Source organism: Arcobacter ellisii (genome assembly GCF_003544915.1).
In the GTDB taxonomy this organism is placed as follows: Bacteria; Campylobacterota; Campylobacteria; order Campylobacterales; family Arcobacteraceae; genus Aliarcobacter; species Aliarcobacter ellisii.
Genome location: NZ_CP032097.1, coordinates 230,685 through 288,355, shown reverse-complemented (window position 1 = coordinate 288,355; position 57,671 = coordinate 230,685). Strand labels below are relative to the sequence as shown.

The window sequence follows — 57,671 nt, the reverse complement described above, 5'->3', positions numbered from 1 at the left end:
TAATTGTTTGTGATAAGAAATGTCCTTTATCAGCAAAATGAACTGTTTTATTAATTGAATTATCCCAATGGGTTTTCATTCTATTTTGAGCTTTTACACTTTTTATAATCTCTAATCCAGAAACTGTTTCAATCAAAGTTGTCTGTTTAATTTGTTCCTCTTTTACAGATTTTTCAATTATACTTTTTAAAGGTCTTTGCATATACCAAGATAAAGCAATAGAGATAAAAACTGTAACTATCGTAATATAAGCCAAAGGACCTGCTATAAAAAATATCACTAAAATAAATATTATTACAAAAGGAAGGTCTACAACTGTTGCAATTGTTGCACTTGTGAAAAATTCTCTTACACTTTCAAAAGATTGTAATCTACTAACAAATTGACCTGTTGAAGCTGGTTTAGCTTCAAGTTTTATATTTAACAAATGATTAAATATTTTATTAGACATTATTGTATCAGCTCGTTTACTTGCAAGCCCTAAAAAATATGAACGTAAAATTTTTAATAATAAATCGAATATCATAACAATTGATATACCTATAAATAAAGCCCATAATGTTTCAATTGCATTATTTGGTAAAACTCTATCATAAACATTCATCGTAAAAAGTGGAGTAGCTAAAATAAAAATATTTATAAATAACGATACAATAATAACTTGTTTATAAATACTTGCATTTCTTTTTAAAGTTCCCCAAAACCACTCTTTTGGATTATCTACAACTACTTCTTTTTCAATTCTGTTATTAAAATTATATTCAGGTTTAATAATAATTACTTCACCCGTATATTCACTCTCTAATTTCTGAATAGTCATTTCTGTTTCACCTGCTATCAATCCAGGTAAAATAACTCTTGCTATCCCTTTTTTTAAATCATAATCAAGTAAAACACAAGCTCTTTGCTTATCAAGAATTAAAACTGAAGGTAAAGCAAGTTTTGTAATATCTTTAACTTTTTCTCTCTTTACAGTTTTTGTAGCTAAACCTATACGAGAAGCTGCTTGATGAAACATTGAAATATTCATTGAAGTTTTATGTATTGGCAGACCAAAAGTTAAAGATTCTGCTGAAGTTTCTCTATTATGATATTTAGATAAAAAAAGTAGACAACCTAAAAGGTCATCTACTTTTCTTCTATCTTTTAAATTTCCTAATGTTTCATTTTCTATTAGATTAGAATCATTATTTTCCAATATATTCCTTTAGTTAGAAATCCTATTTATTATATTTGGCATACAATTTTTGATGTTTTAAGATATTATCTATATATGGTTTGTTTGCTTTTACAGAAGCAGGTAAACTTTCCATTGCAATATTTGCTTCTTTTACTGATTTGAATATACCATAAATTACCTTAGCACTTTTCATCTCTGGACCAAAAGAGTATGTATAAGAACTATTTTTATCTAAAGCATTTTCACTAACATAATTTTTTGCAGCATCTAAACCTTCAGTTGTTGTAATATTTAACGTATAATATCCTTCTGGAGCATCTAAGAATGTTGAATAATCTGAAGATTTACTTTCAACTAACTCTTCTTTTGCTGGAATAACTACTGGTTCAGCTTTTTTAACTTGAACAGGCTCATCTCCTAATAAAGCTTTTAAATCACTTGAATCATTAGCTTTTTCAACTGCAAGTTTTTGTTCAGATACAATGTAATTTAAAGCTTTATCATCTGAACATACATCATTTTTAGGGTCAAGTACAGTCTCCGTTAACATAGATAAAGATAATAAAATATCATAATAATTTTTATATAATTCATATTCTCTATTTACTAAACTCTTTTTCGCTTCATAAAGTACAGTTTGTGCATCTAAGATATCAACAAAGGTTCTTGTTCCTGATTCAAATTCGCTTTTATAAACTTCAACTATATTTTCATTTGCTACAACATAATCTTTTAAAACATTGATTCTTTCTTTATTTTTCAAGAATCTTTGATAATTAACTTTTAATGCTTCAACTACTTTATTTGTAATCGCATCTAATCTCTCTTTTTGTTCTGCTAAAAATAGTTCTTCTTGTTTTGATACAGCTTTATCTCCACCACCATTATATAAATTCCAAGCAAGATTAATTCTTCCATAAGCTTGATTCTCTTTTCCTTCTTCATTTAACGATAAATCATTATCTGTTAATGCCTTTAACTCTAAACTAAGATTTGGTAAAAATTTTGAATCAGCTTGAGCAATTTTCTCTCTTTGAGCTTTTATTCTTTCTATTTGCTCTAAAATTTCATTATTCTTTAAAACAGCAAGTTCAACTATTTGTTGTAAATTATTTGGAATTTTTGATAGTTCAATTTTTGGTCTACATTCATCTCCTGATGGGTCTACTCCAACATATCTTTTAAATGTACTATTTCTTGAGCTTTTTAAATCTTCTTCTTCTAAATATTTTTCTTTAACAAAACTTAGTTTTGAATCAACTTCATATGTTTCTAAAACTTCACCACTTATTGATTCTTTCTCTTTTGCAATTTGAAGATTTTCTTCATTAGTTGTTATCATATCTTTTGTTAAGGCTAACATTTCGTTATATTGAACTAAACCTGTATAAGCTGTAATAGTTTCATATACAACATTTTCTATATTATTTTCACTTCTATACTTATTTGCTAAATCATTAAATTTTGCTTCTCTTACTTGACTTGGAGTTAAATCACCATCATAAAGCATTTGATTTAAAGCAATTCCTACATTGTAACCATCTTCTTGTTCTGAACCATTTTGAAGAGTATTTGGTTGGTCATAACTTTTGTCAGAATTACTCTTTTCTAATCTACCATCAATATCTATTCTTGGTAAATAATTAGCTTTTCTTTCATCTATATACTTTTTAAAAGCTTCCTGATTGTTTTTCTCAGCTATTACTTCTGGATTTGTCGAAAGTACTCTTTCTACACTCTCTTTCAAACTTGCAGCATGTAAAAAAGAACTTGCAAGAAAAGAGATACATGCAAATCTAAGTAATTTTATTTTATACATCTTAACTCCAATTTATTTATTTTTAAGAAATCTCTTAAATAATTTTTTTTGTTACTTTACTGATTTTAAACTTAATATGATATTAAGCTATTGATAAAGTGTAATTTTTTATATTATTAATTTCTTCTAAGTTTATTTATTATAACATAAACGATTATAATTTTATAGGTACAAAATGACAATAAATAGCCATCATAACAAAATTCTCAAAAACTTAAATATCCTATACATCGAAGATGAAGCAAGTATAAAAGAGAATGTAAAAAAAACTTTAGAACTATTTTGTGATAATGTTTATGATGAAGAGTGTATTGAAAATGCAAAAAAAACTTTAGAGAAAAATAGAATAGATATTATTATTTCTGATATAAATTTACCTGATATTTCTGGAATAGATTTTATAAAACAACTTAGAATGATTGATAAAACAATTCCTGTAATTATTTTAAGTGCATACACTGATAAAAATTATTTATTGGAAGCAACTAAATTAAAACTTGTTGATTATCTTACAAAACCTATTGATTTTAAAAGTTTAAATTCGGCACTAAATAAATGTGTTGACGAGATTTTAGATAACTCAAGATATATAATTTCTTTTAAAAATAATATTCAATACAACGTTTTACATAAAAAACTTATAGATTCTTCAAATGATAAAGAGATAGCTTTAACTTCAAAAGAGTTAACTTTACTTGAGTTATTAATAAAAAATAGTAACAGAGTTTTATCTACTGATGAATTAAAAACATCAATTTGGGAAGATGAATTTGAAGCGACTGATTCAGCTTTAAAAAATTTACTAAATAAACTACGAAAAAAAATTGGAAAAGAGTCTATTATTAATATTTCTAGTGTAGGATATAGACTAGATTATTAATCTATTTTTTTCCAAATTTTAATATTATTTATTATAAGATTGAAAGCATCTATATTCTAAAATCAGGTACTTATGAAAATACTTTTTATTATTATTTTATTAACTTTCAATATTTTTGCAAAAGAGATAGATTTTAAAATTTCTTATGACCCTGATTATGCACCATTTTCATATAAACAAGATGGTAAAGAGGCTGGATTATTTGTAGATATCTGGAAATTGTGGGCAAAACACAATAACTATAATATAGAATTTGTAGATGGTATATTATGGGATGATGCAATAAATTTAGTAAAAGAAGAAAAAGTTGACTTTTTTTTAGGAACAAATCCTTTTAAAGATTGGATGATTCCTTCAAATTTCTTTTATGAAATTAAAAGCACTTTTTTTACTCTTTCAAAAAATGAAATTATTTTAGAAATGAAAAATGATTTAACAATTGGTTTGATTGGTTCAAATTACAAAAATATAATTTTAGAACATTTTCCTAATGCTACAATAAAAACTTATGATGAATATATTACATCTATAGAAGCTTTAAAAAATGGCGAAATTGACTTAATTTATGATGATAAAATAGCAATTGAATATTTTTGTGTTCAAAATAATCTATTTCATATGATAAAACCTTTAGATAATTTTATAACAAAAATGAAATCACATGCTATTGCAAAAACTAAAGAAAAAGCTGAAATTTTTAATCAAGGTTTTTTAAAAATTCCCGCTAATGAGCTACTAAATTTAGAGAGAAAATGGATTTTAAATGAAAATGAACAATATTATAAAAACTTCAAACAACAAATAGATTTAACTTCTAAAGAATTAGATTTTATAAAAAACAATAAAATAAGTGTCTCTATTTCTAATTCATGGGAACCATTTACTTTTAAATCAAAAAATAATGAAGCTCTTGGAATCTCATCAGAATACTGGAAATTAATTGCTAGTAAACTAGATTTAAAAACACAAAATGAATTTTTTGAAACATTTAATCAACAACTATCAAGCATAAAAGAGAAAAAATCTGACTTAATTTATAGTGCTGGAGAAACTCCACAAAGAAAAGAGTATGCTATTTTTTCAAAAGAATATGTAAACTTTCCAATATCAATAGTTACTAAAAAAGATGAAAATTTTATTGAAAATATATCTTTAATAAAAAACAAAAAACTTGCTATTGGTAATAATTTTACAGCTCACAATATTTTAAAAAATGCCTATCCTGATATGAATTTTATCCTTGTAAATAGTATTAAAGAAGGTTTAGATTTAGTTTCAAAAGGAAAAGCTTATGCTTTTATTGACATACAACCTGTATTGCTTTATAACATTTCAAAATACAATTTTGATAATTTAAAAGTAACTGGAAATACAGGTTTAACTTTTAGTTTAAAATTTATGATAAGAGATGATTATGCAATATTAGAATCCATTTTAAATAAAGCAATTTCATCTGTTTCTCTAAATGAATTAAATGCAATCATCACAAAATGGAATAATGTACAGTTCCAAACGAGTTTCAATTATGACATTTTTTGGAAAATGGCTATTGCGATTTTTATTATTTCCATTGCTTTTATATATAGAAACTTGACTCTAAAAAATATAAATAGCACTTTACAAATGAAAGTTGATGAAAAAACTAAACAATTAAATGAGATGAATAAAAATTTAGAAATTCTTGTAGCTAAAAAGACAAAAGAGTTGATTCAAAAAGAAAATATTTTAAATCATCAATCAAAAATGGCAGCAATGGGAGAGATGATTGAAAATATTGCCCATCAGTGGAGACAACCATTATCTGTAATCTCAACAGTTGCAACAGGAGCTAAATTAAAAAAAGATTTGAATATTTTAAGTGATGAAGAGTTTTATGAAACAGTTGATATTATAAAAAACTCTACTTTACATTTATCAAATACAATTGATGATTTTAGGAATTTTTTTAGCAATGACAAGGAACTAACATCTTTTGATATAAATGTTCCTATTGATAAAGTTATTTATCTTGTAAGTAGTAAATTAAAAAATAGAAATATCTCTATTATAAAAAATCATCAAGAAATATATGTTTTAGGATTAGAAAATGAGTTTATTCAAGTTATATTAAATATCATAAATAACTCAATTGATGCTTTTGAAACAAATAATAATCTTGATAAATTTATTTTTATTAATATGTATAAAGAGAATAATACAGCTATTTTAACAATTAAAGATAATGCTGGCGGAATAAAAAATGAGAATTTAGATAGAATTTTTGAACCATATTTTACAACAAAACATAAAAGTCAAGGAACAGGAATTGGTCTTTATATGTCCCTTGAAATTATAAATAAACATATGAATGGAAAATTATCAGCTTCAAATAAAGAGTATATTTATAATAATAAAAAATATACTGGTGCTGAATTTAAAATAGAACTAAATTTAGATAAATAGTCTATTTACTATTCTCCTCTTCTTTTTTCCATTTTCTTTTTAGATTATGAATATAAATTATTAATATAAAAAAGATACTTGAAATTATTCCCAAAGTCATTAATAACTCTGTTTCTCCTGGAACTGTTTCCAATAAAATCACTTTTCTAATAATAACAACAAATGCAATTTCTAAAAAAGTTAAAGCATAATCAAATCCATTTTTAATAAATAAAGTTTTTACAATTGCAATAACAATTAAAGTAAATAAACCATCTGTTAAAATATTTTTACTTGATGCAAAATCTAAAGCACCTTGAGCAAGTGTAAAAGATATTATTTTATGAGATAAACTCATAATACAAATTGCTAAATACAAAATCATTGCTAAAATAAACAGATATTTAAGCATATTTATTAGTTTTAATAAAATCGTATCTACACGACTCTCTAAAACTTTATCAATATTATTAACTTTGTTAAAAACTCTCTCTATAAAACTCTTTTTTTCTTCTTGTTTCACCTGTTTTCCTACTACTTTTTATCCCTAAAGATTTTGCGAATAGTAGCACAGTTTCATAAAAAGAAAATAAAAACTTTTACCTCTTTTAAATAATTTTTGTAAACTCTTCAAAAAGTTTATCACTCAAAGGATTTTCAAGTTTTAGTTCTAAACTTATTGGTTTATTATCCCAATATTTTAGGGTATTTGCAACTCCAAGATAGATAAAATCTTGCGTTTTTTTATCAACTTGAACATATTTTCGCACAAAAATATGAAGTTTAACTTCAAATTTTTTGTTTTCACACAACCTTTGTCCATCACCACTATTTTGACTATGACTTGGTTTACTTTGATAAGTAAAAGTATCTTTTGATAAAAAGGCATTATGATAGTTTGCTGATTTTGAAAAATTTTCTTTTTCTAAATTTATAAATAAAAAGAAATCATTTTCATATTTTAGAAATCCACTTCCCCTAAATGAACTGTGAATTTTTGGGAAATTACAAAGTTTTGCAATATTTAACATATTGTATTTAGAATAAAGTTTTAAAAATGGTTTTCCAAAATCAATTGAACTAAACTCCTCTTCATAATTATAAATTCCAAAATTCAAACTATTTAGAAAAATCTTTTTATAGTTTTCATTTTTCAAAAGCTCTTCAAACTCTTTTGTTTTTTTTGCAACTTTTCCATCAAACTCTAAAAGTTTTAAATATCTATTTTTTTGAGCTGAATCTAAAAAATCTTGTCTTAAATATAAAAAACTATGCATTATCGTCTCTTTATCAACTCTATTCAAATACTTATTTAAAATCTTAAAAGCTATATTTTCATCACAAAAATCATTATTTAAAAGATATTTTAAAATTACAAACTCATAAACTCTTTTTATTGGTAACTCATTTTCTATAAATCTTATAGCTTTTATAAAATTTTCATCTAAAATCAACTCTTTTACTTTTTTGTTTTCTTCAACTTTTGCTAAAAATTCAATGTAAGATTTACTTTCATCTATAAATTTTAAAGGATTTATCACATCTTCAAACTGTAAAAAATCAACCAAAGTTGGAACTTTTCCTAAAATATTTTTTACTTCAAAATATTGTTCTTTTAAATATTTTAGTTGATTAAAATTCTCTTTGTTTATCTGTTCTAAAATTCTATTTTTTGAAATTTCATCCATACAAATAAAGGCATTTTTAAAATCTGCAAAATTGTTTTGTAGTGAGAGTTTAATGCTTTCTTTATCAATCATCTTATTTCCAACCAAAGCAAGAGCTATCAAATAAGCTTTTTTATGATTTCCTATAAAATCAAGAACTGTTAAAAATTCTTTATTTTTATATTTTCGCAAACCACGTCCTAATTGTTGAACGAAAACTATTGGAGAGTTTGTTGGTCGTAAAAACAAAACCATATTAATTGATGGGATATCTATACCTTCATTGAAAATATCAACTGTAAAAATCACTTCTAAACTATCATTTTTGTTTTCCAGTCTTTTGATACTATCTTCTCTTTTTGAAATTGAATCTTCACTTGTTAAAGTTATGGAATTTATTCCTTTTTTATTGAACTCTTCACTCATAAATATACAATGTTCTTTTGAAACACAAAAACCTAGAACTTTTCTTTTATTTCCACTATTTGAATAAAAATTCATCTTATCAATAATAAAATCGACCCTTTTATTCACACTTAAAAGTTTTGCTAATAAATCAATTTTTGTTAAATCCACATTTTCATAATCTATACTTTGTATATCACTTATTCCATAATAGTGAAAAGGAACAATCAAATTATGTTCAAGTGCATCATTTAGTCTTATATCAAGTGCAATATTTTCATCAAAAATTTCATAAATAGAGTTTCCATCCATTCGATTTGAGGTTGCTGTAAGTCCCAATAAAAACTTTGGTTTAAAATAATCTAGGATTTTTTTATAACTTGGACTTGTGGCATGATGAGCTTCATCAATAATTATATAATCAAAAAAATCTTGTGAAAACTCTAAAAAATTTGAACTCATAGTTTGAATAGTTGAAAATAGATAGTTTTTATTTTGTTCTTTTTTATTTCCTGTATATAAACCAAAAGAGTTGATGTGGGGTAAAATCTCTTCAAAACTTTGTTTTGCTTTTATTAAAATATTTTCCCTATGAACTAAAAAAAGAATAGTTTTTGCTTTAAAATTTTTTACATCAAAAGCACTAAGATAAGTTTTTCCAGTTCCTGTTGCTGCGATTATTAAAGCTTTATTTTCGCTTTTGTTTCTTAGATTTTCTAATTTTTCTAAAGCTTTTTCTTGCATAAAATTTGTTTTTATTTGATTTAAACTAAAAGATTTGAACTCTTTTTTTTGTGTTTTTAAAAACTCTTCATACTCTTTTAAAAACTCTTCATCTACTTGATATGAACTTTTCCAAAGAATTTCAAACTCATTTAAAACATCAAGCAAAAATTTATCATCTTTTTTTGAAACTGTTTTTACATTCCATTCGATATTTGATTTAAAGGCACTTGAAGTAATATTTGATGAACCAATCACTATTTTATAGTTATCTTTAAACTCAAATATATAAGATTTACTATGAAATCCAATATTTGAAATATTGCTATCATAAATTTTTAGTTCAATATTTTTAAACTCTTTGATTTTTTCCAAAGCTTTTGTTTGAGTGAAGTTTAAATATGTTGAAGTTAATATTTTACCTTTTATATTTTTCTCTTCTAAATCTTTAAAAACATCAAGTAAAAGTTGTATTCCTGAAAAATTTATAAATGCTACATTAAAATAAAAACTTTCACACTCTTGTAGTAACTTTGTGATATGATTATAAAAATTTGTTGTTTGATTATTGGTTATTAAACTGTTCAAAAAATACCTTAATATTAAAAAATCATTATAATCAAAGGAAACGTAAAATATTATAAATCACAATTTATCCACACTTGAGTTTTATACTTTCTCAAATAATTAAAGGATAAATTATGAAAAAGTTAATTTTAATCTCACTTTTGAGTATTGCTCCAACACTTTTTTCAGCTGATTTAGGTATTAGAATTCAAACTCCTTTATCAAATGGTGGAACTCTTGATATTGGATTTAGATCAGATGATCATAGATATGATAATAGATATAGAAGTTTTGATTACCATAGACATGGTTATTTTGACAATTATGGCTACTATTTTGGATATTTTGACAGAACAGGTTATTTTTATAATAATATTTTCTTTTTATATGATAATAGATATACATATTATGATAGATTACATAGAAGAGGTTATTTTAAACCATCTCATCCACATTATCGAAAATATGTTTATCATAAACACAATGATTGGAATAGAACTCATCAATTTAGAGATCATCGTCAACCAATTTATGGACCTTATTATGATAAACAATATGCAAAAGAAAAATATAGAGATGATAGACATAAACACCACCGAGATGATAGAGGATTTCATAGATAAAAATGGCTAAAAAACAGATATTATATTTAATAGGTCAAGAAGAACTTGAAGATAAAAATATTTTATTTAATTACATCTATCCAAATGAAAAGTCAAACTACTATTTAAGTGATGACTTTTCAAAGGATTTTTATATAAAACTTGCTTTTTATGGTTTTATTACTACTTCTATCTCTTTTGAAAATAAGTTTTATCTACTTCCTGAAATACAATTTGAATATGCAATTTTAGATTTTGGAAATTTGCATATAAGTAAAAAAATCAAAAAACTTCTAAATCAAAATAATTTTGAATTTTCTATCAATAAAGATTTTAATTTAGTATTAGAAAATTTGGAAAAATATCATAAAACAAATTGGTTACAAGATAAATATAAAGAATTAATTCTCTCTTTAGTTGATTATGTTCATCCAACCATAGATTTTGAAATAATGAGTGTTGAGCTTTATGATAAAGATACAAAAGAGCTAATTGCTGGGGAAATTGGGTATAAAATCAATTCAACCTATACTTCTTTAACAGGATTTTCTTCAAAAGAGAAAAAATATAACAATTGGGGAAAATTGCAACTTGTTTTACTAGCAATTTATTTAGAAAAAGAGAATTTTTCTTTTTGGAATTTAGGTCATCCTTATATGCAATATAAGTTTGATTTAGGAGCGATAACCTATACTAGAAAAGAGTTTCTAAAAAGATGGTTATCGCAAAACTAATCAATTTTTATAAATTACCAGTTAAATTCAGACCTAAATATGTGTTATAAGCAACATAACAAACTACAAGAATCGTTCCTTCTAATCTTGTGATTTTTCCTTCTTTATTTTTAAATCCATAAGCCATTATTAAAAGAGCAATTGTTAAAACTAACATTACAATCCAATCTCTTTGTAAAACTTCAAGTGGAATATTATTCATTGGTGCAATAACTGTTGCAATACCAATTACAGCTAAAATATTAAACATATTTGAACCTACAACATTTCCAATTGCAATATCATGTTCACCTTTACGTGCAGCAATTACAGAAGCTGCAAGTTCAGGAAGAGAAGTCCCAAGTGCAACAATTGTTAATCCAATAATTAAATCACTCACTCCAAACTCATGAGCAACTCCAACAGCTCCCCAAACAAGAAGTCTTGAACTTCCAATTAATAAAACTAATCCTAAAACAAGCCAAAAAATACCAGCTTTTAAACTCATTTCATGTTCTATTAATTCATCTTCAATTTCTGTTTCTAAAGCATCATTTTTTGATTTTAATGCTGAAATTATTGACCATGCAACAAGAGCAAAAAAACCAAGTAATAATGCAATACCTTCAATAAATGTTAAAGTATTATCTAATAATAAATATCCTGAAATTAATACTATTCCTAATAATAAAGGCATCTCTTTTTTTACAATATTTGAATTTACAACTATTGGAGAAATAAGAGCAGTAACTCCTAAAATAAGAGCAACATTTACTATATTTGAACCAATAGCATTTCCAAGAGCAAGACCTGGATTTCCTTCCATTGCAGCAATTGCAGAGACAACCATTTCAGGAGCACTTGTTCCAAATCCAACAATTAAAATACCAATTAGCAGACTTGGCATTCCAAGGTGTTTAGCCGTTGAGGCTGCACCTTCAACGAATTTATCAGCACTCCAAACTAAAATACCAAATCCAGCAAGAATTGCTAGTAAATATAAAACCATTTTTGACCTTTTTTCATAAAAAAATTTGCGCCATTATAGTTAAATATTATTAATCAAAAGTTTATAGATACATAAAAGCTTAATTCAAATTCATTATTTTCATCAAAAAAGTCAAGTTTTTTATAAACTGCATAAGAAGGTTTTGTTGTTGTTTCATATTCACTTTTAGGCAACCATTCGTGATAAACCCAATGAATAAAGGGAAGTACATCTCCTGTTTTACCTTTTAAATCAAATTTTGCATAAACACCTTCTGCAATTTTAAATTTTGGTAATCTATCACTTTTTACACTCTCTTTATCATCAACAACAATACATCCAATATATTGACAATCATGTAAAGGTGTAATTGTTGGATTATCGTGAAAAAGTGCAATTCTTCTATATGAAGTTATGTTATTTGTCAAAACCCAAGTTTGTAATTTTTGCCAAGTCTCTTTTATATTTACGTTATAACCTTTATTTCGTATATAAAAACTTTCAATTGCTGGCATTTTTACAATACTTGGAACCATATCATTAAAATTTGCTTTTGATTGCATTGCCTTTTGAGATTGTTGTAATATTTTTTTTGAATACTCTTTATATCCACCATTTTTCCACTCTTTTGGACTCATTTCAAATCTTTCTTTAAATATTTTTATAAATGATGATTGAGAAGAGTAACCACATTGGTTTACAATATTAGAAATTGTTGAATATTTGTTTGTTAAAAGTAGATTTGATGCTTTTTGTAATCTAATTGATTTTATACTCTCATAAATGTTTTTTCCAAATGCCTCTTTAAAAATTCTATGCATATGAAATTTACTCACACCTAAATCAATACTTAACTCTTCGATATCTATATTTGTCTCTATATGAGTATAAATATAGTACATTATGTCATTTGCTATTTTTGTTCTTTTTTGTAACGTTTCTTTTTTCATAAAATGATTATAACACAATATAACTATAAAATAAGCACTATAAAACAATTTTTTTCACACTAAAAAAGAAGAAGATTTTACTAAATTTCCCTAAAATTACGCCGTTTAAATCATTTATTTGATTACTCAAAATAAAAGGATTTCCACATGGAAGAAGTAAACTTAATCGCAGAATCAGTAAAGTTTATGTTTTTAGGGATGGGAGTAGTATTTGCATTCCTAACAATAATGATATTTGTACTAAAAGCACAAGGGATAATATTAACAAAGTTTTTTCCACAAGAAGAGAAGAAACCAGTAAATAGTAGTCCAATAGTAACAAATAACACAAAAACTGAAGCTGCAAAAATGGCTGCAATAGTTGCTGCAGTACAACATCATAAAAATCTGAAGGGTTAAAATATATGTCTAAAAAATATATAGATATCATGGACACCACATTTAGAGATGGATTCCAATCTGTCTTTGGTGGAAGAGTCCTAATGAAAGATTTCTTTCCAGCTGTAGAAGCAGCAAAAGAAGCAGGTATAACTCACTTTGAGTTTGGTGGAGGAGCAAGGTTCCAATCTTTATTCTTCTATCTACAAGAAAACGCATTTGAAATGATGGATAAATTTAGAGAAATCGTTGGACCAGATGCAAACTTACAAACTTTAGCTAGAGGTATCAACACAGTAATGCTAGATACTGGTTCTAGAGAATTAATCGACTTACATGCAAAAATGTTTGCAAAACATGGAACAACAACAATCAGAAACTTTGATGCATTAAATGATGTTCAAAACCTTGAATATAGTGCTGAATGTATTAAAAAATATGGTCTTAACCATGAAGTAGTTGTTACACTTATGGATTTACCTCCAGGTTGTACTGGTGCTCATGATGTACCTTTTTATGAAAAAACTTTAAGAAATATTCTTGATAGTGGATTACCATTTGACTCTTTATGCTTTAAAGATGCATCAGGTACTTCATCTCCTCAAAAAATCTATGAAACAATCCAAATGGCAAGAAGATTAGTGGGTAATGAAACTCATATTAGACTTCATACTCATGAAACTGCTGGTGTTTCAGTATCTTGTTATTTAGCAGCTTTAGAAGCTGGAGCTGATGGTATCGATTTAGCTGCCTCTCCTGTTAGTGGTGGAACATCTCAACCAGATATTTTAACTATGCTTCATGCTGTAAAAGGTAAAAACTACGATTTAGGTGGTTTAGAAATTGATAAAATTCTAAAATATCAAGATGTTTTAGCTAACTGCTTAAAAGATTACTTTATCCCACCAGAAGCTACTCAAGTTTCTCCTTTAATTCCATTCTCTCCAATGCCAGGTGGTGCATTAACTGCAAATACTCAAATGATGAGAGATAATGGTACTTTAGATAAATTCCCAGAAGTTATTAAAGCTATGAGAGAAGTTGTTGAAAAAGGTGGATATGGTACATCTGTAACTCCAGTTTCTCAATTTTATTGGCAACAAGCATACGCAAATGTTATGTTTGGTCCATGGAAACAAATTGCTCCTGGTTATGGGAAAATGGTTTTAGGTTACTTTGGTAAAACACCAGTTGAGCCAGATCCAGAAGTTGTAAAACTAGCAGCTGAAAAATTAAAACTTGAACCTACAAAAGAAAATCCTTTGGATATCGCTGATAGAGATGAAAAGAAAAAAATCTCTGTTTGGAAACAAAGATTAGAGATTGAAGGAATTGAAGCAACAGAAGAAAATATCTTTATTGCTGCTGCTTGTGATGAAAAAGGAATTGCATTCTTAAAAGGTGAATCACCTTTAAATGTAAGAAAAAATGATTCTGTTTGTGATAATGATAAAGATTGTAAATTAGGAGAGAATAAAATGGCAAATGCTAGTGGAAACTATACTGTTGTAGTTGATGGACAAAGATTTAATGTAACAATTGCTGAAGGAAATGCAGATATTCAAGTAACTCCTGTTGCAAGTTCTAATTCAGTAGCTTCTTCAACACCTGCTCCTGCTTCAAATGGTGGAACAGAAGTACCAGCAGCTGTAAATGGAGCTGTATGGAAAATTTTAGTAAAAGAAGGTGATAGAGTTGAAAAAGATCAACAAATTATGATTCTTGAAGCTATGAAAATGGAAATAGATATAACTGCACCAGTTTCTGGAGTTATAACTAAAATTTTAGTAAATAATGCACAAGCTGTTGATGAAGGACAAACATTAGCCATTATTGGTTAATAATTTGAGGGTAATTAATGAAAAAAAATATATTAATAGCTATTTTTCTTCTATTTAGTGCTTTTGCACTAAATAGTTTTGCTTCAACACCTGCTGTTGAAACACCAACAGAAGAAAAACAGCCTTATCATTCAAAAACAATGGGTGAACTAGTTGATTCGTTTTATGCAACAACTGGTATTAAAGCCTTGTTTGAACCACAAGTTGGTGTATTAGATTCACATGGAAAAGAGATGACATTCTTTGCTCAAGGGTATGGAAGAATCATCATGATTTTCATCTGTTTCTTATTATTTTATTTAGCAATTAAAAAAGGGTTTGAACCATTACTATTAATTCCTATTGGATTTGGTGGATTATTAGCAAATATACCAATAGCAAATATGGCAGGACCAGATGGAATGCTAGGAATTATTTATAGTATGGGTATTACAAATCAGTTTTTCCCATTATTAATTTTTATGGGTGTTGGAGCTATGACAGACTTTGGTCCATTATTAGCTAATCCAAAAACTGCATTACTTGGTGGTGCTGCACAATTTGGAATCTTTGGATCACTTGTTGGTGCAGTATTATTAGCACAATTTGTTCCAGGGATTAACTTTACATTAGAACAAGCTGCTGCAATTTCAATCATTGGTGGAGCTGATGGTCCAACATCAATTTTCGTTGCATCAAAACTTGCACCTGAATTACTTGGAGCTATTGCCGTTGCTGCTTATTCATATATGGCATTAGTACCACTAATTCAACCACCAATTATGAGAGTATTAACTACTCAAAATGAGAGAAAAATAAAAATGTCTACACTTAGAAAAGTATCTAAGTTAGAAAAAATTGTTTTCCCATTAGTAGTATTATCATTAACTTTATTAATTTTACCAGATGCTGCACCATTAATTGGAGCATTATGTTTTGGGAATTTTGCAAGGGAATCAGGAGTTGTTGATAGACTTTCTGATACAATGCAAAATGCATTAATTAATATTGTAACAATATTTTTAGGATTAGGTGTTGGTTCAAAACTAGCATCAGAGCAATTTTTAGTAGCAGAGACTTTAGGAATTATGGCAATAGGTCTTTTAGCGTTTGCTGCAGGAACTGCAATGGGTGTAATAATGGCTAAAATAATGAATTTAGTAAGTTCAAAAGATAGTCAAATAAATCCTTTAATTGGAGCAGCAGGAGTATCTGCTGTGCCAATGGCAGCAAGGGTTGTTAGTAAAGAAGGTCAACTTTATGACAAATCGAACATTTTATTAATGCATGCGATGGGTCCTAATGTGGCTGGTGTTATTGGTTCAGCAGTTGCTGCTGGTGTCCTTTTATCGATATTTAAATAATCTATTCCAAATATCTTATATAAAGCCCTTGTAGTACATCTACAAGGGCTTTTTTTATGTCCAAAATAAATTATCAATTATATAAATATATGTTTATTTTTTAAAAAAGTAAAAGTATTATTGAGAATATATAAATAAAAAAAGGCTTTGAATAAAAAGTATAAAACTTTCTATTCAAAGCCTTTTAATGGAGCGGGAGACGAGACTCGAACTCGCGACAGTCTGCTTGGAAGGCAGAAGCTCTAGCCAACTGAGCTACTCCCGCTTAGTGGTACTCCCAGTACGATTCGAACGTACGGCCTACGCCTTAGAAGGGCGTTGCTCTATCCAGCTGAGCTATGGAAGCAATAAAAAATAAGGTTAAAAAAAGCCTTATATAATAAGTAAAAAAACTTTTTATATAAGGCTTTAAAAATGGAGCGGGAGACGAGACTCGAACTCGCGACAGTCTGCTTGGAAGGCAGAAGCTCTAGCCAACTGAGCTACTCCCGCTTCATATGGTGGTGCGGATGAAGAGACTCGAACTCTTACACCGTGAGGCACCAGATCCTAAGTCTATTCTAAACCATTTTCAATAAGTTTCATTTCTTTTCAATACCTTTCAAAACACCGATGTAATAGGCATTATAAGCAAAAAGTATTTTTCATTTATTTTCAATATTTTTCTTTATTTTTCATATTTTGTAGTAAAAACTGTAGTAAAAAATATTATATAAATGAAATATTAATTTAGTTATACTAAGACAAATAATTAAAAGGAAAATTAAATATGGCTCTGGAACCTGTAGGTGGAAAATATGAAGGAGTGTGGACTAATAAGTTAAAAAATGGAGATGTATCTTACTATATAAATTATAGAGATGAAAATGGTAGACCTGTAAAATTACAAGTAGGTAAAAAGACAAAAATAAATGATTTTACAATTAAAGATGCATATTCAAAATTAATTGAAATAAAATATAAATTACAACATGAAGAATTACCTACTATTAAAATGGGAAAAGGTTCTAAAATTAAATTCAATGATATCTGGGAAGAATTTTTAAAATATGCCAAAGTAAATAAGAAATCATATTTTATGGACGAATTAAATTATAACAAACATATAAAACCAATTTTTGGAAATAAAAATGTGAAAAATCTTAAATCCTTAGATTTTGAAAATTTTAAACAAACACTTTTTAATAAACCATTAGAAGCTCAAACTGTAAAACATCAATTAACACTTATTAGAACTATTATAAATTATGCTATAAAACATGATATTTTAAATAATTATGTAAATCCATTAGCTAATGGAAAAGTTAAGATGCCTTCTATTGATAATAAAAGGGTATCTTTTTTATCAAAAGAACAAGCAAAAAAACTTCTTGAAATATTAAAATCTACTCATGAGTTAACTTATCATCTAACTGTAATTTTACTTTTCACAGGGGCAAGATTTAGTGAAGTTACTGGTGCTGCATCAAAAAAGAATAAATCTAAGGAAAACACTGCACTTAGATGGGATGATGTAAACTTTAATGCAAATACTATTTACTTCAAAAAAACTAAAGATGGAAACGAAAGGTATATTGCAATAAATAGTATTTTACTTGAAACTTTAAAAACACTCTATGATAATAAAACGAATAATAATGTAATAAATAATAGTGCTGGTGGAACAATTTTAAGAATGCCTGATTATTTTAAAAATGCTGTTGAAAAAGTAATACCAGGAAATAAATCTCAAACATCAAAATATAAAATTACTGCTCACTCTCTTCGCCATACTCATGCAAGTTGGCTTGCAGAAGCAGGACTTGATATTTTACAAATAAAAGAACAACTTGGTCATAGAAATATTGAAATGACTATGAGGTATGCACATTTAATTCCAAATATTAGACACCGAATTACTGAAGATTTAAAAATCTAAAGATAGTAAGCTTCTTTATATTTTTTATTTTCATACATTATTTTAAAAGGTCTATATTTATCAAACTTTTTAGAATATTTTTTAATAAAATTTTCTTCAAAATTATCATCTATTTTATTTAAAATTTTTTTATTTTGATTTTCTAAAAAAATTTCTCTAATTCTGTTATTGTATGGATTTCTTAATTTTTCTTTTGAGGAATCACCATAAAAAAGAATTAAATCTAATATCATATTATGTATATCTTTTTCTTCTTTTTTAATTAATTTATATTTTTTTATAATTTCTTTTACTTCGTTTTTATAAACTTTATAAATAAAATCTAAACTAGATTTTTCACTAATATTTAATAATTCTAGTATAAAAGAAAATATAATTTCTGCATCTTCAAGAAGATCCTTATTCTCTTTGAAAAAAGACAATTCACTTATTTCAGTTGTTTTTTTAAGGTCAGATTCTCGTAAAGCCCTTAAAATTCTAATCTCATATTCTCTATTATTATGTAAATTCTCCATTATTTTTAACTTGGAATCAATGTATTCATTAATCGTCATTATTCGATTTTTTGATTTTAATGATATTATTGAATTTAATAAATTTTTTTGTTGAAAACAAACAACTTCATATTGAAGTAAATTAAAGAAATCAAATAGTTCAATTAAAAATGAATTAAAATCTATACCTCTAATATGAAATCTTTTTTCTATATTCTCATATTTTTCTTTATATTTTTCCAAATGTTTAAAGGGATCAAAATAAGCAAAATTTTCGTCATAATCTTGCCTTGCATATTTAAAATATTTTTCTAATTTGAATATTTGCTTTGATTTATCAGAATTTATATTATAGTTATCATAAAAATTATCTACATATTTAATAAAGTTTATTTTATTTTTTTTTGTTCTTATTGGATTAATCTCACATAAATAATACATATCTTCAAATATATCATGTTCTATAATAACTGGATTAAATATTCCTACTTCTTTTATATCTCTTGTTTTCACTTTAATATGTTGAATGAATATTTCTCGAAATTCTTCATAATTTGAATCATATTCTTTAAACTCGCTAATAGATATATTACCCAAAGTATTAAAAATCTTTTCGTAAGTTATATTATTAATTATAGTATTATCAATTTCTATATTCATCTTTTTTTTATTTAATTCTTTAAATATTTTTATCAGTATTGCATTTGCTTTAATTTTTTCTTTTTCAAAAGAAAAATTTTTAGAAAATTCAATTAATTCTATTACATCATGAATATACTCATTTATTTTTAGATTAAAGGATGAATATTTCTTTAAATAATATTTTTTTCTATCTGTATTTGGATCTTTTAATTCATATATGATTTTATCATCAATTTCATTATCATTGTTATTCAAATTTGCAATTAAATAACATTTTGATGGTGCCAAATCTTCAAAATGTAAACCTGAACTTACAAGTAATTTTGATAATCTTTCATAAAAGTCATTTATATTTTCATTTTTCCTATAATTAATATAATTAGTTTTTCTGGACAACCATTTTAATAATATTCTTTTTGAATTCATCTATTTCCCTTCTTTCAATTTCAGACACAAGGTTCTTCTTTTTTAGATATTTGTACAAAAACTAGTAATCTCATTATGATTTTACACTTTAAAAATTAAAAACTCACAAAATTTAATTAGTTTATTAAAGAATAAAAGACAAATAAGAAAAGCCATTTCATGGTATCTAAAATGATTTTTTGACAAAAAATAGCAAAAAAACTATCTATTATAGATGATAATATTTCACAAGTTTTGCAAAACAATATTTGAAAAAGGATTAGAATGATTGATAAAGACAAAATAGGATTAAAAGAAGTATTGGCAATCGATGGAAGATATAGTTATTCAAAAGTTTCAAAGATTTTGGGAAAGATAGGTGATGAAAAAGCTCAAGAAATTGGATTAATCCCAAGAATTCACTCAAAAAATGGGAAAAAGAGAATATTCAAAATGGAAGAGGTAAAAAAATGGATGGAAAAATGAAAAATGTCAGAAAAGTATTAGATTTAGATTGTGTATTTGCAAATAATGAAGTTCTAAAAGACTTTATCATCGAAATAATTGAAATTTGCGAAAAAATAAATGAAGAAACACAAAGTAAACATAGTGTAATTTTTTGGAAAAAAGTAAAACATGAGTATTTATATGTTGATTATAAGATTTTAATAGTAGCTCTTTTAAATTTTCTGCAAAAGACAGATATCTCAGTTGAGAATTTTGAAAATATAAAAAAAGAATTCCCATATTATGATTATTCAAAATTAAATGATTCAATGCAGAATTTACTATTCATATTGGCAAAAAACGATTTAGTATATTTTACGGAATTAAAAAATTATTATACTAAATGTCAAATATGTATAAATTCTGAAGATATTAACTATATAACAAAAATGGATAGAATATCCATAAAATATTCAAAAATATTACAGTTATTTGCAAATAATGAGAATATGATTAATGAATTTGAAAAATATATAAAAAGAGATTTTACATTTTTGAATAAAAAATCAAAATTAAGAAATAAAGTATCTTATCAAATTGAAGAATTCTCACAATTTCGTGATTATTTTATGTCTGAATTTTGAGCTTAAAATGTCAAATAATAACATTTTACTTCATACAAATATTTCAATTTTGATACTAAAAAAATTAGATAATTTCTTTAGAAATCAAAATTTAGAAGTAAAAATTGATATTTTCTATGAAAAAAGAAACGAATTTTTCAAGCTAAAAAATGAAAACCCAAGTGCTGATTTTGCAGTACTTGAGTTGGCTGCATTTTATAATGCTATTCAGATTTTTTATAATTTACGTCAAAAAGCCATAAAAAAGAATACAACAATATCAACCGCAGAGATAAAAAAATATGAAGATTACCTATTGAAATCATCATCAAATTCAAAAAAATTTTCTAAAAAAGAGGATTTTTTACTCGATAAATCATCAATAATTAATTATTTACTTAGTAAAAATATAAGCTATCGCATAATGGCACTCTTCATTAAAAAACGATATAAAATAAATATTTCTCACGCATACATCAGCCAAATAGTTGAGAAATATCCTTCAATATTTAAGAAGAAGGAAGAAAATTCTAATGATTAATACAGTTAATTACACAGATTTAATTGAGCTTTTCATAGCTTTATTTATTTTATTAGTTTTTAGCTTTTTTATTATTTGTTACTATTTTCTAAAAAAATTTGATAGAAAAGACTCTTTAAAAAACAAAGAAGAAATTCTAAAAAATCTTAAAAATTTAAAAATAAAGATAGATGAAATTGAAAATATAAGTCGTAATTTAACATTACGATACATCGATACACAGGAGTTTTTAGCAAAAAATGAGTCAAACTATAAAAAGATTTTTGATTTTTTATTATCAGAGATTTCTAAAATTAAAGTTTTAGAAAATGAAAATAACAAACTATTAAATATTGTTAATCGTAAAATTGCTAAATATCAAAAATATAATAAAGATGAAGACTAATGCTTCATCTTTATTTTAAAAACCCAACAGGTACAGCATACATATTTTCATCAATTTGCAAAAATGTATCTCCCATATAAAGCACAATCCCTTTATTAAATTCTTTGTTTATCTCTTCTTTTAATTTATATATATGTTTAAAATCATCTTTTTTAACTGTTTTAGAAGCTTTTATTTCAAGAGCTATAATTTTATTTGAATACTCTAAAATAAAATCTATTTCTTTTTTATCAGTTGTTCTGTAATAATACAGATTAGCTCTACTTTGAGCATAAGAGTTTGCTTTTAGTAATTCACTAAAAATAAATGTTTCAAGGATTTCACCTTTTAGTGGTGATTTATTAAACTCATCTTCTGTATTAATTTGTAAAAGATGACAAAGTACTCCTGTGTCAATGGAAAAGATTTTAGGAGTTTTTGCTAATCTTTTTAATTGATTATTAAAATATGGTTGAAGTTTTTGTATTTGGTAAGTATGTTCTAGAACACTAAAGTAACTATCAAATGTTTTTCCATCAAGTCCAACTTGTATTTGAATATCATTTTTATTAAAAATACTTCCACTTCTAAACATACAGTGTTTGTACATATTTATAAACTTATCCATATTTCTAATATTTGCCAATTCTTTAGCATCTGATTCTATATATGTTCTGATATAAGAGCTAAACCAAAGATATTTACCTTTTTGGCTATCAATTTTATTAATCTCAGGATATCCACCATCTATAATATCTTTTTCTACACTTATATTTTCATATTTAGTTAAAAGGTATTTATCTAAATCTTTTGAAAAAATATCTATTATATTATCACTGCTTTGATTTTTCTCTTTTAGTGAAAATGGATAGAGTTCAACTATTCCAATTCTTCCAGCAAGTGAATCTGATATTTCTTTAAATCCTTGAAGTGAAGCAGAACCAGTTAAAATAAATTCTCCATTTATTCTGTCTTTATCTACATATTCTTTTATAGATATAAGAAGTTCAGGTAATCTTTGAATTTCATCAATAACAACTGGTTTATCTAATGATTCAATAAAGCCTTTAGGATTATTTTTAGCCATTTCATACATATTTATGTCATCAAGAGTAATATAATTGTCGATATTTAGATGCAATGCTAAAGTTGATTTTCCAACTTGTCTAGCACCACTGATAAGTAAAACTGGAAAGAATTTTTGATACTCTTTTATATCTTCTAAAATTAATCTTTGAATATACATATATAGTCCTTTAAATTTATGGATTATAATACTATAATTTATATACTTTTAAACTTATATTAATACTATGAAAGATAATGTTCAGTAATAGAAGCTCTAAAATGTTTCATCTCCCAACTAACTTTTTGAATAGCTTCATAGTAAGAGTAATTAGCTTTTTGTTGATAATCTCTTACTCTATTTTGAGCAAAGGTCCATCTTAAACCATGACTAGAGTGATATTTTTGGTTTGATAGATTTGATGCTTGTTTTAAATCATTTAGATAGTGTTGATAGATGATTTTAAATTTATCATTTTCAATTAGGTAATTTTCAAGTTTTTTATAAATATCTAAAGGAACTAATACATCTCCAACTTTTCCACCTTTTTCTTTTGTTTCAATAATTCCAACTTCTTCATTTATAACTATATCTATTTTAGTACCTTTTAGTTGTTCATATTTAATTAAAGTTACTGCTTCAACTCTTGCTCCCCCAAAAAGTTGTATTGATGCTGCAATTTTATGATTTTCATTTTGAAGATTTTTTATTAACTCTTTGGGATTTAAGTATGTTCTATTATGGTAATTATCTGCAATTAGATTAAAATTCCTAGCATTAGACAAAATATTTTGTCTAATTTTAAAATCATATTTTATTGGTTCTTTATTTGTAAAAGCATATTTTTCAATTGAGTATTTATTTAATGCAAATTCTAATTTACCTAAAGCTGAAGAGATTTTTTCAGCATATTGTTTTGAAGCGTAATATTCTATTTTATATTCAAAGTAAGATTTAACATGTTCATCAGTTATAAGTTCACAGTTTTTTAATTTGAAGTGTTCTAAAAGATAGTTGAAAAAATTGTTCCAAACATTTCTATATGCTTTCATTGTATTAAAAGAAGCAACACAGTTATAGTGTTCATGGTTTTGATTTATTCTATCTTCTTTTTTTGCACCTTCTTTAAATACAACTTTTGAAAGTTCTGCACTTTGATAATAAACACTTCCTCTCATATTTATCCTATTAAATTTTTAAATTATAAATCTATCCTGTCTCTAAATTACAGGTATGTGTTGAGTCTATCTTCTTTTTTAATTTCATTGAAAGAGCAAACAAATATTATTAGAGTAAAGGACTAATAACCCCTAGTAATTAAAGTATTAACTAAACTTTTCAGTTTTTACAAAGTTCTGATAACTTGACTGCATTTAAGCATCACTTAGATTTTTAGAATTACTATAAAAATTAGAATCTAGATAACTAAAATTTAAAGCCACTTTTATAAAATTGAGTGAAAACAATTTTGAAGTAAAACTTCTAATAAATAAAAAATTGTAACTTTTAAATTGTAAACTAACTACTTTACTAAAAGAAGATTTTAAAGACTCTACCGTTTCCTTTTTTTACTAAACTATATGAAATCAATTGGTATTAAATGCTTTTAGCCTACTTAGTTTACAAAAAATAAATTTCATAATTTACACTAAAGTTTACAGTTGTTTACACTTTAGTTTACAAAAGAAGTTATGATTTTTTCTGATTTTTGATTTTTGCTATAAAACACTTAACTTAAACAGTTTTATTTATTGACATACTTTCTATATTAATATATAATTGTCAATATATTATCTATATTAGATATTAAAAGGAGTAAAATATGACTGTATTAATGATTATTGGAGTTTTTCTTTTTATGGGATTAATCTATTTTTTTATTAGAAAAATAAATTCATTTAGTTTTAGAAAATACAAATATGGTTTCTTTTCAAATGAGCTATTCTTTTTATATTGCATTATTTATGTTCTTTTATTTTTTGGATATGATTTATATACTGATGCAGTTAAAGTTGATGGTGATATATTAAATGGAATTTTACTATTTGCATTTGGAGTTATATTATTAATTACTAGATTAGTTTTAAATATAAAAATAGCTAAGTTCTTTTTTGGAGTATTATTTACAATAATACAATTTTTTATATTTATACCAATAGCTTTAGGTGGATTAGTTATCTTAATGATTATATTATTGATTGCAAGTCAGATTAAGCCTGTTTTTAATGTAAATTCTAAGTAAAAGAGATAGTTAATATTTAACTATTTCATTTATATCAACATTTAGATATTTTGCAATTCTTACCACATGTAATAAATTAAAATGTTTTCCATTTTTATTATTTTCACATTCACAATAAAAACTAACAGAGTTAAAACCAATATTTGCAGAAAAATCTAATTGTGTAAACTTATGCTTTTTTCTGAGTTTTTTAACATTTCTAGATACAGCTTTATAAAATTCTTCTACATCTTCTACTACTTGAACTAAATCATTATTTTTCAAATTAGTTTCACCTATTGGTTAATTTTGATGTAAAGTTTATTATTATATGATTCTTTAATCATTCAGCTATAAGTGAATAAATTGATAAATATCTCTTTGATTTAAAAGAAAAAGACTAGATATTTATTGCAAATAATTATTATTTTTTATAATTGTTAATTTCAATGAAATTATCAAAAAAATAAAGATTTGTAGTAGATAGCATTAATGAGAAGCTCTTAGACTAAAAATCTGCTAAGTTTTATATACAAATATTGAATGATACTAAGTATTTATAAAGTTATTTTTATAGATAATAAAAAGTTATTAAATCATGGAGGATAAGTAATAATGAAAAAAATGTACACAAAATCAATCTTAGGTGTTGCTTTATTATCAGCAACAGCATTATTAACAGGATGTGGTTCTAATAATATACCAATGGAACCTGTTAATGCAAAAACTTTAGAGTTAAATAAATTAAAAGAACAATATCCAGATGTAAATATTACACAACAAGATATAGATAAGGGAAATATTCTATATAGTGGTGCAAGTGGTGATTATTCAATGATGAGTATGAAAAAACAAAATAATCATATCATTTCTGGTATTCAAAAAGCTTCAATGGATACATTAAAATCAAAAGCTAAATATTTTGAAGTTGTAGCTCCTAAAACTTTAGCTGATAAAAAATTATCTACTTATGAAGAATTTAGTAAAGAGTGTTTAAGTTCAAATCCATTTGGAGGAAGTGATCCTTGTGATATTACGAATAGTTCATTTTTCTTAAGAACAAGTGGAATAGTAGGTCATTTAAATGATAATAATGCTACTGCAAAACTTTTAATAAAAATTTATACAGAAAAACCATCAAATGTAGCCGTATTTGACGCAAATGAAGTGCTAGATTCTTTAAAAAAGAAAGATGAACTTCAAAAAAATTTAACTGAAAATAAATAGCAAGGATCTTTAGTATGAGAAGAAAAGTATTTATATTAGGTTTATCATCAGTTTTAACTCTTAATTTATTTGGTTCAATTATGAATGCAACGGAAGCATCAGCAGCAACTGATGCAACAACAATTAAGATTTTTAATTCTTTAATTGAAAATCCAAATGGTAAAAAAGCTTTAGACACTACAATTGAAATTATTGAAAATGAAATTAAAAAAAATACTGAAACATCTTCAGAAAGATATGTTTCTCTAAATGCATCAATGTTTAAGAAAGCAACTGAAGGTTTAAAAGATTATGAAATTAAAGTACTTGAACTTAAAATGAAAGAAGAGTTAATCCAAAAAGGTTATACATTAGTTGATGGAAGATATAGTGCAATACCTTTTAATTTTAGTATTGTTTGGAAATAAATGCTAAAAAAATCAATTTCAATCATAACAGTAATCACTTTTTTTAGTGGTTGCGCTGTAAAACAAGAAGATTCAACTGCTACAAAAGCTTTAAAACATACTGCAAATGCACCTGCTTATGTAATAGTTGGTGTTGGAATGGCTGCAACTTTAGCTGTTCAAGGAACATTAATAGGTGCTGGTAAACTTGTTGGAGCTGGAAAAAAAGATGAAAATGTTGAAACTACTGAAAATAATACCAGCGAAAATGAAGTTAAAAATGAACAAATGAAAGAAACAGTATCAATTGAAACTTCTAATTCCTCAAACCAATAAATAGTGCATGTTACATCAAATGTTAATTTAACACTTCATGTAACAAATTCTCATAAAAATGTTACATAGATTGCAAATTTACATTTCAGTTAACATTTTTGTATTTACTTATACTACTTAAACTCTTTACAAAAAGATAAATACAAAAAAATGGGAAAAGAAGAAAAAAGAAAGAGTATTTAATTACTCTCCCTTTCTAATTCCTTTTGAATCTCTTCAAACACATTTTGAGCAAACAAACTCTGTTTTGCGTAATCTTCTGCTTTATAGATTGCTACATCATGGTCATAGATATTAAAATATTTATCAAGGAATTTTTTTAATTCATCTATTTGGCTTTTATCAAACTGATAATCTAATTCTATTATTGTTTTTGGATTTAACATTTTATTCTCCTTTAGTTTTAAATTTTTCATATTGAGTTTTTAATCTTTCATATTCATCAATAGGTAAGATTACAACATCATCTTTATTTGGTGTTTTTATTAGCAATTTATCTAGTTTTTTTTGAGCTAATTTATCCAGATACAAATCTATATTTTTTTGAAAAGATTCTTGGGTTAATATTTCAGTTTTTTCCATGGTGTTTCCTTATTCTTTTTAATCTTAGGTATTTTTTATATCTTTTAAACTCTTTATTTAATGTTTTATTTATATCAAATGGTTTGATAATTAAAATTGCGTATATTATTACAAAAGAGATAATTACATATCCATCATTTATTGAAAAATAAAATAGTAAAAATATATATAGTATTAATATAAAGAACAAACTTTTAAATCTATTAGTAAAATCATATAAAAACACAAACATACATTTATGTATAAAATCTTTTGGTATCATCTTAATTATCCTTTTTTACTTCACATTTTGAGACAGGAAGTTTGGTTTTACCTTTTAAGAAGTAATAGCCATCAAGGATATAATTATCTTCTTTTGAAATTTCAAGTATTAATTCTCTTGTTGTACAAGTTAAAATTTTATTATTATTAAAATCATTTATTATTTCATCTCTTGAGTTTAGATGAAAGTATAAAAGAGCAATTGGAATAAGAGCTATTATAATTATAATAAAAAACTCTATTTCAACTTTTGTATTTACAATAAAATATTTAGTTCTTCTTTTTTCATTCATATTGCATCACTTTTTACAATATCATCTGATAGAATTTTATTAACAATACTTATTGAAGTAACAAGTGGAATAATGGTATACATTAAAAAATTCAATACATCACTAAATTCAATAGTACTTGAAACTTTTTCATTAAATAAACCCAAATGCAAAAAAATAACATATAATATTGCTCCTATAAATATAACAACTATACCCATAGCTACAAGTATTGCTAATTTTGCAAAGAAAACATTCATATTTTTATAAAAGTTACACATTTTTAAATCTCCTTATCTATTTTAAAACACATCTTTTTAGATTAAATATATTTACACCATTAGTAACAAAGAATTCTCTATTTTTTTCAAATTCATATCCATTTTTAATAGATACAATAGAAGAGTTACAAATTACTTCATTTCCATTTTTAAATGCATTTATTACTTCATTTTTACTATTTTGTTCATATTTATTTAAAATAAAAAATAGTAACAATACACAAGAAGCTAGGATAATTCTTCTTAATATAAAAAAGAAAGCATCTTTTTGTTTTTTACATTCATCACTTAAAGAGTTTACATTTTCCATCTGATTCCTTTTTATTGATTTAATATCCATATTAGATATTTATGAAGATATTATAATCTAAATAGGAATAATTTGTCAAGATATAATTATCTAATATAGTTTATTTAATATCTATATTAGTCTAATATGGATTATAATTAGGGGTTTTTAGGTTTTTTATTTGTTTTTACAATTATTTTTATGTAAATCAATTTTTTATAAAATATATTCATAATATAACTAGAATATATCTATTGTAGATAATAATTTATATAAATTAAGCTAATAAGGATTATTTTAATAAAGTTTTACTTATCTAGTATAGAAATTAATATGATATAATTCATCTAATATAGAAGTAAAGAGAGTTTTTTATGACAAAAGAAGAGTTTAATATAAGATTAAAAGAGTTAGGAATAACACAAAGGGATTTTTCAACTATTGCAGATATACCATATTCAACAATTAACAATTGGGGATTTAAAGTAAATGAAAAAGTAATACCTGTTCCAAGATGGGTAGCTCCATTTTTAGACCATTTTGAGAAATCAAGAAAGTATGATTATTTATTAAAAGAGATTTTAAAAGCTGCACAAAATTTAGAGAAAAAGTAAAAATTATATATGTTTGATAGATACAAAAAAATTACATATATCTTTTTATTTTTACTTTATATAGTTACACCACTATATATAATAGTTTATTCAAATAGTTTAGTTGATTATGCAATTGCTTTATTTATATTAACTCTTGGGTTCATACTACATTTTATAATTGAGAATGGGCATAAGAGAAGTGTTAGGGAGTTTTTACTTAGGTGGTTTTAGGTTTAGATATAAAAAATTACTAACTTATTTCATTCCCGTATTTGATAATATCAACTCCGTATTTGTCTCTGATTTTTAACAGTTTTTCATTTAAAGATGCAAATTTTAAATCATTTTCATAATCTAAAAGAGAGTAAGTTTTTTGATTATGGTTATTTGTGAAATTAGATGCGCTGATTGCGATAAATTGAATTTTGTGTCCATAATGATTATCTAATTTTTTTATCATTTCGATTGATAAGTCACACAAAAATCTTTCATTAAATAGTCTATTTTCGGTAATAGATTGGGTGAAAATTTTGATTGAAATTTGACCCACTTTTTTGATTAAAAATGACCCACCTGCAGATTGAAATTATAACATTAAATTTCGTTATTTTTATTCTCTAAATTTTGTTTCTTTTTACTTTTTGGCAATAAATCTTTCATTCTATAACTTGGACCATTTATTAAAAATGGATGTGAATGATGTAAAAGTCTATCTAGTATTGCTGTTGCTATCACATCATCATTAAATATCTGTCCCCATTCTTGAAATTCTTTATTTGATGTAATTATTGTTGAAGATTTTTCATATCTCTTTGAAATAAGTCTAAAAAAAAGTGATGCTACTTCTCTTGAAAGGTCTAAGTATCCAATTTCATCAATTATTAGTAACTCTATTCTACTCATACTTTCAAGATAATCTGTTATAGTATTAGAGTGATTTGCAGCTATTAGTTCATTGGTTAAATCTTCAGCACTTATAAATTTTACTCTTCTTCTTTGTTTGGTGGCTTCAAGTCCTAATGCAATTGAAAGATGAGTTTTTCCAACTCCTGGTGCTCCAACTAAAAGTACATTTGTAGCACTATCTAAAAAGCTTAGAGTTGCTAATTCTCTTATTAATTTTTCATCTATTTGTGGTTGAAAGCTAAAATCAAACTCATCTAAAGTTGCCATATATTTGAATCCTGCTTTTTTAATTCTAGCATTTACACTTCTATCAACTCTATCAACAATTTGTTGTTGCAATAGTTTATACAGATAATCTTGATATGATAGTTTTGCTTTAGCAGCATCGAGTGCTGCACTTTCATAATTATCTGCTACTGATGAAAGAGATAAAAGTTTGCAATAACTCTCTATATTTGCTTTTAGTGAACCATTTTCTAAATTAACTGGTCCAGAATTACGTAAGTTTGTTGTATTTTTAGTTCTCATAATTTGTAATCTCCTAAATCTCTTTTTATATTTGCTTGGGGTAATTTGATATTAAACAGATTTAACTGTTCATTTTTTGGCTTAGTTTGATGTGTAATTGTTCCTTTGATAAAGGAGAAGCTATAAATATTTAAACTAATTGCTTCTTCCATTGCCATAATACAATCAGCTTCATCATAGTATTCAAACAAGTTTGCTATTTTATAAAGGTGATAAGCTGGGCTAATTCTTTTTTGAACTTTGATATTTTCAATGAATTTATGAATATTTATGTAGTTAGCAAATCTTTTTATAAGTCTTGATATTGAAATGGCTATTGAATCAAACTGACTCTCTTTTCTATATCCAAAGAAATGCTCTTTATTAACAAGGACTTCACCTTTTTTAAGGCTAATTGTATGAGTTGCTATTAGTTTATTTTTACTTGAGTATATTTGCAAAGTTGTTCCATATAATACTCTTAACCACACCTCTTTACTTGCAAAGTAATGTGGAACTGAATATTTATTACCTTTGTAAGAGACTAAACATTCAGAATTTGCCTTTCTAAACTCTTCTTTAAATCCAACATATCGTTTTAATTCCCCAGTTATTGGATTTATTGGTAGTGGTTTTAAAAAACTTTGTTCCTCTTTTTCAAAGAGTATTTTTGAAATTTGTTTAGTTGTTCCATGAATTTCAAGATTATGCTCATCTTGGAATTGTTTTAATCGTTCTCTTAGATCTTCAAAGCTTTTAAACTCATTTCCAGATATAAAATGTGTTTCAAGATAACTAAAAGGTGATTCAACTTTACCTTTACTCCATGGATGTGATGGCATACTTCGTGTTGGTTTTATTCCATATAATCCACACAATGACAAGAATCTTGGATTCCAAATTAGATTATCTTTAGAAGCATTTGTTATAAATACTGTTGCATTATCAACTTGTATTCTCTCACAAACTCCACCAAAGAAGATAAAACTCTCTTCTAATGCTGTATATACATCACTTCCTGATACATTTAAACTTACATCATAAAATTTATATCTACTAAATCCTAAGATTGTTTGATGTATATTTATTTTTACAAGATTTTCCCCAATAGTAACTGTATATGGACTCCAATCATATTGCATCTGTTCAGCTGGTTTTGTTTCATATCTCATGTAAGCATGAGGTGAATTTTTACTTACATCGTTTGCTATTGGTTTTAAAATTTCTCTTATGTAAGCATATAAAGCATATTGACTTCCTCTATATCCTTTTGATTTTATATCTTTTAAAATTCTACTAGCTTTTAAATTTTTCTTTAAAAATGACTCTTTGATAAAATCAATAAATGGTTCAACTGCTTCATTTATCTTTTTCTCACCTCTGTTATATAAAGGTAATTCATCACTTGCTAATGCTTTTTTTACAGTATTTCTACTAATACCTAACATTAAAGCAATGGTTCTTGTCCCTAAGTTTGGATCTTTCTTTTTTAGATTACGAATAGTTACCCAATCCTCCATACTAATCATCTCCTTTTACCTTTCTTCATAATTATTATTTTTATGAGAAAAGAGTATGTTTTTTTAGTTTACAGGTGGGTCAAAAGTTTTCAAAATAGTGGGTCAATTTTCAGTCAAAAAATTCAAGATTGGGAGTTCTTTATCCCATATTCATATTTTATTTTAAAATAAAAAGTGGTTGGATTTAATTTTAATTTAGAGATAGTATGACTTAAATATCTAGCTAATATTAAAGTTCTTCTATATATCTCATTCCTATCTTGGATGGCTTTGAAGTTTCTACTTATACCAATACCTTTTCTATCATTATTGGGTACAACATTTTCATTATCAATGCCACAAATCTTATTATATAAATCTTTTCCAGTTTTTCCATATTCATTCAATAATGTAGGTCTATTTCTCAATTCACCTAATGTTTTGACTCGATAATCTTGTAGCTTTTTAGCAATTACTTTTCCAATACCAGGGAAGTCATTTATACTTATATCTTTTGTATATTCTAAAACTTTATCATTTGGAAGTGCAAATACTCCAAAAGGTTTGATTCTATCTGTTAATAGTTTTGCTATCCATTTACTTTTAGATGCACCAATAGTTATTGGTAAATTAAACTTTTTTAAAATATCATCTCTTAGTTCAGTTATGAATTCTAGGGTATCTTCATCTTTGATATAACCATCTAAATCACCAAACCATTCATCTATACTATATTGCTCAAGTAGTGGAATTTTTAACTCTAAATATGCTTTTAATTTTTGAGATAGTTCTTGATAAAAATAGTGGTCACTTGGTATTACAACTAAGTTTGGGCATAATGAGAAAGCCTCTTTTAATGATGCTCCTGTTTTTATCCCATAAGGTTTACACTCATAGCTTTTAGTAATTACAATACCTCTTACTCTTCCATCACTATCTAAAAATTCTTTTTTCCAAGCTTCTAATATGTTTTTTTCATCATAATTATTTTTAAATTCCAAAAGAGAATTAAAAGCTCCAGTATCACCTAATACCATTCCCTCTTTTTTATCATTTGAAAATATTTTATTATCACTACCTTTTGCAATCACGATATTTTTACCTTTTAAAAATGGGTATCTTGTTCGCTCCGCTGAAACGAAGTAGCAATCTAAGTCTAAATGTATTTTCATTCTTCTTCTTTTTATAAATTTATAGAAGAATTATAATTAGTTTTTTTTCTAACAATGAATTATCTTGCAAATTGAAAGATTTTTTAAGGTAGCTTATATCTTAAAACTTATTCGCCAACTAAAAATTTAAAATCATTTCACTAATTCCTCAAAAAGTGGAAACATAAAAGTGAAACAGGTGGAAACATTATTGTGAAATTTCTAACTTCTATTCAAGCTATCAATCAAAGTACTTCGTTTAATTCCAAATGTTCTACAAACAGCAGCTTTACTCATTCCATCTTCTAAAGCTTTTTTAATAGCTATCATTTTTTCATCATCAATAGCTCTTGGTCGTCCACCTCTAATACCTCTTAGTTTTGCAGATTCAAGTCCAGCTTTTACTCTTTCTTGAATTAAAGATCTTTCAAATTGAGCTAATGCTCCAAAGATATGAAAGAATAGTTCACCTGAAGCTGTTGTTGTATCCATACCTTCAGTAATAGATACAAAAGAAACATTTCTATTTTTTAGATTAGTAATAACATCAATTAAATGAGCTAAACTTCTTCCTAAACGATCTAGTTTCCAAACAACTAAAGTATCACCATCTTTTAAAAACTCTATTGCTTTATCAAGTCCAACTCTTTTATCTTTTGAACCAGATGTTTTATCAGAAAATATATTTCTTTCATCAAGACCATATTTAATTAATGCATCTTTTTGCAAATTTAGATTTTGATCATCAGTTGAAACTCTAACATAACCTATTAACATACGAAAAACCTCTTTGATATAGTTTTCGTATTGTATCACAATCCGATAGTATTTATCGCATATTATTTAGGTATTTTTTGGAAGTTTTTTTGATTTAGAGAAAAGGTGTCGGAAAACAGATGTTTAAAAATAATTTTCTAAAATTTAAATATTTTATTAATCTAATTAAAATAAATCTATGGTATCTTCTATTCTTAAATCTTTATAGTTAAACAAACTACTTCGACCTTTATTTTTTGCTTCATAAAGTGCTATATCTGCATTTTTAATTGTTTCACTAATATCTTTTTCATCACAAATTAAGTGTTTATCTATACCTATACAAATTGTTTTTTTTAGAATTTGATTAGTTTTCTCATCTACTATTATTTCTGTTTGTGCAAAATCTGCAATAATTTTATGTGCAATTGAATTAACTTCATATTCATATTCTGCACTAAATAGTGAAATTAAAAATTCATCACCAGTTAATCTTCCTATAATATCAAATTCTGAAATATTAGAATATATTACTTTCGCTAATTCAATTAATACAATATCTCCAATATCATGATTAAATTCATCTATAACAGCCTTGAAATGGTCAATTCCTACCATTAAAAAATATATTTGTGATTGTTTATTTCTTGTAAGAGATAAGTGTTTATTTAAATGTTCTACTAAATAACTTCTATTATATACATTTGTTACAGAATCAATTGATGAAGACTCAATATAATTTTTCTTTAAAATACCATTTTGAATAATTGGTGATATTAAATGAAAGGCTGCATCAATAATATAAAATTGATCTTGAATAATTTTATTATGCACCTTAGAAATAGCTCTAAATGAAACAGTTGCGTTTATACTTGTATCTGTATTAATTATAAAAAAATTTGAAAATTCATCATCTAAATAAAAATGTTCTCCTTCAATATAAATATCTTCTTTTTCATTTTTATTTATATTAAAAAGAGTAAAAACCATATTATCAATTTTAAATTCTCTATTTAACCAATAGTAAATATCATGTGCTATATGTTTAATATTTGTTGCATATTGTAATTGCTCATATAATTTAAATATTTTTACCAAACTTTCATATTTAGGTCCTTTAGAACCTGATTCTTCAATTATTTTTAAAACATTATTTTCCATATATCAACTTAATATTTATATTTAAAACTATGTAAACAATTTTGCTAACATGTTTTCTATAATCTTTTATTTTTAAATGTATTCATCTAAGCAAATAAATTCACACTTACACATTTCTCATACTAATTATGTCATTTTAGCTTTCTCCATAATTATTTTTATAAAAAATTATAAAAATAATTATTTCTAAAAACTAATCTTATATCCAACTCCATAAAAATTGTCTATATTTAAAGAAGGTAATCTTCTTTTAAGTCTAGATATTAAATTTTTTAGATTAGAAATATCTGGATTTTTAAGAGGTTCATCTTTCCATATATATTCTATTATTTCATTAATAGTATATACTTTATCAGTACATGTAAGAAGCAATTCTAACAATAAAAACTCTTTTTTTGTTAATTTAAAAATTTCATTTTTATAATAAATTTGTTTTAAAGTAGAATTCCAAAATAAATCTTCTGAAAGCTTAATAATTGAATTTTTTTCAATATTTATAAAATTCTCTTTTTCATAAATTTCTTTTGTAACTTTACAAAAAAGAGAGAGAAGTTCTTCTGATGAAAAAGTTTTTAAAACGTAATGATAAATATCAGTATTTATCAATTCCATAAGATATTTAGAATCATTATGAGCGCTTAGAACTATAATCTTTTGTTTACAATATTTATAAAATATCTCATGTATAAGCTCAATTCCATTCATTAAAGGCATATCTATATCAGTAATTATTAAGTCGTAATATTTTTTGTTTTTATCATAATATTCTGTATATTTTTTTAATCCATCTAAACCGTTTACAGCAATATCTACTTTATAAAATATATCATTTAATAAGAAACCTAATTGTTTTCTGACTTCTTCATCATCTTCAACAAATAATACAGAAATTTTTTTACCATATTTTTCTAAAATAGAATAATCCATAACTCATTTTCCTCTCATAAAAAATTTTTATATGCAGTTTTTCTTTACATTATTTAGATTACCAAAGATTCTTAAAGCATCCATTTCAACCTCTTTAGCTCTTTTATTTAGCTCTTCATTTTTCTCTTTATTTGAATTCGCATTTACTAATTCTTGTAGATTATGATGGAATTTATTATTTAATTCTTCTATATTTTTCATAATAGTCATATCAACTCTTTTCCCTGAATTAATATGTTTTTCACTCCATTGTTTTAATGTTTGATTTTCTTCAATTTTAAATGATTTATAATCTCCAAGTTTCCCATAAACTTTATCTTTTGTATTTAATAAGTCGACTTTTAACAATGCTGTATCATAAACTAAATCTACATCACAAACTTTATCTAAAGAGTCTTCTAAGAATGATGCTCTTGCAGCCGCAGTTACTAATGAGTTTGACATAGCTGAAATATTTGATGCCATTGTTGATATTTGATCAGCAACTTGTGCATTTTTTTGTGTTGCTTGGTCAAGCATATTTATTGCATCATTAATTTGAATAATACCTCTTTCTTGTTCTTTTGAAGCACTTGCTACTTTATCTATTGTTACAATTGTATTTGAGATATTTTCATTTAACTCTTTATAACCATTTATCATATTATCAGAGATATCTTTACCTTCTTTAGCTTTTTTACTTGCTAATTCAACGATATTTTTAATTTCTCTTGCAGCTTCTGCACTTCTATTTGCTAAGTTTCTTACCTCTTGAGCAACAACTGCAAATCCTTTTCCAGCTTCTCCAGCAGTTGCTGCTTCAACAGCTGCGTTTAAAGATAGAATATTTGTTTGGAATGCAATTTGGTCAATTACTTCAATTGCTTCATTGATTGAACTTACTTCTTTATTTATTTCATCCATTGAAGAAGCTGTCAAATTTGCTAATTCTTGTCCATTTTTAGCAGACTTAGTTACATTTTGTGCTAATTGAGCCATTTCAACTGTTGCTTGTGTATTTGCTTGAATTGTTGCTGTTATCTCTTCTAAAGCAGCAGCTGTCTCTTCTAATGAAGCAGCTTGTTGATTTGAAGAAGTTGAAAGATTATTTGAAGCACCAGAAAGTGTTTTTGTACTTTCATTTAAGGCATTTCCTGTGTTCATAACCATTGCTAAAATTTCAGAAGTATTATTTCCTACAAGTTTTATTCCTGAAGTTAATGAACCTAAGTTTCCATAAATTCCATCATCATTGATTACAAAATTATATTTTGATTCAGAGTAATATCTTAAAGCTTCATTTATTTTATTAACTGTTTCATTTGTTTTTAAAATCATTGAATTTAATTTATTTTTTAAATCTTCAACATGAGGATTAGAAGCTGTTCCATTTACTTTATAAACAAAGAAACCATTTGCTGTTTTTTCTAAAACATCACTTGCTTCTTCAATCACTTTTTCATCCTGTTTTAAACCATCTCTTACTTTATTCATATAAGAGTTAAATAGATTTGCAACTTCTCCAATTTCATCTTGTGAATCAATTTTTAATGTGATGTTAGTATCGTTTGAATTAAGTAAATTTTCAAATCCCTCTTTTAATTTTCCAATAGGATTTGTTGCTTTTTTTACTATAAATAAAATTAAGGCAATAGTTATAAGTGACAAAATAACTGAAATTATTGAGATTTCAGTTAATAAACTTTTTATTTTACTATCTGATTCTTCCAATGAGAAAGTTAAATCCATAACTCCTATTACATCACCTTCATTTTGATTTGCATGACACATTAAACACTCTTGTGTTGCAATCATTGGTTTCACCATTCTTAGATTATGACCATTTTCATCATCAGTTTGTAATAAAAGAGGTTTTTTAGATTCAAATGTTGCAAGAACTTTTTCATCAGTTGTATAAGGAACGTTTGAAGGATAAAGCTCCATTAAGGCTTTACTTTTTGCAACAGTTAGATTTTTTACACCATTTATTTGTCTAGCGTCTTCTTCTGCTTTTGCAATTTGAACTGGATCTCCTGTGTTCATTGCATTTCTAAGACTTTGAAACATTGCCGCATTTAACATCTCTAAGTTTTCTTTTGTTTTTACAATTAAATCTTCAGTTACTTTGGAAGTTGTTACAAATATAACTGTTAAGCTACTTAGTGACATAAGTAGAAATAACGCCACTATAATTTTATTGCTTATCTTTTTTGTTATTATTTCAAACATAATACTAGCCTTTTACTATTTTTCTAAAATACTTTTAACATCAATTATGATGCCAATACTACCATCTCCCCTAACAGTTGCACCTGCTACACTATCCACTTTTCTAAAATTTGTTTCAATCGCTTTTACTACAATTTGCTGTTGTTGCAAAAATTCATCAATAAATAAAGCTGCTTTTTGAATTCCTGATTTAACAATTATCAATATGCCATCTTCTAATATTTGATTTTTCGATTCTATATGAAAATGTTCATGCAATTTTATAATGGGAATAAACTCATCTCTTAACATTAATAAAGGAGTACTTCCATCTCCAACTAACTTAATCATTTCATTTGTTGGTTGTATTGATTCAACAATAGAAGATGTTGGCAAAATAAAGATATTATTTCCTATTTTTATATTTAAACCTTCTAAAATAGAGTGAGTTAAAGGAAGAGTCATAGTAAAAGAAAAACCATCTATTAATTCACTTTGGATTTCTATATTTCCATTAAGTCTTTCAATAATTTCTTTAATTTTTTCTATACCTTTTAATTGACTATCTTCTTGATTTTCTAAGATATAATCTTCAGTTATTTCTTCTTTATTTAAACCTTTTCCATCGTTTTCTATACTAAAAGAAATTTGACCGTTTAATTGTTGAGCTATGATTTTTATTGTTGATTCAATAGGTTTATTTTTATTAATTCTTTCTTGAGTTTCTTCAATTCCATATAAAACTGAGTTTGTGATTAAGGTTTTTATAGATGAATCCAATTGTTCTATTAGTGATTTATCAACTTTTGTATTTCCACCTAAAATCTCTAACTTTATAGATTTATTTTTAGGCATTAATTCTAAAATAATATCATTGTATATTCCATACATACTTTCAAATTTAATCATTCTTATATCTGTAGCATACTCTTGTAGTTCAACAATATGTCTTTGAAATATGTTTATTTTTTCAAGAAGATTCTTTTTTTCTTCACTATATGGCAAATTATCTATACTTTGGGACATCATAGAGTTTGTTATTACTAAATCACCTACTTTATTTAAAAGTTTTTCTAATTTTTGTAATTCAACTGTAACATTAGAATTAATCATCTATTTCCTTCTTTTACTTTTTTTTCTAGTTGTATTAATTTTATATTCTGCTTTTTTTAATTTTTCTATTAATTTAGAAGAGATTTTATACATATTCATAATTATCTCTTTTTTGTCATTTTCTAAATCTTTTTTTGTATTGTCATATCTATTTATCAAACTTAAATAATCTATTTTTTTCAAATATGGATAAAAATATGCAGTTTTTTCTTCTTCTATTATCCATTCACTTAAAAGGCAAATTACAACTAATTCCGGTATCCAAAAACTTCCATTTGGTAATAAAGTTTCTATTGTTTTTATCAAAGTATCATAATAAACCATAAGAGGTTCTTCTTTTTTTGCCAATATTTTCAAAGTAGCATTTTTATTAGCATTTTCTATCAAACTCCTAAGATACGTTGAGTTTATAACTGTATCTTGAAGTTCTCCCAATAACTCTTTTAATGCAGAGTATACAATGGTATTATCTTCTTCATTACCTAACTTAAAATAGTATCCATTATTATCTATTTGATGAAAATACTGTTCTAATGTAGTTCTTATGAACACTAAAAGAGCTTCAGTTTTTATATCTCTTAATAATTTAGGTTTTATTCTATTTGGACAAGTCATTTTCTAAAAATAATGAAAAAGCTTAAAAGCTTTCCCATTCATCCTCAGTATGTAATTCTTCTTTTTTAGCTGTTACAACTTTTTTTGTATCTACTGTAGGTTTTGAAAAATTTATTTTTTTATGAATAACTTGATTTGTTTTAATATCATAAGAAGAGTCATGTTTTACGTTTATAGCTTTAGCTTTTACAGTATCTTTCCCACTAAACTCTTTAGCATCAGCATTGCTCACAACTAATTTTGCTATTTCATCTGTTAATACTGCTACATCGTGTGTTTGTGATGCTACAGCTGCATTTTGTTGTGTTTGTTGATCTAATTGATTTACAGCATCATTGATTTGTTCTATACCACTTAATTGCTCTTTACTTGACATTTCTATATCTTGAATTAAATTTATTGTATTTGTGATATTTTGATTTAACTCTTTATAACCCTCTATCATATGACTTGCTATCTCTTTTCCATCATTTGCTTTTTTAGTTGCATTTTCTACTATAGTTTTTATCTCTTTAGCAGCTTCTGCACTTCGTGAAGCTAGATTTCTTACCTCTTGTGCAACTACAGCAAATCCTTTTCCAGCTTCTCCAGCAGTTGCTGCTTCAACTGCTGCATTTAAAGAAAGAATATTTGTTTGGAATGCTATTTGGTCAATTACAGTAATTGCTTCATTTATAGAATTAACTTGTATATTTATCTCTTCCATTGCAACAGTTGTTTGATTTGCTAATTTTTCACCATCATTTGCTGATTTTGTTACACTATTTGAATAACTTGCCATTTTTTGAATATTTTCAGTATTGTTTCTAATATTTGAAGTAATTTGTTCAAGCGCTGCTGCGGTTTCTTCAAGGCTTGCTGCTGCTTCATTTGAACTAATATTTAATCTATCAACATTTGCTAATAAAATATTTGAACTTTCATCTAATGTTAATCCATTTGATTTATTTTCTATTAGCATTTGTGTTATTGAATCACCTAAAGTATTTACACCATTTGCTAGTTTTAATAAATGTTCTTTTATATCTTTTGTTGGTATTTTTTTAAGATAATGATAATTTGAATACTCTTCTAAAATATTCAATACATTATCAATATTATTTTCAAGATTGTTTGCCATATTATTTAATACATCTTTTAATTGCATCAATGCTGGATTAGATACAGTAATATTTAATCTTTGACACAAATCTCCTTGCTCAAACTCTCCTAAAACAGTAATAGTTTCATCAATTAATCTTCTATCTTCTTCTATACCTTTTTTTGTTTTTTCTATATTTTGATTTACTACTTTTGCCATCTCTCCAAACTCATCATTTGAACTATCATTTAACATTGATACAGTTGATGATTCTCTATTCAAATATGAAAAAAATGATAATAAACCTTCTTTGAAGTTATTTAAAGACTTATTTATTGAATTAATAAGTACAAAACTCAATACTATCCCTATTACAAAACCTAAAAGTAAAATAACTATTGCTTCATACAAAGAGTTTTGTGATAAACTAACAATATCTTCCATATTTTGTTTTATAATTTCTTCTACTTTATTTATTTCTTCTTCTAGCTCTTTTTCCAAACTATATAGGTGTTCTTCATATTTTTCAATACTAGCTATCGTTTGTTCATTTCTATTTTCAATATTAATTAACTTTTTTGCTAAACTTTCACCCTCTTTAAACAAGCTTTCTACTTCTTTTTCAAACTTATCTAAAGTTTGCAATGTTTTAGCATCACTAAAAAGATTTTTTAAAGTTTTTATTTCACCTAATGCTTTATCTAAATACTTTTTTGCACTCTCAATTTTTTTTGGTTCATTCTCTATAATAGCATTTGATATTCCAATCTGCATATCTAGCACATATTTTTCAAATGAAGCAAAATGTATAATCTCAGGTACACTCTTTTTTTCAACATGTTCTGAATCATCTACTATTATTGTAAATGCTCTAATAGATATTATTGCATAGATTAAAAATAATGCTAATAACACACCTGATAAAACCAAAATCTTCTGTTTTACTGTTAATTTGTTCACAAACTTCCTCCTAAAATTTACATTAAAATCGATTTTATTTAACATTTTTTCCCTTTTTTTTAATTTATGTTCTTTTAGCTCTACTAATTAAAACAAGAAACTACCTATAACATCTCATCTACTATCATACAAATTATTTAATTATCTTATTTTTCATTTTATCCTACACACACATTCTTTTTAACAATATTCAAATAATCAAAAATATGCTGAGTTGTATTTTCAATATTTATCGCTAATTCATTTAAGTTTATAGAAGGTTTCTCTTTTACATCTTCGTTTATATATGTTTGTACTGAGATATGAATATTAGAATGATATTCTTTTAATTTTTGCCAATTTTGTGTTTTTGTATATTTTTCTCCACTTTTTTCAGATTCATCTATCCATTTTCCTAAAGCACAATCATGGTGTGAAACTACATTCCAAGTTTGATTTTTACCTAATTTAGCAAAATTTGTTTCTTTAAATCTTATATGGTCATTTTTTAACTTTGCTGTTTTAAAAACTAAATCAACATCACAAATATAATCTTTTGTTTGTTTTGAATATTGAGCTAAACTTGCTGCTTGTACTAATTTTGTAGACAATGTAGAAACTTCTTCGGATAAATTATTTATTTGATTTGCTTGCATTGCATTTTCTTGAGTTACTCTATCTAATTGATTTACTGCATCATTTATTTGATGAATCCCTACTTCCTGTTCTTTACTTGCATCTTTTATATTTGATATTAAAGATATAGTATCATCGATTTTTTTAGTTAACTCTTTATATCCATCTATCATAGTATTTGCAATTTCTTTTCCATCATTTGCTTTTCTTGTTGCATTTTCTACTATAGTTTTTATCTCTTTAGCCGCTTCTGCTGACCTTGAAGCAAGATTTCTTACTTCTTGTGCAACAACGGCAAATCCTTTTCCAGCTTCTCCAGCAGTTGCTGCTTCAACGGCTGCATTTAGACTTAGAATATTTGTTTGAAATGCAATTTGGTCAATTACAGTAATTGCTTCATTTATAGAATTAACTTGAATATTTATCTCTTCCATTGCAACAGTTGTTTGATTTGCTAGTTTTTCACCATCTGAAGCTGATTTATACACATTATTTGCTAATACATACATATTTTCTATACTTTGAGTGTTATTTGAAATAGTTGAAGATATTTCTTCAATAGATGCTGCTGTTTCTTCTAAAGAAACAGCTTGTTGATTTGCAGATTGAGATAAAGAAGAAGAAGCTTTTGATAATATGCTCGTATCTTCATTTAATTTTTCTCCACTACTCATAATCATAGCTAGTAATTCTGATACATTATTTCCAATTAGTCTTGCACTTGATTTTAGACTTCCATATGTACCTGTCATGTTGATTTTTTCATCAACTCTACTTTCAAAATGAGAAACACCGAAATCCAATAACACATCACTTACTGAAGAAATTTTCAACTGAAGATTTTTAGAAAGTAAATTTATCTTATTTTTTATGGATTCAATTTGTGGATCAGAAGATTTAGCTGTAATTTCATACATAAAAAATCCATTTTCAATATGCTCAATTATTTTCTCTATTTCAGATAAAACATTTTTATTTTCAGAATTTTTACTTTCTAAGCTAATTATTTTTTCTTTAAGTTCTACTATCTCTTTATCTTTTAATTTATTTTTAAACACTATTTTCCCCTTTTTTACTAATATCTATACTTTATGGTTCTATTTAATTTATCTGAAAACTCTATTTTGTTTTGTTTATTAATTTTTTTCTTAAAAAAAAGTTTAATAAACATATAAATAATTTTTCTTAACTCAATCATTTCCTATTTTTTACTCCCAAATTCTATAACATCTCTTAAATTTACAATTATTTTATTTAGTTCTTCAATATGTACTTGTAATTTCTTTATTTCACTATTCCTTGATCTAATATCATCTATATTTTCTTTATTTTTTTCTTCCAAAACTTTATTATTTGTTTGAAGTTTTCTAATTTCAATGGCAAAATCACTTAATTGTTTAGTAAATTTACTTCTATTTTTTTCTAAATTATCTTTTAAGGTTTTAATCTCTTCTTCATAATGAACTATTTGAGAATATTGTTTTGTAGTTCTTTTTTTCTCATTTTCTAAATCTAAAATTAAATTAGAATAATTCTTATTTTCTTCTTTTAATTTTGTTATTTCACCTAAAAGCTTTATTTCATTCTCTTTTGATAATTTTATGTGGTCAACAACTTTTTTTCTAAACTCTCTTTTGTTGTCTTCATCTTCAGTAATTAAAAATCTTATACCTATAAAACCAATAATTGACTCATTTTCATCAAAAATAGGAAGAATGGTTGCATTTACATAATAGGGTTCGCCATCTTTAGTTTTATTTTTTACTTTCCCTTTCCAAATATTTCCTTGACTTATTGTGTTCCATAGTTCTTTAAAAATCTCTTTTGGCATATCAGGATGTCTCACTATATTATGAGATTTTCCAATTAATTCTCCTTTGCTGTAACCAGAAATTTCACTGAAAATATCATTTATGTATAAAATTTTTCCTTTAGGATCTGTTTTTGAAACAATAGCTACTTTGTTTAATAATTCTAAATATTGATTTAACTCTTTTTCTTGTCTTGATGCTAGATGTTGATAATGTATTTCTTCAAAGATGTGTTCAATTCTTATGAATAAATTTGGAATACTAAAAGGTTTTACTAAATAATCATTAATTCCTAATTCCATAGCACCAAGTAATAAATCTGAATCAGTATAAGCACTAGTAAAAATAACTGGAATATTTATATTATCATTTCTTAAATACTTAACCATTTCTATTCCAGAAAGTTTTGGCATATTTACATCTGTTATAATAATATCAATTTCACTTTTATTTTTTTTGCACAAAGATAAACCTTCTTCACCATCCTTTGCAACAAAAACTTTTTTAAATTTATTATTTAGTAAAATAGACATAGCTTCTCTAGTTGTTTTAGAATCTTCAACATACAGAACTGACAATGTAGATACAATATTTCCATCAAGTAGCATCAAAAATCCCTTTTTACTGATTTTTAAATTATTAATTAATAATTATTTGTGTGAAGGTATTCTAGTAAAAAAAAGTATTAAAATAGTATCATTTTGATAAAATTTTTAAATTCTTAAAATTAATAATTTAACTTAAAGAGTAATTTTTTCAGATATTTTTGTATGTAAATCTATCATTTCAGAAGAATTTGAAATAAAGGTAAACGATATGTTTTTATTCATACTATTTTTTTGTAAAATTTTAATAATTTCACAATTTTTAAAATGTGGCATGTAAAAATCATAAATAATAATCTCTATACTGTTTTTTATAACTAATAATAAAGCTTCTCTCATATTTTGAGCTTGAAATATTTTAATATTCTTATTATTTAAAAACTTTTTTATTTTATTAATATATGATTTATCTGGATTTATTATTAAAATATTAATATACTTCATTTCAAAACTCTTTTTTTATCTATTCTTTTGAATTTTTATCTTCTAAAACTTTAGAAATAACTTCTTTTCCATATTTTTCAACTATCAAATTGTAAGCTTCATAAGGTTCTACTCCTTGAGATAATAATGCATCAAAAACATCAATTAAATCATCTTCACTCTTTATGATAAAACAACTATTTTCTAAACAAAAATGTTTTAGCATAAAAAATCTTAATTATTTTTAGATAATCTATCTTTTAATATATCGATAGAATGAATTAAAGATGGAACATCTAAACCATATTTTTCTGCTTTTTCTATACCCTTTTTGATACTTTCTTCACTAAATGTGCTACAAATATTACAGATAGTTTTTACAACATCTAAGATTTGAGCTTTTTTCTTATATTCTTCTTCACATTCATCTATATCATCTGCAAACTCAATCATCTTAATCAAATTTTCACTTAATTTCCAATATCTAAAAATTTGTGCGGTTATTCTTGAAGTGGTTATTCCGATCAGCTCTTTTTCAACATTAACAACATTTGTTCCTATTTGTAATCTTTTTGTAAATTCTTTAGTTAAATCTCTATTTACAATTATTTCTGCAAGTATAAATTTCCCAGATTCTTGAAGTAAAACTCCTAATAGAATTTCATCTTTTAATACTCTATCACTATTTGGAAGCCAAAGATTTACTAAACTTAAAGATAAGTTTGAAGCTTTCATAAATTCTTTACACCCCACACCATAAGGTAACAAATCTGATGTCAAGATACTTTTTATTGTTTCTTGCATTGAAACATAAATAGTAAAATTCATACCTAAAAGATTGATTATTCTTCCAACTGTTTCTATCTTAGACCTAAATCCAAATAAAGAAGAATTTGCTACTTTAAGGAGCGTTGTAACACAAAGAGCATCTTTTTCTATGATTTTTATTAAATCATCAACCTCTTTATCTGCTCTTTTTCTAAACTCTTCAATGTCAATAATTGTTTGTGGTAATGGAGGTAATGATTCAATTTTTTTTAGTATATTTTCAAACATATTTATCTTCTCAAACTCTTTGATTTTACTTCTTCTTTTCCAATAAACTCTTTTGCATTTGCATTACTTACAACAAGTTTTGCTATTTCATCAGTTAATATTGCAACATTATGTGTTTCAGAAGAAACAACTGCATTATTTTTTGTTTGTTGATCTAGTTGATTTACAGCATTATTTATTTGTTCAATTCCAAAAAGTTGTTCTTTACTTGACTTTTCTATATCTGATATTAGATTTATAGTTTGTTGAATATTTTCATTTAACTGTCTATATCCACTTATCATATTATTGGCTATTTCTTTACCATAATTTGCTTTTTTTGTTGCATTTTCAACTATATTCTTTATCTCTTTAGCTGCTTCTGCACTTCGTGAAGCTAAATTTCTCACTTCTTGAGCAACAACAGCAAATCCTCGTCCTGCTTCACCAGCTGTTGCTGCTTCTACTGCAGCATTTAAAGAAAGAATATTTGTTTGAAATGCAATTTGGTCAATTACTGAAATAGATTCATTTATAAGTTCTACTTGATTATTTATTTCATCCATAGCAACAGTTGTTTCATTTGCTAATTTTTCTCCAGAAGTTGCAGCAGATGTGACTTCACTAGATAAAATTGCCATTTTTGCCACATTTTCAGTGTTGTTCCTAATATTTGAAGTCATCTCTTCTAAAGCTACTACAGTATGTTCTAAATTTGAAGCCGCCTCATTTGAACTTATATTTAATTTATCTACATTTTCTAATAAAATATTTGAACTTTCATCTAATGCAAGTCCATTTGCTTTATTTTCAACTAATATTTCTGTAAATGCTTCTTGAAGTAAATTTAAACCACTAAAAATTGTTTTAAAATCTTTTACAACTATCGTTTCATCTAATTTTTTTCTATAATCTGCATTTTTATATTCATTTAAAATTCCAGACACCATACTAAAAGTTTTATCTAAATTTATTATTAATTCATTAATAGATTTTGCAATATAATTTAATTGTTGATTTGAAGTATTAAGATGATATATTTTATCTCCTAAATCACCTGTTGCAACTTTTTCAGCTACTAAAAGTAATTCTCCATAAATTAAAAGTTCTTCATCTTGTTTTTTATTTATTTTTTCAAAAATAGATTCAAATCTTTCTTTTATATTTTTATCCATTTTATATTTTGAATAATCAAGTTTTGGAAGGTAATTTATTTTGTTCTCAAAATAAGATTCTAAAATATTTAGAATTTCTAAAATATTATTGTTTTTCTTAATAAAAAACATTTTTACCTACTTTAGTGTTGCATAAAGTTTTGTAGCTTCTGCAACTTCTTGTTCTGTAGGTTTAATTCTAACTGAGATATATCTAAGTTCACCTTTTGGATTTTTAGAAGGATATGCAGTTGCATTTACCCAATAATATCCTCCAGATTTAGTTCTATTTTTAACTATACCTTTCCAAATTTTTCCCGCTTGTATAGTTTTCCATAAATCTTCAAAAGCAATTTTTGGCATATCTGCATCTCTTACTATATTATGCGGTTTTCCAATTAATTCTTCTAAATTATAACCAGCAATTTTGCAAAAATCTTTATTTGCAAAAATAATGTTACCTTTTGCATCTGTTTCACTTACAATTATTGTATTTTCTGGTATTTTTATTTCAATACTCACGTTAGCCTCTTTAAAAAAAATTAATAATTTTAAATCAAAAACTATTATTTACGTGGCTAGTATAATAGAACAAAGTATAAAAGTAGTATCATTTATATATTTTTAATAAAAAATCTTAAAATATACAAATAATAATTTCAAAAGGAGAAAAAAAGGAATAATAGAATAACTTAAATTACTACTTTAATTATCTTTTAAGGCTTAATTAAAAAAAAAGGGGTCTGAATTATTCTCTTTTCTTATAGCTAACTAAGTAATCATCAACAATTTTTAACTTCAAATTTTTACTCAAACCTCTATGTATTTTGATTAATATTTTCAATGGAGAAAATACTCCTCCTTCAATTAAATTTGTTGTATTTGTAAGATTTAATTTCTTATGATTTTTATAGGTAAAAAGATATGGTAAATTATTTCTAATACTACGATAAGCAGCTACAAGTTTTTTATGAGTATATGAACTTTTTTGACTATCAGGATGAAGTGTAATCTCATTGAGGAAATCTTTATATTTGATATTCCAAATATCTAATGCTTTTGTAAATCTTGTTTCATCACTATATTTTAATCTTGTCATGATTTTCTTTAGATCTTGAGATGCTTCTAACTTTGGATGTAATGTTATATATCTTTGTATAATTCTTTTTTGATGAAAGTGGCACATTTGTATAGGATAATCTTTAAATAAGTTAGATACACCTCTTTTACCATCTATTGTTACAGATAGAATTATATATCCCAGTTCAAGTAATTCTGTTAATAAATATTTATAATCATCTACTCTTTCTGTTTGTATATGTTTCCAAATTAAGATTTCGTGTGTAAGGCTATCCATAAAAACTAAAGTACCTAACTTATCTTTTCTCTTCCCATAGAAGGTTGCATCACAAATTAAGTTTACTGGTCTTGGATTATGAATTTTTATTTGTGGTTCAAATTCTTTAATTTTATAGTGAACCCATTGGATAGATTTATTATATTTATCTGCTAAGTTTTGTAAAGTTTGTCTATGATAAACATATTCTTTAAAAAGAGAATTTTCTAGTCTTTCTGGTCTTCTTTTAGATTGAAATTTTTTACCACAATTATTACATTGATAACGTTGAATTTCATTTCTTTTACCAATCTTTTTTGTGTTTTTAGATAAACATTTTGGGCATACTTTAGTGTTTTTTTACAGACATCTGATGTAATCCCGCAGGTACGAGGACAAAATAATCCTTTTTAACTAACGATAGTACCGAAGTTTACTTAACTTTTCAGACCCCATTTTTTTTAATTAAGCCGCTTTTTTCTAACAATCAATTCTCCATTTGAAGCTAGTTTATCATGGTCACTTCCAATTAATCTTTTAATAGTTGATTTTGGTGTTCCATAAGCTAAAAGTAAATCAAAAATGAAAGTTTCTTTGTTGAAGTTTGATACTAGAGTGTTTAAACTATTTTCTATTTCTATTATTGTCATTAAATATATGCCTTGAAAATTGTATGTATTAAATTATTATTTATTTTAGCTAAATATATATAAGAAAATTAAAAAGATATTAAGAAAAAGTATTGTGATTAATTGATTTTATATTGGAGCGGGAGACGAGACTCGAACTCGCGACAGTCTGCTTGGAAGGCAGAAGCTCTAGCCAACTGAGCTACTCCCGCTCAAAGTGGTACTCCCAGTACGATTCGAACGTACGGCCTACGCCTTAGAAGGGCGTTGCTCTATCCAGCTGAGCTATGGAAGCAATAAATAATAAGGTTAAAAAAAACCTTACACAAAAAGTTAATTACTTCTTATATAAGGCTTCTATAATGGAGCGGGAGACGAGACTCGAACTCGCGACAGTCTGCTTGGAAGGCAGAAGCTCTAGCCAACTGAGCTACTCCCGCTTAATTGGAATGTGATTATATATAAAAAAAACTTAAAATTAGTTAAATTGATTTTAAAAATTTTAATAACTCTGGATTTAGACCCGAGGAAGTGGGAGAAAACTTGGCTTTTTTAAAACCAAGTTTTTTGACAGAATAACCCTTAGAATGAGCCGTCGTCATTTAAACTAATATTTTTTCATGCTCATACTAGCGAGGTTTCATAGTGGGTAATGCGATACCATATATTTTACATATCCAATTACTATAAGTTATATCAATGAGTATTAAATCAAAGTAAGTTTAATAGTTAGACTTAGCAAAAATGCCCCAAACTTGTTTGAGAATCTAGTATCAATCACTACGCCATACCTGCATGTAGTCCACTTCTTGCTTTAAAGGGAGTTCTGTCCCTAGTCATTTGTTTCCAAATTCCTGCACACACCGTAGTGTCTCTTTTTTATTTGTTCACCAAACGGCGTTATTTTGGGATACTATATAACTAGAATAAGCCCCAAAGATGGCTACTTCACCAGACACAAGAGATTATGCCTATCAAAATATATGGACAATATTTTATTCTCAACAATTAAGTTGCTTTATAATTTGAAAAAAATATTGATATTATGGTAGTTTTTTGTTATAATTGCAGTCTATTATTTAATAGCTCGGTCGGTCGCCAAACTCACTCGGGCTATTATTTATCTCCTTTTTTCAAACATAAAAATATTCTCCATGCAATAAAGTAGCTTTTTACGTTTAAAATTAAAATAATATGATTAGTAAGAAAAATTAGATTGTAGATTTGGTAGGTGTACAATCTAATAATAAATACTTAGAGCTTGATAGTTTATCGAGAGGATAAACATCAAGCAAGATTGTACGCCTACCAAGCTCTAAATATTTATAAAGCTAGTATATATGTTTTTTATAAGATTGTAAATAAAAGAATTTTTATTGAAAAAAGATATATTTTGAATAAATTTGAAAAAGAAAGAAACAATATGAAATATATACTCTGTAGTAATTAATAAATATGCTTAATAAAATTAATTAGTAGTAAAAATTCATTTGATTTTAAAGCTTTGATTCTGTAGTAAAAATGTAGTAAAAAAAGTTTTTTTGATTTTTTTGAGAAAAATAAAAAGTAGCTCAAAAACCCTTTTTATAGGTGGTGCGGATGAAGAGACTCGAACTCTTACACCGTGAGGCACCAGATCCTAAGTCTGGCGTGTCTACCAATTTCACCACATCCGCATAATTTTTCTAAAAAAAGATTTAGATAGTAATTCTAAACCAAAAAGTGGTACTCCCAGTACGATTCGAACGTACGGCCTACGCCTTAGAAGGGCGTTGCTCTATCCAGCTGAGCTATGGAAGCAATAAAAATAAAATGGGGTAGGTAATGGGGCTCGAACCCACGACCCTCGGAACCACAACCCGATGCTCTAACCGACTGAGCTATACCTACCACAAGATTTAAATAATTAAATGGTCGGGGCGAGAGGATTCGAACCTCCGGCCCCCTGGTCCCAAACCAGGTGCGCTAACCAGACTGCGCTACGCCCCGACAAAAAAGTTTGAAGTTTCACAAAAAGTGGACGGAATTATATTAAATATATTTAACTTTGTCAAGGGTTTTTAGAAGAAATTTTGAAAAATTTCAAAATTTCTCTAAATTCATTAAAATTGAATCAATCCATCAACCGGTGAACTTGCTGTCGCATAAGGCTTTTTAGGGATTCTTCCCGCTTTATACCCAAGTCTTCCAGCAATAACTGCATATTTCATTGCTTCTGCCATTTGAATTGGATTTTGTGCACATGCAATTGCAGTGTTAGTTAAAACAGCTTCAGCACCTAATTCCATAGCAATTGTTGCATCACTAGCACATCCAACACCTGCATCTACAATTACTGGAACTTTTACAGCTTCTCTAATAAATGCAATATTATATTTATTTTGAATTCCAAGTCCTGAACCAATTGGTGCAGCTAATGGCATAATAGCATCAGCTCCTGCATCTTCTAATCTTTTTGCAATAATCGGATCATCACTTGTATAAGCCATGATTGTAAAACCATCTTTTTTTAAAATTTCACAAGCTTTGATTGTTTCAATTACATCTGGATACAGAGTTTTTTGTGCATCACCAATAACTTCAAGTTTAATAATATCTATTCCTGTTGCTTCTCTCATTAATCTAAAAGTTGTTATTGCTTCTTCAGCTGTAAAACACCCCGCACTATTTGGTAATAATTTTACATTTGTATCTTTAAAATAATCTAGTAAATTCTCTTCATTTGGATTAGTTATATTTACTCTTCTAATAGCAACTGTTATTAACTCAGAACCTGAAGCTAATGTTGCATCTTTAGTTGTTTGAAAATCTTTATATTTACCACTTCCAACGATTAATCTACTATTAAATTCATATTTACCTATTTTTAAAATATCACTCATATTGTATTATCTCCTATAAATTTTAAATATTCTTCACTTGCATTTGCAATATCGAGTTGAATAATTTCAGGCAAATCATAACTATGTAATTCTAATATTTTGCTTTTAATTTTCTCAAAATTATCTTTTCTTGTTTTTATATTTAAAAGTGTTTCATTATCACAACAGAATTCTTCTTTCCAATTATAAAACGATTCTATTTCACTCAACTGCACACAAGCTGCAAGTTTTTCTTCTATTAAAACCTTTGCTATATTTTTAGCCTCTTCTTTAGACGAACAAGTTGTTTGAACGATTATTGCTTTCATAATTTTCTAATCTCTTCAACTAAATCAGAAGGTATTAAAGAGTAATTATTTTTTTTGTAATTTCTAGCACCCATAGCATGTGCTAAACTTGCACTTATTGCTGCTTCAAGTGGTTTATACCCTTGAGCTAAAAGAGAACCAATAAGACCACTTAAAACGTCTCCACTTCCACCTTTACTCAAAACTGCACTTCCAAAACTATTTACATATATTTTTTCATTTTGAGCAATAATTACATTTGCCCCTTTTAATAGTAAAACCACATTTGGATATTTTTTACAAAACTTTTCAACATATAAAAATCTATTATTTTGTAACTCTTGTACAGATATATCAGCTATTTCACAAAGTTTCAATAATGAAACAAACTCTTTTGGATGGGGTGTTAAAACTATTTCTTGGTCTAAAACTTCACAAATTAAATCATCATAAAACAAATCAGCATCAACTATTTTTGCTACTTTTTTATTTAAAATTTTTCTTATTTCATCTGTTTCATATTTTCCTAAACCCATACCAATAGCAATTGCTGTACAATTTTCACTTATAAAATGAGTTTGCATAATATGATAAGGTAAATCAAGGTTTTCATGACAAACAACACTAACAAGTCCGGCACCAAATCCAAAAGCTGCTTTTGCTGCAATTATTCCCGCACCTTTTTTACAACCTGCAACTACATTTAAGTGCCCGTATGAACCTTTATGAGAATTTTTTTTGTTTCTAAAAGGAAGTTTCATGTCACTTTCATCTAATAAAAATTTATTAGTTTGTGTCTCATAAATCTCTCTTTGAACACCAAGATTTGATACGATTATTTCACCAACATAATCTTTTGAAAAATCACTAAAAAGTGAAGTTTTTAAAGCTCCCATAGTAATAGTAACATCTGCTTCAAAAGTAGAACTACTTATTTGTCCAAAATGATTAATTCCACTTGGAATATCGCAAGCTATGTTAAAAGAGTTATAAGAGTTTAAAGTATCAATAAGAGTTAAATACTTTTCATCTAAAGGTTTATTTAATCCTGTTCCAAACAAACAATCTACTAAAATATCTGCTTCAAATGGTTCATCTACTTCTTTAATATTTAAAGTTTTAACTCTTTTGTATTGAAGTTTTGCCATAGGAGATTTTGGTGCACTTGCAAGATATAAACTAACATCAAATTTTTTATATAAAAGTCTTGCAAGTGCTAAACCATCAGCGCCATTATTTCCACTTCCACAAACAATAAGTACAGATTTATTTTCTTCAAAAATATCTTCGATATATGAACAAATACTAGAAGCTGCATGCTCCATCAAAATATCTTCATTTAAGAAAAACTCTTCATAACATCTTTTATCTAAAGAATTTACTTCATCAAATATTTTTTGCATAACAGCTCCTTTAATGATTTAGTTTTTAAATTTCCAATTCTCTTTTGTTAATATCTCTTTGATTTTATCTTTAAAATCACCCTGAATTTCAAGCCATTCATTATTTATCGCTCCACCACAAGCTAGTTTTTTCTTTAGAAGTTTTAAAACCTCTTTTTTTTCACTCTCTTCAATATAAAATCTTCCAACTAAAGTTACAGGTTTTCCATTTCTTTTTTCAAAGGTAAAAACTAATTGATGTTGATTTTTAGGAATAATTTCATTTGAAGATTTTTTTGGATTTTTTTTATCCTCTTTTTGTGTTTCAAATTTATCACCTTCAAGTTTTGAACCTAAACCTTTTGATAACATATCTGCTAAACTCATCAAAACTCCTTTATTCTTGTTTGTATATCAATCTCTTCTATACTTATAAAATCTTTTAATTTATATTGTTCAACTGCAACTCGTCCAATCATTGCCGCATTATCACTACAATATTTTAATTCACTAAGATATAAACCCATATTGTGTTTTTTACAAAGTTCATCTATTTGGGCTCTTAAATAGATATTTGCACTCGCCCCTCCAACAATTGCAAAATTCTTTGGAACTTTTTGTTTAAACTGTTTTTTTAGTTTTTGTATAATATGGTCAACTGCTGTTTTTTGAAAACTTGCACAAATATCATATTTATCTTGTTCAGTAATTCCTTCTTGGCTATTTTCAAGTTTTTCAATATGAAGTCTAACAGCATTTTTAAGTCCACTATAACTAAACTCGATTTTTGGACTTTGACTAAGTGGAATTGGTAACTCAAATCTATTAACATCACCTTTTAAAGAGTACTCTTGAACAACTGGACCACCAGGATAACCTAAGTGCAACATTTTTGAAACTTTATCAAAACTCTCACCAAAACTATCATCAATAGTTGTTGCTATTACTTTCATATCAGTTAAACTATTTGCTTCAATAATTTGTGTATGTCCACCTGAAACCAATAAAATAGTCATAGGTAAAACTTCCTCTTTTTCAATAAAAAGAGAATAGATATGACCTTTTAGATGATTAACTGCAATTAATGGAAGATTTAAACTTATGCTTAAAGCTTTTGCCATAGTTACACCTTCCATTAGTGTTACACTAAGTCCTGGTGCATTTGTTACTGCAATTGCTTTTAAAAATGGAAAATACTCTTTGCACTCTTCAAGTATTTTAGGCAAAGCTTCAACATGAAGCCTAGCAGCAAGTTCTGGAACAACTCCACCATAAAGACTATGTTGAAGTTCCTGAGATATTTTTTTATGATAAATTAGTTTATTTGTTTTTATTTCTGTGATAGCAATTGAGCTATCATCACAAGAACTTTCAATACTTAAAATCATTCTTGCTCTTTATTAATTTCACATTCATCAACTCTTTTTATCCAATCTAAGGCACAATCAAGTTTTCCAAATCCTGAAGCTGCATTTATATGTCCAGCATTTTCCATGATTTTCATACCAATATTTAGTTTAGATTGAAGTTCAATCGCTTCTTCTAAACTCATATACGGGTCATTTGTTGAAGCTGCCATTATAATTTCTCGTGCTTTTAAATCTTTTGCTATTGGATAAGGAAAAAATGTTTTTGCCTCTTCTAAAACTTGATTTCTAACAGGTGCAACAAGCATTAATTTATCAAGTTTTATATCAAGTTCATCACAAGTATGAAACCATAAAATATTTGCTAAAGAGTGACAAACTACAATATTTGGTCTGAAATGTTCTACCTCTTTTTTTAAAAACTCTTTCCACTCTTGCAATTTTGGATTATCTCGACTTGGAAAGGCTGGAAATGAAACTATATAATTCTCTTTTATTAAGTCACTTGCAAGTTGTGATTGCCAATGTGGAAAATCACTTCCTCCAAGTCCATGAAGTATTAATACTCTTTTACTCAAATTCTATCCTTTAATAATCTCTTACACATCTAACATATTTCTTTTTAATACGATTGTCATAATATGGTGTGCCACTTATAAAATGCATATAATCAGCATAATACCAAAGTGTTCTCCAATGAGCTTTTTGGGCCCAATAACCATCTGGAACGTTATACTTAAATGCTTTATTTATATATGTTTTTTTATTATTTTTATCAACTATTAACTCATACTCTTCAACTTTTGGTAAACGCCAATCATTAAATCCTAAATGAGTTATCTCTTTACAATATGTTGAAGCATTTTCATGATTTTTTGAAGTTTTTATAACTGAAATATTATCAAGCCACATTAGTTTTGCAACATCATCAATAACCACTTCTTTTTGACCATCTCGATAAATTTTTGCATCAAGAAATGAAAAAATCATCAAAATTATAAATAGATATTTCATTATCTATCCTTTATATTTAGTTATCTCAAATTTCCCTCTATTTAATTGTGACTCCACATTTTCATCTAAAAATTCAATTGTTATTTTATAATCCGTTTTAAAAACTAAACCGACTAATTTTTTATGTGAAGTTTTACTTTCTTCTATTGTACTATGTTTTTTCCACTCTTCAAATTTTTTCTCATACAAATTTGTAATATTTTTCTCAAAATTATTTCTTGAATAAATTAAATAAATAACTAAAATAAGTAAAATTCCAAAAGGTATTAGTAAATCATAACTCACAATATTTTCTCACTTCTTTATCTATTTGAAAAATTTCATCTATTGATGATGCTTTTACATTATTAAATTTATTTATTGCATCCATTGTGATTTTTGAAATATCTAAGAAGCCAATTTCACTATTTAAAAACTTTGAAACTGCAACTTCATTTGCAGCATTTAAAACAACTCCCAAATCAAGATTGTTTAAAATTTCATCTTTGATTTCCCAAATTGGGTATCTTGAAGTTTCTATTTTTCTAAATTCTAGATTTGCTACTTCAACTAAATCAACAGGTTTTAAAATCTCTTCATCAACTTTTTCCAAAATAGCATATGAAATTGGAAGTTGCATTGAAGCATTTGCAATATGTGCTGTTGTACTTCCATCTACAAAATTTATAAAAGCATGAATTAGTGATTTTGTTTCAATTATTGCATCTAATTTTTTTGTATCAAAAAGCCATGCTGCTTCAACTAATTCAAAAAGTTTATTTGTCATTGTTGCACTATCAATAGTAATTTTATTTCCCATTGACCAATTTGGATGAGCAAGTGCCTCTTTTATAGAGACAT

The 57,671-nt window shown here is 25.9% G+C and carries 60 protein-coding genes, 10 tRNA genes and 3 pseudogenes (2 of these 73 cut by a window edge); 17 read left to right on the top strand and 56 right to left on the bottom strand.

Features of this window, described 5'->3' with window-relative positions; all coding sequences use genetic code 11:
- A protein-coding gene (locus AELL_RS01575) for a type I secretion system permease/ATPase (RefSeq protein ID WP_118916254.1) crosses the window boundary here: on the bottom strand, nt 1-1,198 show its 5' portion. Its footprint begins 962 nt before the window's first position; the window shows 1,198 of its 2,160 coding nt (coding positions 1-1,198); it begins with the start codon at nt 1,196-1,198; its stop codon lies beyond the left edge, outside the window.
- Between the two features lie 22 nt (nt 1,199-1,220).
- The gene (locus AELL_RS01570) at nt 1,221-2,999 is read right to left on the bottom strand and encodes a TolC family protein (RefSeq protein WP_118916253.1); all 1,779 of its coding nucleotides are present in this window, start codon (nt 2,997-2,999) and stop codon (nt 1,221-1,223) included.
- Between the two features lie 175 nt (nt 3,000-3,174).
- On the opposite strand from AELL_RS01570, the gene AELL_RS01565 reads away from it, so the two are divergent.
- Both AELL_RS01565 and AELL_RS01560 read left to right on the top strand, forming a co-directional pair.
- The gene (locus AELL_RS01565) at nt 3,175-3,879 is read left to right on the top strand and encodes a response regulator transcription factor (protein ID WP_118916252.1); all 705 of its coding nucleotides are present in this window, start codon (nt 3,175-3,177) and stop codon (nt 3,877-3,879) included.
- 72 nt (nt 3,880-3,951) lie between these two features.
- Nucleotides 3,952-6,321, top strand: coding sequence for a transporter substrate-binding domain-containing protein (locus AELL_RS01560; protein ID WP_118916251.1), 2,370 nt, complete (start codon nt 3,952-3,954; stop codon nt 6,319-6,321).
- Between the two features lies 1 nt (nt 6,322).
- On the opposite strand, the gene AELL_RS01555 is transcribed toward AELL_RS01560, so the two are convergent.
- Complete coding sequence (locus AELL_RS01555) at nt 6,323-6,823, bottom strand: hypothetical protein (protein ID WP_118916250.1); 501 nt, start codon at nt 6,821-6,823, stop codon at nt 6,323-6,325.
- Between the two features lie 85 nt (nt 6,824-6,908).
- A complete protein-coding gene (locus AELL_RS01550) occupies nt 6,909-9,683 on the bottom strand; it encodes a DEAD/DEAH box helicase (RefSeq protein ID WP_118916249.1) in 2,775 nt (924 codons plus the stop codon).
- 113 nt (nt 9,684-9,796) lie between these two features.
- Between AELL_RS01550 and AELL_RS01545 the strand changes: the two genes are divergently transcribed.
- Nucleotides 9,797-10,285 carry a hypothetical protein gene (locus tag AELL_RS01545; RefSeq protein ID WP_118916248.1) on the top strand — a complete coding sequence of 163 codons (489 nt, stop codon included), beginning with the start codon at nt 9,797-9,799 and terminating at the stop codon, nt 10,283-10,285.
- Nucleotides 10,286-10,287: 2 nt separating this feature from the next.
- A complete protein-coding gene (locus tag AELL_RS01540) occupies nt 10,288-10,998 on the top strand; it encodes a GNAT family protein (RefSeq protein WP_118916247.1) in 711 nt (236 codons plus the stop codon).
- A gap of 7 nt (nt 10,999-11,005) precedes the next feature.
- Here AELL_RS01540 and AELL_RS01535 read toward each other — a convergent pair whose 3' ends face one another.
- Both AELL_RS01535 and AELL_RS01530 read right to left on the bottom strand, forming a co-directional pair.
- A complete protein-coding gene (locus AELL_RS01535) occupies nt 11,006-11,986 on the bottom strand; it encodes a calcium/sodium antiporter (protein ID WP_118916246.1) in 981 nt (326 codons plus the stop codon).
- 53 nt (nt 11,987-12,039) lie between these two features.
- Entirely contained in the window at nt 12,040-12,915 is an 876-nt protein-coding gene (locus tag AELL_RS01530) for an AraC family transcriptional regulator (protein ID WP_118916245.1), read from the bottom strand.
- Between the two features lie 147 nt (nt 12,916-13,062).
- Between AELL_RS01530 and AELL_RS01525 the strand changes: the two genes are divergently transcribed.
- Genes AELL_RS01525 through AELL_RS01515 form a run of 3 tightly spaced genes read left to right on the top strand, consistent with a single transcriptional unit; the run spans nt 13,063 to nt 16,477 of the window.
- A complete protein-coding gene (locus AELL_RS01525) occupies nt 13,063-13,314 on the top strand; it encodes an OadG family protein (RefSeq protein WP_118916244.1) in 252 nt (83 codons plus the stop codon).
- Nucleotides 13,315-13,319: 5 nt separating this feature from the next.
- Nucleotides 13,320-15,134, top strand: coding sequence for a biotin/lipoyl-containing protein (locus AELL_RS01520; RefSeq protein ID WP_118916243.1), 1,815 nt, complete (start codon nt 13,320-13,322; stop codon nt 15,132-15,134).
- A gap of 17 nt (nt 15,135-15,151) precedes the next feature.
- On the top strand, nt 15,152-16,477 hold the full coding sequence (locus AELL_RS01515; protein ID WP_118916242.1) for a sodium ion-translocating decarboxylase subunit beta: 1,326 nt from the start codon (nt 15,152-15,154) through the stop codon (nt 16,475-16,477).
- 188 nt (nt 16,478-16,665) lie between these two features.
- On the opposite strand, the gene AELL_RS01510 is transcribed toward AELL_RS01515, so the two are convergent.
- The 3 genes from AELL_RS01510 to AELL_RS01500 form a co-directional block, all read right to left on the bottom strand.
- A tRNA-Gly gene (locus AELL_RS01510) sits at nt 16,666-16,742 on the bottom strand.
- 4 nt (nt 16,743-16,746) lie between these two features.
- A tRNA-Arg gene (locus tag AELL_RS01505) sits at nt 16,747-16,823 on the bottom strand.
- A gap of 69 nt (nt 16,824-16,892) precedes the next feature.
- Nucleotides 16,893-16,969 (bottom strand) — tRNA-Gly (locus AELL_RS01500).
- Between the two features lie 277 nt (nt 16,970-17,246).
- Between AELL_RS01500 and AELL_RS01495 the strand changes: the two genes are divergently transcribed.
- Nucleotides 17,247-18,395, top strand: a complete 1,149-nt coding sequence (locus AELL_RS01495) for a tyrosine-type recombinase/integrase (RefSeq protein ID WP_118916241.1) — start codon at nt 17,247-17,249, stop codon at nt 18,393-18,395.
- Here AELL_RS01495 and AELL_RS01490 read toward each other — a convergent pair.
- A complete protein-coding gene (locus AELL_RS01490; RefSeq protein ID WP_118916240.1) occupies nt 18,392-19,957 on the bottom strand; it encodes a hypothetical protein in 1,566 nt (521 codons plus the stop codon). The two genes, AELL_RS01495 and AELL_RS01490, sit on opposite strands and share 4 nt — an antisense overlap.
- Before the next feature lie 264 nt (nt 19,958-20,221).
- On the opposite strand from AELL_RS01490, the gene AELL_RS01485 reads away from it, so the two are divergent.
- Genes AELL_RS01485 through AELL_RS01470 form a run of 4 tightly spaced genes read left to right on the top strand, consistent with a single transcriptional unit; the run spans nt 20,222 to nt 21,932 of the window.
- On the top strand, nt 20,222-20,422 hold the full coding sequence (locus AELL_RS01485; protein WP_118916239.1) for a hypothetical protein: 201 nt from the start codon (nt 20,222-20,224) through the stop codon (nt 20,420-20,422).
- Nucleotides 20,419-21,027, top strand: coding sequence for a hypothetical protein (locus tag AELL_RS01480; RefSeq protein WP_129096297.1), 609 nt, complete (start codon nt 20,419-20,421; stop codon nt 21,025-21,027). The genes AELL_RS01485 and AELL_RS01480 overlap by 4 nt, the downstream gene beginning before the upstream one ends.
- A 7-nt stretch (nt 21,028-21,034) precedes the next feature.
- Nucleotides 21,035-21,547 carry a hypothetical protein gene (locus AELL_RS01475; protein WP_129096296.1) on the top strand — a complete coding sequence of 171 codons (513 nt, stop codon included), beginning with the start codon at nt 21,035-21,037 and terminating at the stop codon, nt 21,545-21,547.
- Nucleotides 21,540-21,932, top strand: coding sequence for a hypothetical protein (locus AELL_RS01470; protein WP_118916236.1), 393 nt, complete (start codon nt 21,540-21,542; stop codon nt 21,930-21,932). The genes AELL_RS01475 and AELL_RS01470 overlap by 8 nt, the downstream gene beginning before the upstream one ends.
- Before the next feature lie 10 nt (nt 21,933-21,942).
- Here the strand turns inward: AELL_RS01470 and AELL_RS01465 are convergent, their stop codons facing one another.
- Both AELL_RS01465 and AELL_RS01460 read right to left on the bottom strand, forming a co-directional pair.
- Nucleotides 21,943-23,157: an ATP-binding protein gene (locus AELL_RS01465; protein ID WP_118916235.1), complete on the bottom strand. Its 1,215-nt coding sequence runs from the start codon at nt 23,155-23,157 to the stop codon at nt 21,943-21,945.
- A 65-nt stretch (nt 23,158-23,222) separates the two neighbouring features.
- The gene (locus AELL_RS01460) at nt 23,223-24,155 is read right to left on the bottom strand and encodes a hypothetical protein (protein ID WP_118916234.1); all 933 of its coding nucleotides are present in this window, start codon (nt 24,153-24,155) and stop codon (nt 23,223-23,225) included.
- A gap of 644 nt (nt 24,156-24,799) precedes the next feature.
- Between AELL_RS01460 and AELL_RS01455 the strand changes: the two genes are divergently transcribed.
- Nucleotides 24,800-25,219, top strand: a complete 420-nt coding sequence (locus AELL_RS01455) for a hypothetical protein (protein ID WP_118916233.1) — start codon at nt 24,800-24,802, stop codon at nt 25,217-25,219.
- A 9-nt stretch (nt 25,220-25,228) separates the two neighbouring features.
- Here the strand turns inward: AELL_RS01455 and AELL_RS01450 are convergent, their stop codons facing one another.
- Nucleotides 25,229-25,483 carry a helix-turn-helix domain-containing protein gene (locus tag AELL_RS01450; protein WP_118916232.1) on the bottom strand — a complete coding sequence of 85 codons (255 nt, stop codon included), beginning with the start codon at nt 25,481-25,483 and terminating at the stop codon, nt 25,229-25,231.
- Between the two features lie 330 nt (nt 25,484-25,813).
- Between AELL_RS01450 and AELL_RS01445 the strand changes: the two genes are divergently transcribed.
- The 3 genes from AELL_RS01445 to AELL_RS01435 are packed head-to-tail and all read left to right on the top strand — an operon-like array spanning nt 25,814 to nt 27,147.
- Nucleotides 25,814-26,425, top strand: coding sequence for a hypothetical protein (locus AELL_RS01445; protein WP_118916231.1), 612 nt, complete (start codon nt 25,814-25,816; stop codon nt 26,423-26,425).
- 14 nt (nt 26,426-26,439) lie between these two features.
- Nucleotides 26,440-26,832, top strand: a complete 393-nt coding sequence (locus AELL_RS01440) for a hypothetical protein (protein WP_118916230.1) — start codon at nt 26,440-26,442, stop codon at nt 26,830-26,832.
- Entirely contained in the window at nt 26,833-27,147 is a 315-nt protein-coding gene (locus tag AELL_RS01435; protein ID WP_118916229.1) for a hypothetical protein, read from the top strand.
- A 179-nt stretch (nt 27,148-27,326) separates the two neighbouring features.
- Here the strand turns inward: AELL_RS01435 and AELL_RS01430 are convergent, their stop codons facing one another.
- Genes AELL_RS01430 through AELL_RS01405 form a run of 6 tightly spaced genes read right to left on the bottom strand, consistent with a single transcriptional unit; the run spans nt 27,327 to nt 28,853 of the window.
- Nucleotides 27,327-27,533 (bottom strand): hypothetical protein, encoded by a 207-nt coding sequence (locus AELL_RS01430; RefSeq protein WP_118916228.1) that lies wholly within the window; start codon nt 27,531-27,533, stop codon nt 27,327-27,329.
- A gap of 1 nt (nt 27,534) precedes the next feature.
- Nucleotides 27,535-27,729: a hypothetical protein gene (locus AELL_RS01425; protein ID WP_118916227.1), complete on the bottom strand. Its 195-nt coding sequence runs from the start codon at nt 27,727-27,729 to the stop codon at nt 27,535-27,537.
- Nucleotides 27,716-27,991, bottom strand: coding sequence for a hypothetical protein (locus AELL_RS01420; protein WP_118916226.1), 276 nt, complete (start codon nt 27,989-27,991; stop codon nt 27,716-27,718). Before AELL_RS01420 ends, AELL_RS01425 begins: the two co-directional genes overlap by 14 nt.
- A 1-nt stretch (nt 27,992) precedes the next feature.
- The gene (locus AELL_RS01415) at nt 27,993-28,283 is read right to left on the bottom strand and encodes a hypothetical protein (protein WP_118916225.1); all 291 of its coding nucleotides are present in this window, start codon (nt 28,281-28,283) and stop codon (nt 27,993-27,995) included.
- Nucleotides 28,280-28,543, bottom strand: coding sequence for a hypothetical protein (locus AELL_RS01410; RefSeq protein ID WP_118916224.1), 264 nt, complete (start codon nt 28,541-28,543; stop codon nt 28,280-28,282). Before AELL_RS01410 ends, AELL_RS01415 begins: the two co-directional genes overlap by 4 nt.
- Before the next feature lie 16 nt (nt 28,544-28,559).
- Nucleotides 28,560-28,853: a hypothetical protein gene (locus tag AELL_RS01405; RefSeq protein ID WP_118916223.1), complete on the bottom strand. Its 294-nt coding sequence runs from the start codon at nt 28,851-28,853 to the stop codon at nt 28,560-28,562.
- Between the two features lie 353 nt (nt 28,854-29,206).
- Between AELL_RS01405 and AELL_RS01400 the strand changes: the two genes are divergently transcribed.
- On the top strand, nt 29,207-29,446 hold the full coding sequence (locus AELL_RS01400; protein WP_118916222.1) for a hypothetical protein: 240 nt from the start codon (nt 29,207-29,209) through the stop codon (nt 29,444-29,446).
- A gap of 232 nt (nt 29,447-29,678) precedes the next feature.
- Here the strand turns inward: AELL_RS01400 and AELL_RS01395 are convergent, their stop codons facing one another.
- From AELL_RS01395 to dxr, 37 genes and pseudogenes are all read right to left on the bottom strand, one after another.
- Entirely contained in the window at nt 29,679-29,909 is a 231-nt protein-coding gene (locus AELL_RS01395) for a hypothetical protein (RefSeq protein ID WP_118916221.1), read from the bottom strand.
- Nucleotides 29,910-30,022: 113 nt separating this feature from the next.
- Complete coding sequence (gene istB, locus AELL_RS01390) at nt 30,023-30,862, bottom strand: IS21-like element helper ATPase IstB (protein WP_080950537.1); 840 nt, start codon at nt 30,860-30,862, stop codon at nt 30,023-30,025.
- Nucleotides 30,859-32,361 carry an IS21 family transposase gene (gene istA, locus AELL_RS01385; RefSeq protein WP_192941207.1) on the bottom strand — a complete coding sequence of 501 codons (1,503 nt, stop codon included), beginning with the start codon at nt 32,359-32,361 and terminating at the stop codon, nt 30,859-30,861. The genes istB and istA overlap by 4 nt, the downstream gene beginning before the upstream one ends.
- Nucleotides 32,362-32,483: 122 nt before the next feature.
- Nucleotides 32,484-33,512, bottom strand: a complete 1,029-nt coding sequence (locus tag AELL_RS01380; RefSeq protein WP_118916219.1) for a Y-family DNA polymerase — start codon at nt 33,510-33,512, stop codon at nt 32,484-32,486.
- A 201-nt stretch (nt 33,513-33,713) separates the two neighbouring features.
- Nucleotides 33,714-34,268, bottom strand: coding sequence for a recombinase family protein (locus tag AELL_RS01375; RefSeq protein WP_118916218.1), 555 nt, complete (start codon nt 34,266-34,268; stop codon nt 33,714-33,716).
- A gap of 165 nt (nt 34,269-34,433) precedes the next feature.
- Complete coding sequence (locus tag AELL_RS01370; RefSeq protein WP_118916217.1) at nt 34,434-35,408, bottom strand: GGDEF domain-containing protein; 975 nt, start codon at nt 35,406-35,408, stop codon at nt 34,434-34,436.
- Between the two features lie 186 nt (nt 35,409-35,594).
- Entirely contained in the window at nt 35,595-36,335 is a 741-nt protein-coding gene (locus AELL_RS01365; RefSeq protein ID WP_118916216.1) for a response regulator transcription factor, read from the bottom strand.
- 27 nt (nt 36,336-36,362) lie between these two features.
- Nucleotides 36,363-38,543, bottom strand: a complete 2,181-nt coding sequence (locus AELL_RS01360) for a methyl-accepting chemotaxis protein (RefSeq protein ID WP_118916215.1) — start codon at nt 38,541-38,543, stop codon at nt 36,363-36,365.
- Between the two features lie 15 nt (nt 38,544-38,558).
- Entirely contained in the window at nt 38,559-39,635 is a 1,077-nt protein-coding gene (locus tag AELL_RS01355) for a chemotaxis protein CheA (RefSeq protein WP_118916214.1), read from the bottom strand.
- Entirely contained in the window at nt 39,636-40,250 is a 615-nt protein-coding gene (locus tag AELL_RS01350) for a hypothetical protein (protein ID WP_118916213.1), read from the bottom strand.
- Nucleotides 40,251-40,272: 22 nt separating this feature from the next.
- Nucleotides 40,273-41,253, bottom strand: a pseudogene (locus AELL_RS14440) (methyl-accepting chemotaxis protein); the annotation flags it as partial.
- 1,196 nt (nt 41,254-42,449) lie between these two features.
- Nucleotides 42,450-42,926, bottom strand: coding sequence for a CZB domain-containing protein (locus AELL_RS14435; protein WP_429698180.1), 477 nt, complete (start codon nt 42,924-42,926; stop codon nt 42,450-42,452).
- Nucleotides 42,917-43,505 (bottom strand): annotated as a pseudogene (locus AELL_RS14430) (methyl-accepting chemotaxis protein); the annotation flags it as partial. The gene AELL_RS14435 and the pseudogene AELL_RS14430, both read right to left, overlap by 10 nt.
- Before the next feature lie 602 nt (nt 43,506-44,107).
- Nucleotides 44,108-45,325 (bottom strand): hybrid sensor histidine kinase/response regulator, encoded by a 1,218-nt coding sequence (locus AELL_RS01335; protein ID WP_118916211.1) that lies wholly within the window; start codon nt 45,323-45,325, stop codon nt 44,108-44,110.
- A 132-nt stretch (nt 45,326-45,457) separates the two neighbouring features.
- Nucleotides 45,458-45,766, bottom strand: coding sequence for a response regulator (locus AELL_RS01330; RefSeq protein WP_118916210.1), 309 nt, complete (start codon nt 45,764-45,766; stop codon nt 45,458-45,460).
- 19 nt (nt 45,767-45,785) lie between these two features.
- Entirely contained in the window at nt 45,786-45,971 is a 186-nt protein-coding gene (locus tag AELL_RS01325) for a hypothetical protein (protein ID WP_118916209.1), read from the bottom strand.
- A gap of 8 nt (nt 45,972-45,979) precedes the next feature.
- Nucleotides 45,980-46,801 carry an HDOD domain-containing protein gene (locus AELL_RS01320; protein ID WP_118916208.1) on the bottom strand — a complete coding sequence of 274 codons (822 nt, stop codon included), beginning with the start codon at nt 46,799-46,801 and terminating at the stop codon, nt 45,980-45,982.
- Nucleotides 46,802-46,803: 2 nt separating this feature from the next.
- A complete protein-coding gene (locus AELL_RS01315) occupies nt 46,804-48,066 on the bottom strand; it encodes a methyl-accepting chemotaxis protein (RefSeq protein WP_118916207.1) in 1,263 nt (420 codons plus the stop codon).
- A gap of 6 nt (nt 48,067-48,072) precedes the next feature.
- On the bottom strand, nt 48,073-48,456 hold the full coding sequence (locus AELL_RS01310) for a PAS domain-containing protein (protein ID WP_118916206.1): 384 nt from the start codon (nt 48,454-48,456) through the stop codon (nt 48,073-48,075).
- A 226-nt stretch (nt 48,457-48,682) separates the two neighbouring features.
- Nucleotides 48,683-49,603, bottom strand: a pseudogene (locus tag AELL_RS01305) (IS256 family transposase, variant Zn-binding type); the annotation flags it as partial.
- 128 nt (nt 49,604-49,731) lie between these two features.
- On the bottom strand, nt 49,732-49,920 hold the full coding sequence (locus AELL_RS01300; protein ID WP_118916204.1) for a hypothetical protein: 189 nt from the start codon (nt 49,918-49,920) through the stop codon (nt 49,732-49,734).
- Between the two features lie 114 nt (nt 49,921-50,034).
- A tRNA-Gly gene (locus AELL_RS01295) sits at nt 50,035-50,111 on the bottom strand.
- A 6-nt stretch (nt 50,112-50,117) separates the two neighbouring features.
- Nucleotides 50,118-50,194: transfer RNA gene (locus AELL_RS01290), tRNA-Arg, on the bottom strand.
- Nucleotides 50,195-50,262: 68 nt separating this feature from the next.
- A tRNA-Gly gene (locus tag AELL_RS01285) sits at nt 50,263-50,339 on the bottom strand.
- A gap of 1,151 nt (nt 50,340-51,490) precedes the next feature.
- Nucleotides 51,491-51,575, bottom strand: a tRNA-Leu gene (locus AELL_RS01280).
- Between the two features lie 47 nt (nt 51,576-51,622).
- Nucleotides 51,623-51,699: transfer RNA gene (locus tag AELL_RS01275), tRNA-Arg, on the bottom strand.
- A 13-nt stretch (nt 51,700-51,712) separates the two neighbouring features.
- Nucleotides 51,713-51,789 (bottom strand) — tRNA-His (locus AELL_RS01270).
- Between the two features lie 21 nt (nt 51,790-51,810).
- A tRNA-Pro gene (locus tag AELL_RS01265) sits at nt 51,811-51,888 on the bottom strand.
- A gap of 113 nt (nt 51,889-52,001) precedes the next feature.
- Complete coding sequence (locus tag AELL_RS01260) at nt 52,002-52,781, bottom strand: thiazole synthase (protein ID WP_118916203.1); 780 nt, start codon at nt 52,779-52,781, stop codon at nt 52,002-52,004.
- Complete coding sequence (gene cutA, locus AELL_RS01255) at nt 52,778-53,089, bottom strand: divalent-cation tolerance protein CutA (RefSeq protein WP_118916202.1); 312 nt, start codon at nt 53,087-53,089, stop codon at nt 52,778-52,780. The genes AELL_RS01260 and cutA overlap by 4 nt, the downstream gene beginning before the upstream one ends.
- Entirely contained in the window at nt 53,086-54,471 is a 1,386-nt protein-coding gene (locus AELL_RS01250) for an NAD(P)H-hydrate dehydratase (protein WP_118916201.1), read from the bottom strand. The genes cutA and AELL_RS01250 overlap by 4 nt, the downstream gene beginning before the upstream one ends.
- An 18-nt stretch (nt 54,472-54,489) precedes the next feature.
- Complete coding sequence (locus AELL_RS01245) at nt 54,490-54,837, bottom strand: SUI1 family translation initiation factor (RefSeq protein WP_226805999.1); 348 nt, start codon at nt 54,835-54,837, stop codon at nt 54,490-54,492.
- Nucleotides 54,837-55,838, bottom strand: a complete 1,002-nt coding sequence (gene tsaD, locus AELL_RS01240) for a tRNA (adenosine(37)-N6)-threonylcarbamoyltransferase complex transferase subunit TsaD (RefSeq protein WP_118916199.1) — start codon at nt 55,836-55,838, stop codon at nt 54,837-54,839. The genes AELL_RS01245 and tsaD overlap by 1 nt, the downstream gene beginning before the upstream one ends.
- On the bottom strand, nt 55,835-56,395 hold the full coding sequence (locus AELL_RS01235; protein ID WP_118916198.1) for an RBBP9/YdeN family alpha/beta hydrolase: 561 nt from the start codon (nt 56,393-56,395) through the stop codon (nt 55,835-55,837). Before AELL_RS01235 ends, tsaD begins: the two co-directional genes overlap by 4 nt.
- A gap of 10 nt (nt 56,396-56,405) precedes the next feature.
- On the bottom strand, nt 56,406-56,831 hold the full coding sequence (locus AELL_RS01230) for an Lcl C-terminal domain-containing protein (RefSeq protein WP_118916197.1): 426 nt from the start codon (nt 56,829-56,831) through the stop codon (nt 56,406-56,408).
- Nucleotides 56,832-56,834: 3 nt separating this feature from the next.
- Complete coding sequence (locus AELL_RS01225; protein ID WP_118916196.1) at nt 56,835-57,116, bottom strand: hypothetical protein; 282 nt, start codon at nt 57,114-57,116, stop codon at nt 56,835-56,837.
- A protein-coding gene (gene dxr / locus AELL_RS01220; protein ID WP_118916195.1) for a 1-deoxy-D-xylulose-5-phosphate reductoisomerase crosses the window boundary here: on the bottom strand, nt 57,106-57,671 show its 3' portion. The gene runs 502 nt beyond the window's last position; 566 of the gene's 1,068 nt are visible here — the last part of the coding sequence; the start codon falls outside the window, past its right edge; the stop codon is at nt 57,106-57,108. The genes AELL_RS01225 and dxr overlap by 11 nt, the downstream gene beginning before the upstream one ends.

Bases quoted from the DNA above. Each gene is read 5' to 3' on its own strand.
- AELL_RS01570 (WP_118916253.1), bottom strand. From the start codon at position 2,999: ATGTATAAAATAAAATTACTTAGATTTGCATGTATCTCTTTTCTTGCA.
- AELL_RS01565 (WP_118916252.1), top strand. From the start codon at position 3,175: ATGACAATAAATAGCCATCATAACAAAATTCTCAAAAACTTAAATATC.
- AELL_RS01560 (WP_118916251.1), top strand. From the start codon at position 3,952: ATGAAAATACTTTTTATTATTATTTTATTAACTTTCAATATTTTTGCA.
- AELL_RS01545 (WP_118916248.1), top strand. From the start codon at position 9,797: ATGAAAAAGTTAATTTTAATCTCACTTTTGAGTATTGCTCCAACACTT.
- AELL_RS01540 (WP_118916247.1), top strand. From the start codon at position 10,288: ATGGCTAAAAAACAGATATTATATTTAATAGGTCAAGAAGAACTTGAA.
- AELL_RS01535 (WP_118916246.1), bottom strand. From the start codon at position 11,986: ATGGTTTTATATTTACTAGCAATTCTTGCTGGATTTGGTATTTTAGTT.
- AELL_RS01530 (WP_118916245.1), bottom strand. From the start codon at position 12,915: ATGAAAAAAGAAACGTTACAAAAAAGAACAAAAATAGCAAATGACATA.
- AELL_RS01525 (WP_118916244.1), top strand. From the start codon at position 13,063: ATGGAAGAAGTAAACTTAATCGCAGAATCAGTAAAGTTTATGTTTTTA.
- AELL_RS01520 (WP_118916243.1), top strand. From the start codon at position 13,320: ATGTCTAAAAAATATATAGATATCATGGACACCACATTTAGAGATGGA.
- AELL_RS01515 (WP_118916242.1), top strand. From the start codon at position 15,152: ATGAAAAAAAATATATTAATAGCTATTTTTCTTCTATTTAGTGCTTTT.
- AELL_RS01495 (WP_118916241.1), top strand. From the start codon at position 17,247: ATGGCTCTGGAACCTGTAGGTGGAAAATATGAAGGAGTGTGGACTAAT.
- AELL_RS01490 (WP_118916240.1), bottom strand. From the start codon at position 19,957: ATGAATTCAAAAAGAATATTATTAAAATGGTTGTCCAGAAAAACTAAT.
- AELL_RS01485 (WP_118916239.1), top strand. From the start codon at position 20,222: ATGATTGATAAAGACAAAATAGGATTAAAAGAAGTATTGGCAATCGAT.
- AELL_RS01480 (WP_129096297.1), top strand. From the start codon at position 20,419: ATGAAAAATGTCAGAAAAGTATTAGATTTAGATTGTGTATTTGCAAAT.
- AELL_RS01475 (WP_129096296.1), top strand. From the start codon at position 21,035: ATGTCAAATAATAACATTTTACTTCATACAAATATTTCAATTTTGATA.
- AELL_RS01470 (WP_118916236.1), top strand. From the start codon at position 21,540: ATGATTAATACAGTTAATTACACAGATTTAATTGAGCTTTTCATAGCT.
- AELL_RS01465 (WP_118916235.1), bottom strand. From the start codon at position 23,157: ATGTATATTCAAAGATTAATTTTAGAAGATATAAAAGAGTATCAAAAA.
- AELL_RS01460 (WP_118916234.1), bottom strand. From the start codon at position 24,155: ATGAGAGGAAGTGTTTATTATCAAAGTGCAGAACTTTCAAAAGTTGTA.
- AELL_RS01455 (WP_118916233.1), top strand. From the start codon at position 24,800: ATGACTGTATTAATGATTATTGGAGTTTTTCTTTTTATGGGATTAATC.
- AELL_RS01445 (WP_118916231.1), top strand. From the start codon at position 25,814: ATGAAAAAAATGTACACAAAATCAATCTTAGGTGTTGCTTTATTATCA.
- AELL_RS01440 (WP_118916230.1), top strand. From the start codon at position 26,440: ATGAGAAGAAAAGTATTTATATTAGGTTTATCATCAGTTTTAACTCTT.
- AELL_RS01435 (WP_118916229.1), top strand. From the start codon at position 26,833: ATGCTAAAAAAATCAATTTCAATCATAACAGTAATCACTTTTTTTAGT.
- AELL_RS01430 (WP_118916228.1), bottom strand. From the start codon at position 27,533: ATGTTAAATCCAAAAACAATAATAGAATTAGATTATCAGTTTGATAAA.
- AELL_RS01425 (WP_118916227.1), bottom strand. From the start codon at position 27,729: ATGGAAAAAACTGAAATATTAACCCAAGAATCTTTTCAAAAAAATATA.
- AELL_RS01420 (WP_118916226.1), bottom strand. From the start codon at position 27,991: ATGATACCAAAAGATTTTATACATAAATGTATGTTTGTGTTTTTATAT.
- AELL_RS01415 (WP_118916225.1), bottom strand. From the start codon at position 28,283: ATGAATGAAAAAAGAAGAACTAAATATTTTATTGTAAATACAAAAGTT.
- AELL_RS01410 (WP_118916224.1), bottom strand. From the start codon at position 28,543: ATGTGTAACTTTTATAAAAATATGAATGTTTTCTTTGCAAAATTAGCA.
- AELL_RS01405 (WP_118916223.1), bottom strand. From the start codon at position 28,853: ATGGAAAATGTAAACTCTTTAAGTGATGAATGTAAAAAACAAAAAGAT.
- AELL_RS01400 (WP_118916222.1), top strand. From the start codon at position 29,207: ATGACAAAAGAAGAGTTTAATATAAGATTAAAAGAGTTAGGAATAACA.
- istB (WP_080950537.1), bottom strand. From the start codon at position 30,862: ATGAGAACTAAAAATACAACAAACTTACGTAATTCTGGACCAGTTAAT.
- istA (WP_192941207.1), bottom strand. From the start codon at position 32,361: ATGGAGGATTGGGTAACTATTCGTAATCTAAAAAAGAAAGATCCAAAC.
- AELL_RS01380 (WP_118916219.1), bottom strand. From the start codon at position 33,512: ATGAAAATACATTTAGACTTAGATTGCTACTTCGTTTCAGCGGAGCGA.
- AELL_RS01375 (WP_118916218.1), bottom strand. From the start codon at position 34,268: ATGTTAATAGGTTATGTTAGAGTTTCAACTGATGATCAAAATCTAAAT.
- AELL_RS01370 (WP_118916217.1), bottom strand. From the start codon at position 35,408: ATGGAAAATAATGTTTTAAAAATAATTGAAGAATCAGGTTCTAAAGGA.
- AELL_RS01365 (WP_118916216.1), bottom strand. From the start codon at position 36,335: ATGGATTATTCTATTTTAGAAAAATATGGTAAAAAAATTTCTGTATTA.
- AELL_RS01360 (WP_118916215.1), bottom strand. From the start codon at position 38,543: ATGTTTGAAATAATAACAAAAAAGATAAGCAATAAAATTATAGTGGCG.
- AELL_RS01355 (WP_118916214.1), bottom strand. From the start codon at position 39,635: ATGATTAATTCTAATGTTACAGTTGAATTACAAAAATTAGAAAAACTT.
- AELL_RS01350 (WP_118916213.1), bottom strand. From the start codon at position 40,250: ATGACTTGTCCAAATAGAATAAAACCTAAATTATTAAGAGATATAAAA.
- AELL_RS14435 (WP_429698180.1), bottom strand. From the start codon at position 42,926: ATGCAAGCAAATCAAATAAATAATTTATCCGAAGAAGTTTCTACATTG.
- AELL_RS01335 (WP_118916211.1), bottom strand. From the start codon at position 45,325: ATGCTACTTGATGGAAATATTGTATCTACATTGTCAGTTCTGTATGTT.
- AELL_RS01330 (WP_118916210.1), bottom strand. From the start codon at position 45,766: ATGAAGTATATTAATATTTTAATAATAAATCCAGATAAATCATATATT.
- AELL_RS01325 (WP_118916209.1), bottom strand. From the start codon at position 45,971: ATGCTAAAACATTTTTGTTTAGAAAATAGTTGTTTTATCATAAAGAGT.
- AELL_RS01320 (WP_118916208.1), bottom strand. From the start codon at position 46,801: ATGTTTGAAAATATACTAAAAAAAATTGAATCATTACCTCCATTACCA.
- AELL_RS01315 (WP_118916207.1), bottom strand. From the start codon at position 48,066: ATGTTTTTTATTAAGAAAAACAATAATATTTTAGAAATTCTAAATATT.
- AELL_RS01300 (WP_118916204.1), bottom strand. From the start codon at position 49,920: ATGACAATAATAGAAATAGAAAATAGTTTAAACACTCTAGTATCAAAC.
- AELL_RS01260 (WP_118916203.1), bottom strand. From the start codon at position 52,781: ATGAGTGATATTTTAAAAATAGGTAAATATGAATTTAATAGTAGATTA.
- cutA (WP_118916202.1), bottom strand. From the start codon at position 53,089: ATGAAAGCAATAATCGTTCAAACAACTTGTTCGTCTAAAGAAGAGGCT.
- AELL_RS01250 (WP_118916201.1), bottom strand. From the start codon at position 54,471: ATGCAAAAAATATTTGATGAAGTAAATTCTTTAGATAAAAGATGTTAT.
- AELL_RS01245 (WP_226805999.1), bottom strand. From the start codon at position 54,837: ATGAGTTTAGCAGATATGTTATCAAAAGGTTTAGGTTCAAAACTTGAA.
- tsaD (WP_118916199.1), bottom strand. From the start codon at position 55,838: ATGATTTTAAGTATTGAAAGTTCTTGTGATGATAGCTCAATTGCTATC.
- AELL_RS01230 (WP_118916197.1), bottom strand. From the start codon at position 56,831: ATGAAATATCTATTTATAATTTTGATGATTTTTTCATTTCTTGATGCA.